The sequence below is a fragment of the Dehalococcoidia bacterium genome (assembly GCA_035310145.1).
Taxonomy (GTDB): domain Bacteria; phylum Chloroflexota; class Dehalococcoidia; order CAUJGQ01; family CAUJGQ01; genus CALFMN01.
In genome coordinates, this window is sequence record DATGEL010000038.1 from 1 (window position 1) to 56,101 (window position 56,101).

A 56,101-nucleotide genomic window follows, 5' to 3' on the forward strand; every position below is an offset into this window, starting at 1 on the left:
GCAGACCGGCGTGACGCAGGTGCTGACCATCCTGCTGGGCGCGATCGCCGGCATCTCGCTGGTCGTCGGCGGCATCGGCATCATGAACATCATGATCGTCTCCGTCACCGAGCGCACGCGCGAGATCGGCATCCGCAAGGCGATCGGCGCCAGGCGGTTCGACATCCTCTCGCAGTTCCTGGTCGAGTCGCTGGTCGTGAGTGTGCTGGGCGGGGCGCTGGGCATCGCGATCGGCATCGGCGCCTCGCGGCTGATCGACGGGCAGAAGCTGAACGGCCAGACGATCCAGACGCTGGTCTCGCTTGGCTCGATCCTGCTGGCGGCCAGCGTCTCGATCTGCATCGGGCTGGTCTTCGGCGTCTATCCGGCCTACCGCGCCTCCAGCCTGCGCCCGATCGAGGCGCTCAGGTACGAGTAGGCGCCGCGGCTCAGGAGACGCGCGCGGTGTCGCCGGCGGCTTCGGGCCGAGCGGGGGCGGCGCGGTAGGGCTGGATCACCTGCTCGCCGAAGAGGCGGATCGACTTGGCGATCTGCTCGTGCTTGAGGTACGGCAGCTCCATGTAGAGGATCAGCTGGTCGGCGCCGGCCTGGTCGTAGATCTCGACGACCTTGCGGCACTGCTCGGGCGTGCCCACCGCCATCGAGCCGATGTTCAGCAGCCCCGGCAGCGCGTCCTTCGCGGTCAGGTCCAGCTTCTTCGTCTGGTTCTGATAGTGCCGGTACGACTCCGGCACCGTGCCGTAGGCCTTCTCCCAGGCGCCCTGCACGCGATTGCGCTCGCCCGCGTAGTAGAGCGCGCCGGGACCGCCGACGTTGCGCACCTCCGCTTCGTCTTCGCCGCAGAAGCCGATCGTGAAGGCGCCGAACTGGTTGTTGACGAAGCCGGCCACGGGCTGCGCCTGGCGAATCTTGTCCTTGTAGTTGCGCACGTAGTTGAACGACTCGGCCGGGTCCAGCAGGGCGAAGTGCAGGAAGCCGAGGCCGTAGTGCGCCGCCAGCTCCAGCGAGGCCTGCTGCCCGCCGGCCATCCACAGCGGCGGGTGCGGCTTCTGCAGCGGGTGCGGCAGCACCGTGCGCCTGGGTATGTCGTAGTAGCGGCCCTTGAACGAGGCGCGCTCCTCCGTCCAGAACTTCGGCAGGATCTGGATCGCCTCTTCCCACATCGGGCGCGTGTCGTCCGGGTCGATCTCGAAGCCGCGCAGCTCGAGTGTGGTGGCGGAGCGGCCCGTGCCCACGTCCAGCCGGCCGTGGCTGAGAATGTCGAGCGCCGCGCAGCGTTCGGCCACGCGAATGGCGTGGTTATACGCCTTCGGCAGCAGCACGACGCCGTGGCCGATGCGCATCGTCGTCGTATGCTGGGCCACGGCGCTGAGAAAGACCTCGGGCGCCGAGCAGTGCGCGAACTCCTCGGTGAAGTGGTGTTCTACCGCCCAGACCTGGTCGAAGCCCACCGATTCGGCGAGCTTGATCTCCTCGATGCACTGCCAGTAGCGCTCGTAGTCGCTGCGCTCATGCCAGGGCCGGGGCGTATGAATCTCGTAGAGCACACCGAAGCGCATCGCCGCGTTCCCTCGATTGCGGTGGCCGAACGGCGGCCATCTGCGGATGTTGCGGCGAAGGTAGCACAGGAAGTTGCTAATCGCAAGGCAAGACGGGGCAGCGCCAACGATTTTCAAGCCGGCGTACCCGGCGACGGGGCACCGCCCCGCTCATCGCGGGCTGAACCCCCGGCGTGCAGCCGCTATACTTGGCGATGGACAGCCGGCCGCAAGGCTGTGCGGGCGGAGGGCGGACGATGGCGGACGAAGCCGGCGCAGCGTTTCCCGAGAGCAAGGACGCGCTGCTGAACCGCATCCGTGCGGCGCGGTCGGCCCTGGATGCGGACCTTGCCGGCGTCCCCGACGCGCGGCTGGCGGCGACCGGTGCAGACGGCTGGTCGCTGAAGGACCACCTGGCGCACATCGCCGCCTGGGAGCGGGTGCTGATCGCGCTGCTGCGCGGCGCGCCCGAGCACGAGGCGTTCGCGATCAACCAGTCCGCGCTCGCCACGTTGGACACGGACGGCGTCAACGCGATCCTGCGCGAGCGCGGCGCGGCGCTGCCGCCGGACGCCGTGAGGGCCGAGTTCCACGCCGCGCACGCCGCCGTGCTGGCGGAGGTGCAGGAGATGCCCGAGTCCGCGCTCGTCGCTCCGCTTGCCGCGGACGATCCCCGGTCGCGCGTGCAGAAGATCGCCGGCGATACGTATCTGCACTACGACGATCATCGCGCCTGGATCGCGCCGCTGCTGCGCGCCTGAAGCGAGCGTTACTTCGCCGTAGATCTACGCGCCCGCCGCCGCGTGCCCCTCGATCGGGCAGTAGAGGCTGTTCGGCTCGATGCGGAAGACGCGGTTGAAGCGGGCGCGGAAGTTCTCCAGCGCCGCCGTGGCCGCCAGCTCCACGAGCTGCTCGTCGCTGTAGTGCGTGCGCAGGCGCGCGTACAGCGCGTCGTCAACCTCGACGCTGGCCTGCGTCATCGTGTCGGCCAGCGCCAGCGCGGCGCGCTCGGCCTCATCGAAAAGCGGACTCGTAGCGTAGTCGGGCAGCGCGGCGATCTTCTCGTCGGCTACGCCCGCGTTGCTGCCGCCGGCAGCGTTGATGTCCACTCAGAAGGGACAGCCGACCAGTGCGGCGATGCGCACGCAGACCAGCGACTTCAGCCCGGCCGCCAGCGTCGGTTCTTTGAATATCGAGCGGTTGAGGCCGCGCATGGCGGTCATGATCGGCGGGCGGTAGGCGAGCACGCCGGTGGGGTTCAGCACCAGCCCGAACGCCTTCATGTCCTGGTCGTAGAACGGCTGAACGTCGGGGTGTGCTTCCTGGCGGCTCAGCGGACGGATGCGGTCCATACTGCGATGCTCCTGTGGGTGGCTGAAGCGGCGGCGGGACGCCCCTCCTCTTCCCTTGTAGCGCGAAAGTGGTGCAGCCACCAGCGCCAATTCGGCCGAGGCTGCAGGACCATTTGGCCGGTATGGCGCTCAGTGGCGCGGCAGCCGCTCCGGCCGCTCGGTCGTGCGCGCTTCCAGCTCCCAGAGCGCGGGCAGGCCGACCAGCTCGTCCATCTCGGCGCGGTTGCGCATCAACTCTTCCGGGTCCATTTCGACGTAGCCCTGCTTGAGCATCTGCTCATAGCCGCGCCGCACCGCCGCGTAGGCCGCCAGCATGCCCGCCTGCGCCTCGATCGTCAGCGGATAGCCCAGATCCGCGAGCTGCGCCGGCGTGAAGCGCGGCGGACGGGCCACGGCGATCGTCATCGCCGCCAGCGGTTTGGCGATCTCGCGCGGCAGGCGGCGGAACTCCTCGTCGTTGCGCGGGAAGATCATGATCAGGTCGGCGCCGGCCTCGGCGTAGGCGTTGGCGCGGCGAATGCCCTCTTCCAGATTGACCTCCGCCACGGTGTTGGTGCGGGCGATGACCAGGAAATCGGGATCTTCGCGCGCCGCCACGGCCGCCTGGACCTTCTCCACCATCGCCTCTTCGCTTACCGGGTGGTCGATGCCTTTGTGGTGGTGCGCGTGCTTCGGCGTGAGCTGGTCCTCGATCTCGATGCCCGCGGCGCCGGCCCGCTCCAGCTCGCGCACCGTGCGCTCGACGTGGATCGGGTCGCCGAAGCCGGTGGCGACATCCACGATCAGCGGCAGGTCACAGACGGCGGTGATCCCGCGCACGACGTTGACGACGTCGCTGCTGGTGAGCCGCGCCTCCGTCGTGCCCAGCACGTAGCCCAGCGCCCCGCCGCCGAGGTAGGCCGCGGGAAAGCCGAGCCGCTGCACCAGCAGCGTGTTGAGCGGGTCGGCGGCGTAGGGCGCCAGCACCGGCCCGCCGCCCGCGAGCGCGGCGCGCAGCGCGGCGGTTGGACGCGGACGAGGCGATTGCTCGGGCACGGCGACCTCCTTGCTAGGGCGTAGGGCGTAGGGCGTAGGGCGTAGGGCGTAGGCGAACTGTCGTGCTACACGCGCTCCTGCGCAGGGCGCACGAAGCGCGTGACCAGGGGGCGCGGTGTCAGGCGCACGGAGAAGGCGAGCGCCCTGTTGCGGAAGCCCGGGATCACCACGGTCTGCCCCTTTTTCCTGCCCGCGTAGCCGGCGAGGGCGATCTTGCCTGCCACCAGCCGCGAATCTTCCATCGCCGCGCGCTTCTGGAAGCCGGAGGCGGCCGCTCCGGGGCAGAGCGCGGTGGACGCTCACGCCGGAGCCGCGCGGCTCGTTCGCCAGCGCCTCGGAGAAGCTGAGCGCGCACGCCTTGGTCGCATAGTACACGGCCATCAGCGGGCCGGGCTGGAAGGCGGCGGTGGAGGCGACGTTGCGGATGCGGCCGGAGCGCCGCGCCAGCTGCGTGAGCGCCGCCGTGTTCACCTGGATCATTTGCGGCTCGACCGTGAGATCGCTCTCGCTGAAAGCGCCGCAGCCGGCGAAGCCGGCGTTGTTCACCAGCACGTCGATCTCGATGCCCACCGCCTCGCAGGCCGCGCGGATGGCGGCGGGCGAGGCGGGATCGGCAAGGTCACGGGCGAGCACGGTGGCGCGTACGCCGTGCCTCTGCACCAGCCCGGCGGCCAGTTGGCGCAGCGCCGCCGCGCCAGCTCCAGCCCGATGCCGCCGGAGGCGCCGGTGATCGGCGCCGTGCCACGGCGCTTCGGGACGCTGCCTGCGGATGCCATTTGCCACCCCCTTGCCGTCGGATCCAGGTACTGAGCGGGCGCTGCCGTCAACAGTAGTGAGCGCTCATTATTTTATCAAGGGCGCGCTGCCTTGCCCGTCCGCGGCGGCGCCCGGCAGGCACGCTGCCCTCGCTGCTTGCCGCCGCGCCCGTTGCCGCCGGGCGTGATAGCGTGGTTGCCGGAGGCGCACGCACATGGCGAACCACCGCCCGCAGACGCTGGCCCGCAACGGCATCGTCTGCGCCCCACACTATCTGGCCGCGCAGGCCGGGCTCCGCCTGATGCAGGCGGGCGGCAACGCCATGGATGCCGCGATCGCCGCCAGCGCCGCGCTCAACGTCGTCTATCCGATCCTCTGCGGCACGGGCGGCGATCTGTTCATGCTGATCTGGGACGCGGCCGGAGGCGGCCTGCATGCGCTGGATGCGGCCGGCCGCGCCGGCAGCCTCGCCTCGATCGAGCGGGTGCGCGCCGCGGGCCACAACGCCATGCCGCAGCGTGGCGCGATGGCTGTCTCCGTGCCCGGCGTCGTCGACGGCTGGGCGATGGCGAGCGAGCGCTTCGGCCGGCTGGGCCTGGCCGCCGCGCTGCAGCCGGCGATCGCGTATGCCGAGGACGGCGCGCCCGCGACGCCCTATCTCGCCGATCGCCTCGCCTTCGTGGCGAAGCAGCCCTGGGTGCATCGTAGCTGGCTGGACCTGTACGCGCCGGGCGGCAAGGCGCCGGCGGCCGGCGCCTCGCTGCGCGTGCCGGAGCTGGGCCGCACATTGCGGCTCGTGGCCGAACAGGGACGCGACGCGTTCTACGAGGGCGAGATCGCGGCGGCCACGGCGGACTTTCTGCTGGCCGAGGGTGGCTTCGTCACGCGCGAAGACCTGGCGGCGCACCACGGCCGCTGGGTCGAGCCGCTCGCCATCGACTACCACGGGTACACGATCTACGAGATGCCGCCGCCCACACAGGGCGTGACGGCGCTGCAGGCGTTGAAGCTGAGCGAAGGGCTCGCGCTCGGGCAGGGCCCGCTCGAGCCGGAAACCGTGCACCTCCTGGTGGAGGCGAAGAAGCTCTCGTTCGCCGACCGCGCTGCCTGCCTGGCCGATCCGGGCTGCATGCGCGTGGCGCCGCGCGTCCTGCTGGACGAGGCGTACCTGGAAACGCGGCGGCGGCAGATCGATCCACTGAGCGCGGCGACGAGCCCGGCCGGTATCTCGTCCGGCGACACGATCTATCTCTGCGCCGCCGACGGCGAAGGCAACGCGGTTTCGCTGATCCAGAGCAACTACATGGGCGTCGGTTCCGGCCTGGTCGTGCCCGGCTACGGCATCGAGCTGCACAACCGCGGCTGCTCCTTCTCGCTCGATCCGGCGCACCCCAACGCGCTCGGCCCGCGCCGCCAGCCGCTGCACACGCTGATCCCCTCAATGGCGTTCAGCAACGGGCGGCCGGCGATCGTCTTCGGCACCATGGGCGGCGACGGCCAGCCGCAGACGCACCTGCAGGTCTACACGGCGCTGCTCGCCTACGGCTTGATCGACGACCCGCAGGCGGCGATCGAGCTGCCGCGCTGGGTGCACGGCCGCGGCCTGCCCGGCGATCCGCCCGAACTGGTGCTGGAGGACCGCTTCCCGCCGCGGACGGTGGCGCGGCTGCGCGAGCTGGGCCACGAGGTAGCGCTGACGGACGCCTGGTCGAGCATGATGGGCCACGCGCACGCGATCGTGATCGACCAGGCGACGGGCGTGCTGCGCGGCGCCGCCGACCCGCGCGCCGACAGCCTTGCCGCGGCGTGGTAGCCGCCGGGAAAGGCGCGTTTCCCGGGCGCGACTACGCGTTGCTGAGGTTGCCGCTCGCGTCCGCGACGAACAACGCTTCGAAGGGATAGCCCTGTTTGGCGAAGAACTCGGCGGCGCCCTGCTGGCGGTCGACCAGGACAACGATCTTGGCAATCTCGCAGCCCGCGGCCTTTACCGCGTCCACCGCGTCCATGCAGGAGCGCCCCGAGGTGGCCACGTCATCGACGATCGCCACGCGCCGGCCGGGCGAGATCAGGGGCTTGCCATCCGGCGCGTATGACTCCGCGATCAGGTCCTCGATGCCGTGGTCCTTGCGCTGCGGCCGCACGATGAAGGCCGGGAGCGGCTCGCCGTGGAGGCCGCTGGTCAGCGCCACGGCGGTGGCGATCGGGTCGGCGCCGAGCGCCTTGCCGCCCACCGCTTCGATGCCCTGTCCGCGCAGCCGCTCGAAGACGAGCTCGCCGGTGAGCCGGGCGCCCTCGGGCGAGAGCGTGGCGAACTTGCCCTGGAAGAAGTAGCTGCTCCTGCCGCCCGCGGCGAGCACGAACTCCCCGCGCCGGATGCAGTAGGCATCAAGGATTTCTCGCAGCCGGCTCTGCTCATTCAGAAGTGTGCTGGTTGTCACCCATGCCTCCGTACCGTGCTGCTGGCCTGCCCGGCGCTATTGTCCGGCAGTGGTGCGCGGCGCTTCAACATGGCGGCTTCCGAGAGCGACGTAACGGTGCAACAGGCCAGGACGCGGCCGCAGCGGTCGGCGGCGCCCTCGCTACTCCTTCGGCAGCAGGATCTCGCCGACGCCGCGGGCCATGACGGTGCCGAGCTGGTTGCTCATCGTGTGGCGCACCTGCACGATCGTGCGGCCCTGCGTGTCAATAGATTTGTCCACCACCTCGCCGTCCTGGTAGGTCACGTCGCCGGTGAAGGCTGGGTTGCGGTACTGCGTGTTCACGTGCAGCAGGAAGCCGTGCTCGCCGGCCCAGTTGGTCAGGTAGTCCGTCACCCAGGCGCCCATCGTCGCGCCGTAGCCGTAGCCGCGCGGCATGCCGATGAACTGCGCCCAGCGCGGCTGCACGTGCCCGCGCGAGGGGCCGTAGACGAGGCCGTCGCCCGCGCCGGGGTTGATCGACATGCGCTCTTCGTTGCGCGACATCTCGGGCAGCCAGCCGGCCTGCATGGTCGAGGACGGTCCGCCGCCGTCGTAGTGCGCTTCCCAGCCGCCCACGTCGGTGCGCGACTCCGTGGTGAAGCTCTGGATGCTGTGCGGCCCCAGCACGCGGCGCGGCAGCTTTTCGCCGGCCTTCACATCGGCCCAGAGCCGCGGCAGGTGGCCGCGGTCCAGGTAGCTCTTGATGTAGCGGATCTTCTCCAGCTCGACCGCCTCCAACTCCTCGTCGGTCCACTCCGGGTCGACGCGCAGGTGGTCGAAGCTGCCGAGGCGGCGGGCGTTCTCCGCAAGATAACGGATCGAGGTCGATCGCTGGCGGGCGATCGATTCGCCGCGCTGGTTGTAGTAGACCGTGTCGCCGCGGGAAAACATCGTCGGACCGGCGAAGCTGGTGTTCGTCACGCGGTAGTCGAAGAGCATGCGCTCCATGCGCAGCAGGTCGCCGGGGAAGACGCGCGGGCCGAAGAACCAGAACTCGTCGCCGCCGAAGAGCATGTGCGAGCCGGGCACGGTGCCCTGGATCGAGGGCGTGGCGCCGGTGCCCGGCCCGCCGCCGAAGTACGACTGCGGCGCGACGATGCGGCCGAAGACGCTCTGCGCGGCGAACTCCTCGTTGTAGTAGAGGGGGTTCGCGTTTTGCATGCCCTGCACGAAGCGGCGGATATCGTTGGTGGAGAACGGCTCCTTGAACTGCTGCCCGCCCAGCGGCACGCCGATCCAGCGATCGACATCCGTCGCGTCCATCTGCACCATCTCGGGTTGTGCGTCGGTGGTCATCTCCTGCCTCCTCTGCCTACGAAGCATCCGACGGCTTCACGCTCGGCGCTCGGCCCTCACCCCCGGTGGTCGGCCCTCACCCCCGGCCCCTCTCCCAATCCTGGGAGAGGGGAGCTATTGCCACGCCTTCAGCCCCAACCATCCGTCCCAAGATCTCCCCTTCTCTAGAATTGGGGGAAGGGGCCGGGGGATGGGGGCCACGGCTACCGGATGTGCGCCGCGTACTCCGTGCCGATGTGGCCCTCCGCGATCAACTGCTCGTACGCGGCGTCGCTCACGCCGAGCAGCTCCTTGTAGATCTGCGCGTTGTGCTCGCCCAGCAGGATCGGCGGTTGCCGCACGCCGGGTTTGGCGTTGGCGAAGCGGTACGGCATGCCGGGATAACGATGCCGGCCCGTATCCGCCTGGTCGATCTCCCAGAAGAAGCCGCGCGCGGCGAGGTGAGGATCGGCCATCGCGTCCGCGTCGTCCAGCACCGGGCCGGCCATGAGTCCTTCCGCCCGCAGCCGCACGACCGCCTCCTCGCGCGGCAGGGTTTGCGTCCAGCCGGCGATCAGTTCGTCTACCGCGTCGTGGTTCTCCAGCCGCGATGTGACCGTGGCGAAGCGCGCGTCATCGCAGCCGGGCGGATTGCCGGTGGCGCGGCAGAACGCCTGCCAGGCCGCGTCGTCCGGCAGGGTCAGCACCAGCCAGCGGTCATTTGTCGTCTGCGACGCAGCTTGTTGAAGATGGCCGCGTTCGCGACCATGGCGGTCGGCTGCGCGCGAGGGGCCCCCGGCGTCCTGGCAGGGATAGCAGCCCTGTACCGCCGAGTAGTGCCGGTTGCCGAGGCTGCGCGGTACGCGGCCGTTATGCATGAAGTCGAGGACGTGCGGGCCGATCAGGCCGATGAAGTTCTCGATCATCGAGAGGTCGACGTACTGGCCGTGGCCGCTGCGGCGGCGGGCGTAGAGCGCCATCTGCGCCGCCAGCGCCATGCCCAGCGCCCCGGCCGCATCGGCCGTCACCGCCCAGGTGTTGGAAGAGACGTCGCGATCGCGGTAGTGGCGCAGCAGATCGTGCCCGGCGAACGCCTCCATCTGCAGGCCGAGCGCGCGGTAGTCGTGCGACGGGCCGCTGGCGCCGAACGAGGAGGCCTCGACATAGACCAACCCCGGGTTCTCCCGCGAGAGCGCGGCGTAGCCCAGGCCGAGCCTTTCGAGCGTGCCGGGACTCTGGTTCGAGAGGAGCACATCGCTGAGCGCGGCGAGGCGACGGAAGACGGCGACGCCTGCCGGCTGCTGCAGATCGACGGTCATGCTCAGCTTGTTGCGCGCGTGCGTATTGAACCAGGGGAAGCGGTTCCAGGGCCGCTCGCCCGGTTCGCGGTTGGGGTAGCCGCCGGAAACGGGGATCGTGTTTCGTACGACCTCCGGCGACGGGTGGGCAAAGATGCCGCGCGTCTGCGGCGGAAAGTACTGCGTCGATTCGACGCGGATCACCTCGGCGCCGAGGTCGGCCAGCAGCAACGCCGCCTGCGGCCCGGCAAGCACCACGCCCAGGTCGAGCACGCGCACGCCCTGTAAGGGCGTAGGGGGCAGGGCATAGGGCGTAGCGGGGCTGGGCGCTGCTCGGTCGTCCGCCCCGTCGCTCAATCCGTCGCCGGGCCGCCTGGCCATCTCTCCGCCTCTGCCGGGACGCCGTGCTCCCGCGTATCCGCCTGTATTCCTACGACCTGCTGCCTGCGCCCTACGCCCACTGCCCTCACACCACCCCCGCCGAGGCGAGCTTCGCCAGTGCCTCGCGATCGTAGCCCAGCTCGCCATAGATCCGCGCGTTGTCTTCGCCCAGCAGCGGCGCGGCCTTCCACAGAGCGCCGGGCGTGCCCTGCATCTGCCAGGGCGGGCCGGGGTAGCGCGCCATGCCGGCCACCGGATGCAACAGATTGGCGAAGTAGTCGCGTGCTTCGAGATGCGGGTCGCTGGCGAGATCGGCGATCGAGTTGACCGGCGCCACGGGCAGGCCGTGCTCCTGGAAGAGCGCCACGATCTCGCGCTTGGTGCGCGCCATGCACCACGGCAGCCAGAAGGCGTCGAACTCCTCGCGCAGCAGTGGATCGGTCAGCGGCGGCGCGAAGCGCGGCTCGCGCAGGAAGGGCTGGTCCAGCGCCGCGACGAAGCCGTCCCACCACGTTCCCTGCCCGACGGTCATGTGGAAGTAGCCATCGCCGCAGATGTTGAACATCGGCGGGATGGCGATACCCTGCACGGAGGCGAGCCGCACCATCTTCTCGCCGGTGTAGTCGTAGGCCGTGAGCGAGATGGCGCGGCGGTCGATCGACGCGGCGAAGCACTCCATGATCGAGACGTCGATCCAGTCGCCCCGGCCGTGCGCGTCGCGGCCGAGCAGGGCGGCGATCGTCGCCACGGCCGCGGTCTGGCCGGCGAAGCGCAGGTTCACGCCCGGCGCCATCGAGGCGGGCTCCGCGTCGGGCTGGCCGGTGCCGTACATCTCGTGGCCCATGGCGTAGAGCACGATTTCGCTGGCCGGCAGGTCGCGGTACGGCCCCGTCTGGCCGAAGTTCGAGATCGAAGCGAGCACCACGTCCGGCTTCACCGCGCACAGCGCCGCGTAGTCGAGCCCCAGCCGCGCCAGCGTGCCGGGCCGAAAGCTCTCGACCACGACATCGGCGCGCCGCACCAGCTCCAGGGCGATCGCACGGCCGCTTTCACAGGCCAGGTTCAGCGTGATGCCGAGCTTGTTCACGTTGAGATCGAGGAAGGCGAGCGAGCGATCGATGCCGGGCGTGTCGCCCACGAACGGGCCGGCATGGCGCATCAGGTCGCCGGTGCGCGGCCGCTCCACCTTGATCACCGTCGCGCCGTAGAGCGCCAGCAGTTTCGTGCAGTGCGGCCCGGCCGCGCCGCGCGTCAGGTCGAGCACACGCAGCCCTTCGAGCGGCCCGCGCGGACCGGCCGCGGCGGCCGTGGCGCCGTTGGGCGAGGCGCTCGCCATCTCAGCCCCGATCCGCGACGGCGCGAGCGGCGCCGCCCACGGCCGTCGCCAGCCAGTAGCCGCCATCCAGCGCCAGGTGCTCGCCGGTCATGTAGTCGCCGGCGGACGAGGCGAGGAAGACCGCCAGCCAGCCGACTTCCTGCTCCGAGCCGCCGCGCCCGGCCGGCACCGAGGCGACGAAGCGCTCGATTGCTCCGGGTGTGCCGCCCGCGTTCTTCAGATACGCCTCGGTGAGCACGACGGGCGAGATGCAGTTGAGCTGGATATTGTACGGCGCCCACTCCAGCGCCAGCGAGCGCGTCAGGTTCTCGACCCCGGCCCGTGCGGCGCCGGAGTGCGCCAGGTTCGGCGCGGCGCGGCGGCTGAAGGCGGCGATAATGTTGATCACCTTGCCGCGTCGCTGCGGAATGAAGACCTCGCCGGCGGCGCGGATGCAGTGGAAGACGCCGTTGAGGTTGACGTCGATCACGGCCTTCCAGCCCTTCGGCGAAAGCGTCTCGAAGGGGGCGCCGAACTGCCCGCCCGCGTTGTTGACGAGGATATCCAGCCCGCCCAGCTCCGCCACCGTGCACTGCACCGCCGCCTGCACCGCCTCCCAGTCGCGCACATCCGCCGGCACGGCAAGGGCGCAGCGGCCAAGCGCGCGGATCTCACCGGCCACGCCCGTCAGCGGCTCCGGCCGCCGGCCCAGCAGGGCCACGCTCGCCCCTGCCCGCGCCAGCTCCAGCGCAATGCCGCGGCCGATGCCCGTGCCGCCGCCGGTGACGAGGGCCACGCGCCCGGCCAGCAGGTCCGGCGCGAAGATCACGGCGGCCCTCCGTGGGCAGGGAACAGGGAACAGGGGACAGGGAGAAGCGGTTCGGTGCCTGTCCAGATCGTTCGGTGTCCCATTGCGGGATTGAGCCGGCAGCTTGCACTGGTCCACTCATGCGCGATCCGCCGGCCCATTCTATTCCCTGTTTCCTGTGCCCTACGAGAAGCGGACCTCGACGCTGCCGCGCGCCATCTGCTGGCCGAGGTGCGTGCTCAGCTGCACCGCGAGGCGTACCATGCCACCCTCCGGCTCGGCGCGCTTCTCGTCCACGTAAGCGTCGAGGTATGTCACGTCGCCGACGAAGGGCGGATGGCGGTACTGCACGTTGCTGTGGGTGATAAAGCCGCGCTCGCCGGCCCAGTTACCGATGTAGTCCAGCACCCAGGCGCCCATGCTGGCGCCGTAGCCGTAGGCGCGCGGCACGCCGATCAGCCTGGCGTAGCGGTCCTGCACGTGTCCGCGCGAGGGACCCTTGTAGAGGCCGTCTCCCTGCGCCGGGTCCAGCTTCGCCTTTTCGCGGTCCTGTGACATCTCCGGCAGCCAGCCCGATGACTGCGTCGACGTGGGCCGGCCGTCCGGCGCGTTCGAGCCCCAGACGGTGAAGATGTAGGCGCGCCACTCCGTCGTGAGGCTCTGCAGCGTGTGCGGGCCGATCACGCCGCGCGGCAGTTTCTCGCTTTCGCGCACGTCGTCGAAGCCGCGCTGCACGTGGTCCTGAAACGTGGCGTAGTACGCGAGCCTTTCGCGCTCGATGCGGTCCAGCTCCTCGTCCGTCCACTCCGGCTCGTGTTCGAGGTCCTTGAGCGACTGCAACCGTTGCGCGTTGGCGACCAGATAGCGGATCGAGGTCGAGCGCTGCTTGGCGATGATCTCACCGCCCTGGTTCACGTAGGTCGTGTCGCCGCGCTGGAACATGGTCGGGCCGGCGAAGCTGGTGCGGGCGACCTTGTAGTCGAAGCAGAGCCGCTCGGAGTGCAGCCGGTCGCCCGGCGCGATGCGCGGGCCGAAGAACCACCACTCGTCGCCGCCGAAGAGCATGTGCGAGCCGGGGATCGTGCCCTGGATCGCCGGCGTGGCGCCGTGGCCCACGTCGCAGCAGATCGTGAACGACTGCGGCGCCACGAAGCGGCCGAGCAGGCTCTGCTCGGCGAAGGGCCGGGAGATGTAGAGGTGGTTCGGGTTCTGCATCCCCTGCGCCCAGCGGCGGATGTCGGTGGCGGAGATCGGCTCCTCCAACTGGCCGCCGCCGACGGGTTGTCCGACCCAGCGATCGACGTCCGTCGTATCGAGTTCCTGCAGTTCGGTAACCTGGTCAGCCACGTCAGTATTCTCCGAGCTTGAGTCCGCCGAGCAGCGCGGGGCACGAGCCACAACACGGCGCCGCCGCGGCCCCTGATTTTCTAAACAAAACCTTAGAGGCTGTCAAGGTTGCGTTCTGCAATCATTGACAGCCCTTCAACATGGTGATAGAACGCGCTAAGCCGGTTCGTCGGCGTGCGGCGAGGTGGTGGCCGGCCGCATCCACACCGCAACCGACGCCCCTTCGATCCGATTGGTTTGGCCAGTCTCACGCATCGAGCGGCGTAGGTAAGGAGGTGACCCCCGCGCCTTCGGGCCAACGCTCGTGCGAGCTGCGCCATCTGCCGATGCCAGCCGCGTCGCGTGGCGAAGCGCCCAGGCCGAGAAGCGATCGATTCCTTCATCCTGATGGGCGATGCCGAGGGCTCGACGGCGGATGCAGGTCAGCGTCGAAGCGCGGGCTCGCGATGGAACCGCGGCCTTTGCGGCGAATGCAGTTCAGCGTGAGCGGAGGGGGCAGCATGGGGGCTCAACGATATCACGTGATTACCGGCTCGCGCCTGAGCCGGCGAGCGGCGCTGCGCGGTGCGGCGTTGACGGGCCTCGGCGGCGCGGCGCTGTGGATGGTCGGCTGCAGCAGCAGCAATAACAACAAGAAGGGCGCGGCCGCCACCGCGACGAAGGCGGCCACCACCGCCGCCAGCGCGACTTCAGCGGCGCCCGCCGCCTCGGCCGCGGCCAGCGCTGCCGCAACTCGCGCTGCCACGAGCGCACCCGCCGCGAGCGCCGCGGCCGGATCGCCGGCGGCGAGCGCGGGCAGCGCCACGCCCAAGATCGCCGACTTCGGCTGGGTTAACAATGCGCCCGACCTCAAGGCGACGCCGAAGAAGGGCGGCACACTGCGCTTCGGCACGCACGTGGTGCCGCCGGGACTCGACCCGGTCAAGTCCGCCTCCTACGAGAGCGCGAACATCTACACGCCGGTCTACAGCCGGCTGATCCGCGCCCAGTACGGCACCGAGCTTCAGCCGTACAACCCCTGGCGGCTGATGATCACCAACGACCTCGCCGCCTCGATGGAACACCCCGACGCGATGACCTACACGTTCAAGCTGAAGCCGAACGTGAAGTTCCAGAACGTCGATCCAGTCAAAGGACGGGCCTTTACCGCCGACGACGTCAAGTACAGCCTCAACGCTTTCCTGGCCAACCCCGAGACGGCGACCTACCTGGCCGCGGTCAAAGTCGATGCCGTCGACCCGCAGACGGTCAAGATTTCGCTGACCAAGCCCGCGAACTACGTCTTGCAGGCGATGGCCGACCCTCGCATCGTCATGCTCGCGCACGAAGTCGCCGATGCCGATGGCGACTTCTCCAAGCGCGCGATCGGCACCGGGCCGTTCATTCTCGACAACTTCCAGCCGAACGTCTCGGCGCACTACAAGCGCAACCCGGACTACTACCGCACCGATCGTCCCTACATGGACGCGATGCAGTTCGACAACTTCAAGGACAACGCTTCCTCCAAGGCCGCGTTCATCGCCGGCCAGTACGAGATGTCGCAGTACGCCTTGCTGAACCCGCTGGACGACATTAAGGACATCTTGGCCGCGCAGAAGAACACCGTGGTGTTCAAGCTGCAGAGCCGCTGGCAGTCCAACATCTTCGCCATGGGCTTCCCCGCGGACAAGGCGCCATGGAACGACCAGCGCGTGCGCATCGGCATCTCCAAGGGCTGGGACCGCTCGGTCTACGGCAAGAAGGCCTACGGGGGCGACTACAACGTGCTCGGCCCCTACGCCTGGATCGACGAGTTCGATTCGGCGCCGGACCTGGGCGACGCCTACAAGTTCGACCAGAAGGCGGCGAAGGACATGCTCAGCGCCGCCGGCCAGGCGAACCTGACCGTGCCGTTCGACTACTTCCCCTACGGCGGCGACGCCGACGACCAGCTGCAAACGATCCAGAACCAGCTCAAAGAGATCGGCGTCGACCTCAAGCTGAACAAGCTGGATGCCACCGCCTTCTTCGCCAAGTACTACGGCCAGAAGGCGGACGGCCCCATCTCCAGCTTTATCCCGACGACGCCGCGCTGGGCGCCGCTTTCGATGCTGGTGCTTTGGCACTCGGGTTCGCCCAAGAACTACCTGCGGCTCAGCTCGCCGGAGTTCGACGCGGCGGTGGACAAGCTGACGACGACGGAAGACAAGGACGAGCAGAAGAAAGCATACCAGGACGCCTTTAATAAGCTGGTGCAGCCGGCGTTCTTCGTCTCCTGGACCGAATCGCCCACGTACTCCGTGCACTCGCCCAAGCTGCACGGCTTCTTGCCGAACATGTACAACGACCCGACAGGTTGGGGAAACCAGGCGATGGAGGACTGGTGGCTGGATACATAGCAGAGCGGCCACTGTAGCCATGGCCCAGTACATCGTGCGGCGGCTGCTACTCGCGGTGCCCGTGCTCGTCGGGGTGAGTCTGCTCGTCTTCTTCATGGCACGGATTCTGCCCGGCGACGTGTTCACGGCGCAGTCCGGCACCGCCGGGCTCACGGCGGACCAGCGGGCGAAGCTGCGGCACGAGGCGGGGCTCGACCGGCCGCTGGCGGTGCAGTACTTCGACTGGGCCGGGCACGCCGCCGTGCTCAACTTCGGCGACAGCCTCTGGAACCGGCGCAGCGTCAACAAGGAGCTGCGCCGCGCCGTGCCGATCACGCTGGAGCTGACCGTGCTCGGCTCGCTGATCGGCCTGCTGATCGCGGTGCCGCTCGGCGTGCTCAGCGCCGCCACGCGCGGCTCGCCGGTCGACTACCTGGCGCGGTTGTTCGGCGTGATCGGGCTCTCGATTCCCAGCTACGTGCTCGGCACGCTGGCGATCACCTATCTGGCCGTCTGGTTCCGCTGGACGCCGCCGGCCGGCGGCATCTCGTTCTTCAGCAACCCCTGGCGCAACATGCAGCAGTTCCTGATCCCGTCCACCATCCTCGGCGCCGGTTTCTCCGCCGCCGTGGTGCGCATGACGCGCTCCAGCGTGCTCGGCGCCCTGCACGAGGACTACGTGCGCACGGCCTGGGCGAAGGGGCTGCGGGCGCGGCTGGTGCTGCTGCGCCACGTGCTGCGCAACGCGCTGATCCCGGTGCTGACGCTCTCCGGCGCGCAGGTCGGCTACCTGCTGGGCGGCACGGTGATCATCGAGTCGATCTTCACGCTCTCCGGCGTGGGCTCGATGGCCTTCGACGCGATCACCAACCGGGACTACTTCGTCTTGCAGGCGGTGACGCTGCTGGCCGCGGCGGCGTTCACGCTGGTCAACCTGCTGGTCGACATCTCCTACGTTTGGCTCGACCCGAGGATCCGCCTGCGATGACCGCCGCCAGCCGCAGCGAAGCCGCCCTTGCCCTGAGCTGGGAGCTGCCCGCCTCGCGCGGGCGCTGGCGCGCGGCGGCGCGGCTGGCGCGGCAGAACCCGGTGGGCACGGTAGCGCTCGTCATTCTGCTGTTGCTCTGCCTGGCTGCCTTGTTCGCGCCGCTGATCGCGCCCAATTCGCCCACCGCGCAGCCCGGCGCACGGCTTGAAGCACCGTCCACGCGCTACTGGTTCGGCACGGACCGCATCGGCCGCGACGTGTTCTCACGCCTGCTCTACGGCGGGCGCATCTCGCTGCTGGTGGGCTTCGTGGCGGTGGGCACCGGCACGCTGATCGGCAGCGCAATCGGCATGGTCAGCGGCTATCTCGGCGGCTGGTTCGACCTGATCGTACAGCGCTGCATGGACGTGATCATGTCCATCCCCGCCCTGCTGCTGGCGATGGTGATCGTCGCCAGCTTCGGCCGCGGCGTGGCCAACGCGCTGATCGCGATCGCGATCGTGCTGATTCCCACGGCGGCGCGGGTAATGCGCAGCGTGGTTTTGCAGATCCAGGCGCGTGCCTACGTCGAGGCGGCGCAGGCTTCCGGCGCAAGCAGCGGGCGCGTGCTCTGGCGCCACGTGATTCCCAACGCGATCGACGAAGTGCTGATCCTCGCCTCGATCGCGCTGGCCGCCGCCGTGATCATCGAGGCGGCGCTGAGCTTCCTCGGCCTCGGCGCCCAGCCGCCGACTGCCTCCTGGGGGCAGATGCTGGCCGAAGGGCGGCAGAACTACCTGCGGGCGCCGCACATGGTCTGGGCGCCGTCGCTGGCGATCTGCGTCACCGTGCTCACGGTCACGCTCGTGGGCGATACACTGCGCGACATCATCGACCCGCGCACCCGTGGCGCCCGCGCCTCGCGCTTTTGAGCGGGATTTGCCCTCCGGCGGCGGTTGCAACGGTTGTGGCCGCGCGCTTCAGCCGAATTCATAACCTCGGGCGACCCAGTAGTGCCAGTCCGCGATCGCCTCGGCGGTTTGCTCGTCCACGTCCACGCCTTCGAGCTGGGCGAGCGGAACTGCCAGCGAGCGCTGCCGCCAGCGGATCTGCACGTACATCTCGTGCTCACACTCGTCCTCCCCTGGCATGCCGGAAACCTGGACGAACTCGCCGACGCGCAGCGGCGAGCTCATGCGGCCTGCGACGCAGCGAGCGCGAAACGGGAAGGTCAGGTGTTCCTCGAGGTAGTAGTACCAACCTAAGACATGGTTTCAAAATCGGCGTTCCGGTGCGATCGCACACCTACAAGCGGGAACTCGAGCCGGTTTTGAAACCATCTGTTAGGCCTGCTCTTCGGGGTCGTAGGCGTCGACCACGATCTCCATCTGAATACGCAGCTCGCGGTTCTCATCGAGCTGGTCGCCGGCCATGCTGCCGCCCCCCGCGACATTCGCGAGCCTGAGCGCCGCCGGACGCTCGGCTACACCATCCAGGCGCCGCCGGAGACGGAGATCACCTGGCCGGTGATCTGGCGCGCGTCCGGGCCGCAGAGGAAGGCCACGGCGCCGGCGATCTCCTCCGGCGCGGTGACGCGGCGCAGCGGCGCCTCCTCGCCCGCCGCGCGCAGCCGCGCTTCGCCCAGGTTGCGCTCGACCCAGCCGGTTCGCGTCACGCCCGGCGCCACGACGTTGACGGTGATGCCTTCCGGCCCAAGCTCGCGCGCCATCTGCCGCGCCAGCCCGATCAGCCCGGCCTTCGAGGCGGCGTAGGCCGGCGAGGCGCCCATGCCCGCCGCGGCGATCGAGCCGATGTGCACGATTGCGCCGCCGCGCCCGCGCAGATGCGGCAGGCACACCGCGCTGCAGACGAACGGCCCCTTGAGGTTCACCTCCAGCACCGCGTCCCAGTCGGCGTCGTTCTGCGCCGCCAGGCCACCCGGCCGGTTCACGCCGGCGTTGTTCACCAGCGCATCCAGCCCGCCCCAGCGCTGCGCCACCCGCGCCGCCGCGGCCGCCATCTGTGCACGATCGCTCACCGAGGCCACGGCCAGTTCCAGCCGCGCCTGCTCGCCGGCCAGCTCCTCGCGCGCCGCGGCCAGCGCCCGTTCGTTGACGTCGACCACGGCCACGCGGAAGCCGTCCGCCAGCAGCCGCCGCACGCAGGCGAGGCCGATGCCGCGGCTGCCGCCGGTGACCAGCGCCACGCGATCGTGCACCATCCCGGACTCTCCATGCACCGCTACCCGCCCAGCTCCGCCTTCAGGCGCAACCGTCCCGAACTACGATCTCCCCTTCCCCTAGTATTGGGGGAAGGGGCCGGGGGATGGGGGCCACGTGCGCTCAGTAGCCCTGATCGTCGCCCGGCAGCACGTGATGCGTCCACTCGCGCCCCAGGCCGGTGAGGTCGGCCTGCAGCAGATCTTCGCCCCGTGGCTTCACGCCGTGCTCCACCCAGGCGATGAGGTCATCAAAGCCCTGCACCAGGTCGGCGGTGTCGAACTGGCAGTGCTTCGGCGCCCGCACGGTGCGTTGCACCAGCAGGTCGCCGTTGCCGGCGGCGTCCACGGTCTTGCGGTAGTTGATCTCGTGCAGCAGCGGCACGAAGTTGTCGCCGGTGGTGTGATAGGTGAGCAGCGGCACCGTGATCTTGCCCGTGGGCAGCGCGAAGACCGGATTCGTTTGCGCGTTGCGGTAGGCCGGGTCGGCGGCCGTGCGCAGCACGCCGCTGTTCAGCTGGTCGTCGGTGAAGCCGAGGTCGGGGTCGATGTGGAAGGTGAAGTAGTCGTCCGTTGCTGCCAGGCCGGCGAGCGAGGCGGGCTGCTGCTGCGTGATCGCGGCGAAGGCGCCGGTGTAGAAATCGACCATGCCCTCGTGGCGAAACGGCCGCGCACCGCCGGTCAGATACTTCACGGCCGACTCGAACGCCTGGCCGAGCGGTGTCCAGTCGTCCGGCGTGCCCAGCGCGGGCACGATCTGGTTCGTGAGCGTACCCTGGAAGGCCGCTGCGTCGGCGGCGGGCAGGGCGTTCACGCCGGAGATGAAGTCCGCCAGCGCCGAGTAGGCTTCGAGGTAATCGATCTCCTGCTCCTGCATCAGCACGCCGCACTCGGCCAGGGCGCCGTCGTAGATGCCGGGGTGCTGCTCCAGCGAGGAGACGACGATGTGCCCGCTCATCGACGTGCCTTCAAGATAGGTGCGCTTCGGTTTGCCGAAGGTGGCGATGAAGTAGTCGCGCAGGGCGAGCGTGTCGGTCACGCCCAGGTCGGGGTCGTAGCCGTTCTCGTCGTAGCTTGAGGCGGCCCAGGCGAAGCCCAGGTCGATCAGGTGCTTTCGGATCGGCGAGATGCCGGCCTGCAGGAGCGGCCCCTCGCCCGCGTAGCCGTGCGCGTACATCACCAGCTCGCCGTTCCAGTTGTCCGGCAGCTCGATGTGGTAGGTCGAGCGATCGAGCACGCCGAAGTAGGCCTTCGCCCCCGGCAGTGCCGTGAACGAGGGGTCGGTGAGCTGCCAGGCGCCGGGGCGGGCGATCACGGTCGGTGTGGGCGTCGCCGAGGGCTGCTGCGCGCCGATCGGCGTCTCGCTGCCGCCGAGCATGGCCGCAAGCGCCAGCGCGACCACGGCGACGCCGGCAAGACCAAACCGCCAGCCATGCATGCGGGTCCGTTGCACACTCGTATTCATACCGTTCCTCGACCTCATGCCGAGGCCGGCGCCGTAGACTGCGCCCAATTGGGCGGCCGCCCGTAGCCGTGCGCAGGTCGCGGTCCGCGTCACGCGTGCGGCAGCGAGTTCTGGTGCATCATGCCGCGAATCCCGTTCGAGGGAAATAGGGGGCGACGCCTTGCGCTTCGGCCTTGCCTACGATTTCCGCAACCCGGCGCAGTGGGCGCTGCCCTGGCGCGATCTCTACGCCGGCACGCTCGACCAGATGGTCTTCGCTGAGCAGCTGGGCTTCGACTCGATCTGGATCGGCGAGCAGCACCTGGCCGAAGACGGCGCCCTGCCGTCGCCCCTGTCGATCGCCGCGGCGATCGCGGCGCGCACCAGCCGCATCCGCATCGGCGTCTGTGTGCCCGCCCTGCCGCTGCACAACGCCGTCTCGCTGGCCGAGCAGATCGCGGTGCTCGATCAGCTTTCCGGCGGGCGCATCGAGCTGGGCCTGGGCGACGACGGCTTCGCGGCCGAGTTCGCCGCCTTCGGCGTGCCGCGCCGGCAGCGGGCGGCGCGCTTCCGCGAGGCGGTGCAGGTGCTGCGCCTGCTCTTCAGCGGCGAACGGATCAGCTTCAAGGGCCGCTTCTACGATCTGGACGGCCTCACGCTCGCGCCGCCGCCGTTGCAGGCGGGCGGCCCGCCGCTGTGGGGCGGCGCAATCAGCGCCAAGCAGGCGCTGCGCGCCGCCGCGCTGCGCCTGCACCTGCTGCCGCGTGGCGACCGGCGCGCGACGCTCGACATCTGGGCCAGGGCACTGGGCCGGTTCGGCCACGACCCGGAAGCCTTCCGCGTGCTCGTCAACCGCCCGGTGGTGGTGACGGACGATCCACTGCGCATGTGGCAGCGGCTGCGCCCCGGCGAGGAGTACCGTGCAAGCCTCGACGCAAGGCGCACGGAGGAAGCAGGCGTGCCGCGCGGCTCTCCAGTGCAGACGGACGACAGCCAGGCGCTGCCGCTGCTGGACGGGCAATACCTGCTCGGCAGCGCCGCTCGTGTCCGCGACGAGATCGATGCCTACCGTGAGCGTGTGCCTGTCACGGATCTCGTCGGCTGGGGCGTGCCGCTCGGCCTGCGCCCCGACGAGATGTACCCGTCGCTGGAACGCTTCGCGCGCGAGGTGATGCCGCGCTTCCTTTGACGGAAGCCGGGAGACGGGAGACGGAAGACGGGTGACGGATGACCGACGCCCGCCGCGGCCCGGTCCTTACGCGTGGCTCAGCATGGCGGCGGCGAAGCGGTCGAGCAGCGGCAGGATCTTCTCCTCGCCCGCGGGCGGCAGGCCGAAGAGGCAGCGTGTCACGCCGGCGGCGCCCAGCCGTTCGATCGTCTCGCTGTCGGCGCGGGCGCCGAATACGGTGATCGGGATCGGGGCGCGGCCGCGCTCTTTGGCCTGGCGCTGCAGCTCGGCGATCTGCTCTTCGATCGGGGCGCCGCGGCCCATGATTGGCAGCCACTCGTCGCCGTAGTCGAGCACGCGCTTGAACGTGCCGGGCGAGTTGCCGCCGATCATGATCGGCGGGTGCGGCCTCTGCACTGGCTTCGGCCAGCTCCAGATCGGGTCGAAGTTCACGTACTTGCCGTGGAACTGGGCCTCGTCCTGCGTCCAGATCTGCTGCATGGCGCGGATGCGCTCGCGCACGATGCCCCAGCGGTGCGCGGGGTCGCTGCCGTGGTTGCGCATCTCCTCGAAGTTCCAGCCGGCGCCGATGCCGAAGAGGAAGCGGCCGCCCGACAGAAAGTCGACGGAGGCGATCTCCTTGGCCAGCGTGATCGGGTCGTGCTCCGTCACGAGGCAGATGCCGGTGCCCAGCTTCAGCGTCTTCGTCGCCGCGGCCACCGCGCCCAGCGCGACGAAGGGGTCGAGCGTATGCCGGTACTCCTCCGGCAGCTGCGGCCCGCCGGGCCAGGGGCTCTCGCGCGAGGTGGGAATATGCGTGTGCTCGGGGATAAACAGCGACTCGAAGCCGCGCTCTTCCAGCGCCCGGCCCAGATCCACAATGTTCATCGCGTAGTCGGTGGGAAAGATCGTGACGCCGAACTTCATCGCTGCCGCCCTCCGCTCACGGTCTGCCAGGTATGAACGGCTTCATCCTGATGGCCGCGCAGGGGAAATGCAAGCCGAGGCGCATGCCCGGGGGCGTTGCCCGGAGCTGCCCTCGCGCCCGGCTGGGGCGGCCAACAAACCTCGCCACGGCAGCTCGTGGCTCGGTTTCGGTCCGTCGTGACCTTCACACCGGGCCAAGACGGCGCGCCCTCAGCTCACCGCCTTCTTCACGAGCGCGGCGATCCTTGCCTCGTCGGCGGCAGTCAACTCCTTCAGCGCGAAGGCGACGGGCCACATGGCGCCTTCGTCGAGGTTCGCGGCGTCGTTAAAGCCGAACGTCGCGTACCTCGTGTTGAACTTCTGCGCGCTTTGAAAGAAGCAGACGACCTTGCCGTTCCTGGCATACGCGGGCATCCCGTACCAGGTTTTCGGTGAGAGGGCCGGCGCACTGGCTTTGATGATCGCATGGAGCCGCTCGCCCATGGCGCGATCCGGTCCCGCCATCGCGGCGATCGCCGCAAGCACAGCGCTTTCTCCGTCCGCCTTCCCCGCGCGCCGGCCGCGGCGTGCGTCCGCCTTCTGCTCCTGGGCGCGTGCCCTGATCGCGGCTCGTTCCGCGTCCGTGAATCCCCGGGACGTCTCGCCGCTCGCGCTGCTGCTCTTGTCGACTCCTGGCATCGCGGTGCTCCTCCGGCGGTCACAGGGACCGGTTGTGGTTGTCACTAGTATGACGGATCACGACGGGTGAACATGACCGATGGCGAGCGATCGGCCGGCGGCGCCGTTCGAGACGAGGCGAGCGCCCCGGCGGGTCGTGGTCTACCGGATGCAGGATCCGGCGACGGACGCCGCCGATGCTGGGCAGGAGGCCTCGCCGCGGCGCAGCCGGTCCGACGCAAGCGAGATGGAAAACCTGGGCGGCTGGTTGCAGATAACCCCAGCCACCCGCCGACGAAGCGAATTCCGAGCACGAAGCCATGGTCTCCGGCTTACGGATGGTTTCAAAGCCCGCTGGCAGGTGAACGGCGTGTGCGGGCGCCGTGGGCCGGACGCAGGTTTTGAAACCCTGTCTCAAAGGGTTCGGCCCTGCTGCTCGTCCTGGACGCGCTGACTCCAGCCGAGCGGGTGGCCTTCGCCCGGCACGATATTGTGGACGCGTCGTTCAACCAGATCGCCCCTCGAACCCTCGTCACCAGAGTCGCGGGAGAGCCGGTATGCCATGGCAAGGTATGCGCCCAACCCAGGTTTCGCAGGCGAGGTCTGTTCCTTCCCGCGGGGGAGGGTTGTTCGAGGGCTCGCGGTCCTTCTCAGCCCACACCCTTCCCGCTGGGGAAGGGAGACGCACGTTCACGTGCGGCGGGGTTGGGCCGGTGGCAGGGTTAGGCGCCGCGGCCGGCGTAGATCGCCCGCTCGTAGCGGTCGAACAGGCGCATCACCGCCCCGTCGACGAAGGGCAGAACCTGGGTGAGGATTACACCGGCGATGCCCTTGGTCGGGTCGAGCCAGTAGTACGTGTTGGCGAGTCCTGCCCAGGCGAGGCTGCCGGCGCTGCGTCCGGTCGGCGCCTCCTCGGTGGTGATCATGTAGCCCAGCCCCCACTTCTTCACCAGGCCAGGGAAGAACTCGGCGTCGTTCGAGAAGGCCGGGTTGGCGGTCTTCAGCAGGCCGACGTTCAGCTCGCCGGTCTGGTTCTTCGCCATCTCGGCCACCGACTCCGGCCGCAGGATGCGCGCCCCGTTGAAGCTGCCCTCGTGCAGCAACGCCTGCAAAAAGGTCAGGTAGTCAGGCCCGGTCGAGTAGAGGCCGCCGCCGCCCATGAAGAACTCGGGCTCCTGCGGCAGCTCGAAGGGAATCGCGGTCAGCGAGCCGTCGGGGTTGCGCGCGTGCATGCCGGCCAGCCGCTCGCGCTGCGCCGCGCCGATCACGAAGCCGCTGTCGTTCATGCCCAGCGGCTCGAAGATGTGGGCGCGCAGATACCCGTCAAGCCGCTGCCCGCTCGCCGCCTCCACGGCCTTGCCCGCCCAGTCGATGTTGATGCCGTACTCCCAGCGCTCGCCCGGGTCGAAGACCAGCGGCGTGCTCAGCGCGGCGTTCTTGCACTCGGCGATGCCGGGCAGGCCGGCGTGCTCGACATAGCGTGCCATCTCGGCGTTCCAGATGTCGTAGCAGAAGCCGGCGGTGTGCGAGAGCAACCGCCGCAGCGTGATCGGCCGCCTGGCCGGGCGCAGCCGCGGCGCCCCCTGCGCGTCGAAGCCTTCGAGCACCTGCGGCGCAGCCAGTTGCGGCAGGAGCGTGCCCAGCGGCTCATCCAGGCTGAGCTTGCCCTGCTCGACGAGCTGCATCGCCGCGGCCGAGGTGATCGCCTTGGTCATGGAGGCGATCCAGAAGACGGTGTCGGGCGTCATCGGCGCGTCCTGCCCGAGGGTGCGCGTGCCGAAAGCGCCTTCGTAGATGACGCCGCCGCGATCGGCGGCCAGGGCGACGACGCCCGCCACCTCGCCCGCTTTGACCGCCTGTTCGAGCGCCTGATCCGCCGTCGTCCCGGTGACCATGCCTCGCCCCCTCTGCGCACGCTCAGCGCCTGCCGCGGCGTTCCGACCGCCGCGGGCAAAGCGTTACGGTGCATCATGCGCCGCCGCTGGGCGGTATGCAAGGCGTGCAGGAGGCAGAAAGAGAGCGGGACGATCCGGGCTAGCGCACGCTGGCCGGCTGCTTGAGCCGGGGCATCACCTCCGTGGCAAAGAGGCGGATCGATTCGAGGATCTTCTCGTGCGGCGTGCGGGCGCCCTGCATGAACAGCATGATCTCGTCCACGCCCGCGTCGATCTGCCGGTTGATCACGCGGGCGCAGGTCTCGGGGCTGCCGATGCAGGCCTGGTCCATCTCGACCAGCTCTTTCATCGAGTGCTCTTCGCGCTGCTGCATGCGCAGCCTGAAGCTCTCGATGATGTATTCGTAGGTGGGCGGCGGCGTGCCCTCGATCCAGGGGGCGAAGAGGCCGCCCACCTGCGTGTTGAACAGGTTGTAGTTGTACTCCTGGACGTCGATCGCCTCTTCGTCCGTTGGCAGGCAGAGGGCGACGCGCAGCACGGCGAAGCGGTCGTTGATCACGCTCGTCGCCGGCTTGGCGTGCTTCAGCGCCTCGCGGTAGACCTTCACGTAGTTGTCGCTGTGGTGGTCGCTGATGCCGAAGCCGAGCACGCCGAGGCCGTGCTCGCCCGCGAACTCGATGCTGGAGGGCTGGGTGGAGGCGACCCACATCGGCGGGTGCGGCTGCTGCACCGGCTTGGGCGTGATCTTGCGCCGCGGAATGCGGATCAGGTCGCTCTCGTACTCGAACTCGTCCTGCACCCACATGCGCGGGATGATCTGCATCGCCTCGGCCCATTGCCGCTGCGTGATCGCCGGGTCGACGTCGAACCCTTCCAATTCCTCCTGTGAAGTGGCGCGGCCGCCGCCGAATTCGACGCGCCCGTTGGAGAGGATGTCGAGCGTGGCGATCCGCTCAGCGGCGCGGATGGGGTGATTGATCCGATACGGCAGGTGCATGATCGCGTGGCCCAGGCGCAGCCGCGTCGTGCGCTGCGAGAGGGCGGCGAGGAAGACCTCGGGGCAGGACAGGCTGGAATAGCCGGGCAGGAAGTGGTGCTCGACGCACCAGACGCCCTGGAAGCCGACCTGGTCGGCGAGGATGCACTGCTCGATCGCCTCGTTGAAGCGCTGCTGCACGGCGCCGGGCGCGTTGGGATCGTCGGTCGTCAACTCGTAGAACAGCGACAGTTTCATGAGCCGCCCTCCTCGCCGGGAATCTACCGCGGCGGTGCGCACTTGTCAACGCCAATTCCGCCAGCGCTTGCACATGCAATGCGCAACTGATTGGCGCGATCCGCATCGCGATCTAAACTCTACGCCAGAACTGTTGCCGTGGCGAGCGCAGCCACGGGCTGGTGGAGACGTTGATCGCCGTGATCGCCGCGCCTGACGGCAGCGCGCTGTCGGCCTTGCAGCGGCGCTTGTTGGTCGGACTGCCCGGCCGTCCGGAGGCGCCTTCCGCGCCGGCGCGCTGCCGCTGTTCTACGGGGATTATGTGCCGCGGCAGTGAGCGGCGAAAACCTTCGCAGGAGGGCGCGCGGTGCGGTTCGGGTTCAGCCTCTTCCCCTTCACACGCTTTGCCGGCGCGGCCGAGCTGGCCGCCGTGGCGAAGCTGGGCGACGAGCTGGGCTTCGACGCCGTGCTGCTGCCCGAGCACCTGCTGCCGCCGCGCTGGCCCGACGCCGACCTCACGACCAAGTACTGGTTCGACCTGCCGGCGCTGGCCGCATACCTGGCCGCCGTCACGGAGCGCATCCGCTTTCTCACCGGCGTGATCGTCGTGCCCTACCATCAGCCGGTGGCGCTTGCGAAGGCGCTGGCCACGCTCGACGTGCTCTCCAACGGCCGCCTCTCCTGCGGCGTGGGCGCGGGCTGGATGCGGGCCGAGTTCCGCCGCCTCGGCATCCCCTTCGAGGAGCGCGGCGCGATCACCGACGAATACCTGCGGGCGATGCAGGAGCTGTGGACGAGCGAGGCGCCCGCCTTTCATGGCCGCTACGTCTCCTTCGAGGATGTCAGTTTCTTCCCCCGGCCCGTGCAGCAGCCGTCGATTCCGTTGTACATCGGCGGCACGGGGCCGCGGCCGTTTCGCCGGGTGGCCGAGCTGGGCGACGGCTGGTTGCCGATGACGGGCACGCCGGCAGCGGTCGCGGCGGGCGTCGCGCAGATTCGGCGGCAGCTGCTCGCGCTGGGCCGCGATCCGGCCGGACTCTGGGTCGGCTGCACGGGCCTCAGCCTCGGCGTCGACGCGGAGGTGCAGGCCATGCGCCGGCATGTCGTTGGCGGCGGCAGCACACGTAGCCGCGAAGCGCGGCCGCTGCGCGATCGCGACGAGATCGTCGCCGCCGTGCAGGAGTACGCCGCCGCCGGCGTGACCTTTCTTTCTGTTGGCTTCGCCTGGCAGAACGCGCGCGAGCTGATGCACGGCCTGGAGCGCTTCGCCCGCGATCTGCTGCCCGCCTGCCGCTGAGGCCGTCGCGCCGGGGCTGCGGCATTAAGTCCAATCCCGAACCGCTCGACATATTACGGCAGATGGCCGGGCCGTTTCCGCCGGTAGCATGAGAGATCGGACGGTCGAGAGCGACACGCCGCCGGTGTAAGCAATCTCACGCCACCGGTGTCAGCGATCGCACTCATTCCGGCGCGGCGCTGCGTTTAGCTAATGGTATGAGTTTGGCTCGGCGGATTAGTGCCGGGCGCAAACCGCCCGCGATAGGCTGAAGGTGACGGGAGCGTTTCGCGGGGACGGCGTGCAAACGGGCGCGCCGGCGGCGCCTCCCGAGGAGACGGTACGGTGAGCAGGAACGGCGGTCCGGGTGGCGGCAGGCAGGGAGTCTCACGCCTGGCGGCGATGGTCTTGCGGCAATACGGCGAACACCCCGGACGTGCACTGACGGAAGCGGAGATCGGCTCTCTGGCAGGCGTCGATCTCGGCGAGGCCCGGCAACTCATCGCCTGGCTCGAGCGGGCCGGCCTGCTGGAACCGGCGCCTTGCAACGGGCAGCCCGCGCTGGTGCTGGCCGATCCGTCCGAGCAGCGGCGGCTGCGCCCGCGCCCGCTGCTGCTGCTGGTCGAAGACCACGCCTCGATCGCCGGCATGACCGAAGCCGTGCTCACCAGCGAGGGCTACAACGTCGTGCTGGTGCGCAATCCGCTTGAGGCGCACGTGATCCTGCGGGTGGTCGCCTTTGACGTGATCCTCACCGACAGCTTCAGCCCTACGATCGACCTCGCCGCGCGCGTGCTGGCGCCGCTGCTGCGCCGCTCGGCGGGCACGCCGGTGGTGCTGTTCACCGCGCATCACTGGAACCCGGAGCGCGTGCACGCCGAAGGCTTCACCGAGATCATCACCAAGCCCTTCGATATCGACGGGCTGCTGGGCCGCCTCGATCAGCTCTGCGCCTTCCACCGCACCGCCAGCGCGTAAACCGGCTGCGCGGTTCGCCCACGGTTGCGTGGCCTGTGCTATCATCAGGACAAACGTTCTGAGCGTGGGTGCACCGTGTCTGCCGATCCGCGGCCGTCGTCCGAGGCGCTGGAGTGCGCCGAGGCGCTGTACGCCTTGCTGGCGCAGGACGCCGCCTTCATACGTGTGCGCCGCCTCTGGGAGATCGACTGGAGCGAGGCGGAGGCAACGGTCGAAGGCGTGGGTCTGGCACGGCTGATGCGGCACGAGGCGCGGAAGCTGCTGCCCTTGCTCGAAGGCGCCGGCATCGCCTGGGCGGACGTGGCCGACGCGATCCGCTGGACGGAGCGTCACGACACGCTGGCGCAGACGGCGCTCTGGTGGCTGGGCCAGATCGCCGCCGATCCGGCGCTCGCGAGCCGCTCTTCATGAGATGAGGCTCCGCCCGCAACGCGGTACGCTGTGTTGCGGCAGCCGAATTCACCTCCGGAGCAGGCCATGACCAGCAGTCCCGCGCGCCCGGCGATCGACTGGCCGGCAATTCAGGCCGAAGCGCTCGACCACTTCGTCCGATACCTGCGCATTCCCTCGGTCAATCCGCCGGGCAACGAGGCGCCCGCGGCCCGTTTCCTCGGCGGCGTCATCGAGGCGGCCGGCGTGCCCTGCGAGTATATCGAAACGCAGCCCAACCGCGAGGTGGTCGTGGCGCGGCTGCGCGGCGACGGCAGCAAGGGCACGCTGATGCTTTGCAACCACAGCGACGTGGTGCCGGTGGAAGAGCAGTTCTGGGACGTGCCCGCCTTCGAGGGCCTGGTGCGTGACGGCTTCGTCTACGGCCGCGGCGCGGTGGATATGAAGGGCGCGGGCATCATGCAGCTGACGGCCTTCCTGTTGCTCGCCCGCCATCGTGTGCCGCTGGCGCGCGACCTCGTCTTCTGCGCCGTGCCGGACGAAGAAGCGGGCGGCCGCTGGGGCATGCAGTGGCTCTGCGAGCAGCGGCCCGATCTCGTCGACGTCGAGTACGAGCTGAACGAGGGCGGCATGGGCATGGACCGGGTGATGGGCAGGCCGGCGCGCCTGATCACCGTGGCCGTGACGGAGAAGAAGATCTGCGGCCTGCGCCTGCGCGCCGTGGGCAAGCCCGGCCACGGCAGCGTGCCGCACTTCGACAACAGCCTCGTGCATCTTTCCCGCGCCATCGCCCGCCTGGCCGACTGGGAGCGGGCGCCGCGCCTCACGCCCGTCGTCGCCGAGTATCTGCGCCGCCTGGCCGATGCCGGCCTGGTGGAGGCGCCGGACGGCGACCTGGAGCGGGCGCTGCCCGGGCTGGCCGCCTCGCACCCGCGTCAGGCGGCGATGTACATCAATACGCTGAATGCGACGACGTTCCATTCCGGCATCAAGATCAACGTCATTCCGGCCCTGAGCGAGGCGACGCTCGACTGCCGCCTGTTGCCCGACCAGGACCCCGAGGAGTGGCGCCAACAGGTGATCGCGCGCATCGACGATCCGCGCATCGAGGTCGAGTTTGCCCAGTTCCGCGGCGATACGGTCGCCAACGACTGGAACACGGAGCTGTTCCGTGTGATCCAGCAGGTGGTGAGCGAGGCGATGGAGGACGCGATCGTTACGCCGGTAATGACGGTGGGCGGCACGGACAACCGCTTCCTGCGCGAGCGCGGCGTTCCGGCCTACGGCTTCATCCCCGCGCTGCTCTCGCCGGAGGAGCTGGCCGGCTTCCACGGCAACAACGAGAAGCTCAGCCTGGAGAACTTCAATCTCGGCTGCGAGCTGACCTACGAGGTCGTGCGCCGCTTTTGCGCCTCCGGCTAAGGGCCGGCCGGCCCACTACTCCGTCACCAGCTTGTAGCCCATGCCGCGCACCGTTTGCAGGCGCTGTGGTTTGCCCGGCTCCGTCTCGATCTTGCCGCGCAGGCGGAAGATGAGCTGGTCGATGTTGTAGTCGCCCACGGCGCCGTTGTACTCGGGCCAGACGTGGCTCGCCAGCTCTTCTTTGCGCACCAGCCCGCCGCCGCGGCGGTGCAGCAGCTCGACGGCCAGGTACTCCTTCGCCGTCAGGCTCACCTGCTTGCCGTTCACCCAGACCTCGGCGCGGCCGGGATCCACGCGAATCGAGGCGAACGGCGTGCCCTCCGGCTGCCAGGGCACCGTTTCGTCCGCCTGGTCGAAGCGCAGCGTGTGGCCGGGCAGACCGATCAGGTCTCGGTGGCGCAGCGGTTCGGGCCGCGTGATGCGCCGGCCGTTCAGATAGGTGCCATTGCGGCTGCCGAGGTCGCGCAGCACGTAGCCCTGGTCCTCGAAGCTGATGCGCGCGTGTTGACGTGAGATGCGGTCGTCCGGCAGCACGATCTCGCAGGTCTCGTCGCGGCCCAGCGTCGTGCCGGCCGGCTTGAGCTGGTGAATGCTCGCCGTGCCCTCGGCGCGTTGTGCGATCAGCCGTGCCGTCATGCAGCCGCCCTCACCATTCGCGGCGCGCCGGGCGCCGGCGTACGTTGGGCAGCGATCTACCCGCCGCCCTGGCGCCGCACGCCTTCGATCAGCGCGCCCGCCAGCGCTAGCGCGCCGCCGGCTATCAGCAGCCAGACGCCGAAGCCGAGACCCTCGCCGTCCGCGGTGCGCAGGCCGATATAGTGCACCTCGAGCACCCCAATCAGCGCCACGACGGCGCCCAGCGCGGCAGCGACGAATGCCAGCGCCCCGCCGCGCCGGTTCGCCAGCAGCCCCGCCACCAGCGCCAGGCCCAGCAGGCAGAGCAGCAGCAGCACGACAGCGTCGGTACGGCCCGCATGCCGGTTGCTCAGCCAATCGTCGATCTGGAACGGCACCCTGGGATACCAGCCGTTGACATAGTGCTTGCCTTCACTCCGGGGCACGGTTACCCACGGCAGCAGCGTGGCGACGATGGCGAGCACGAAACCCACGCCACCCGCCAGCGCCCACAGCGGTTGCACTCCCCCCGCCGCGCCGGCGCCCGCGAACGGCCCGGCCGCGGCGGCCACCTGCGGCATGCCGCCGTACGGCGCAACAGGCATGGGCGGCGGCATGCCGGCAGGGGACGGTGGTAACGCGCCGCTCGCGCCCGGCACGTCGATCAGCGTCGGGGCTGTGGCGCCCGCTGGCTGCGGAGGAACTCCCTCTCCTCTGCGATTGGGCGTAATGGGGGACGGTTGGGGCGCGGCCCGCAGCGCCTGGCCCAGGGCGGAGATGAACGAACCGCAGGAGGGGAAGCGGCCGGCCGGCTCGCGCGACAACGCCACCAGCAGCACCTGCTCGATCGGCCCGGCCAGCGCCGGGTTGCGGCTGCTGGGCGGCGGCAAGGGATCGCGCACGTGCATCCAGGCCACCGCCTCCGGGTCGGCGCCGGAGAACGGCACGGAGCCGGTCAACATCTGATAGGCGATGATGCCGAGCGCATACTGATCCACACGGCCGTCCAGCGGCCGGCCCTGCACCTGCTCCGGCGCCATGTAGGCCGGGGTGCCCAACGTGGCGCCGCCCGGTCCGGCGCCGTCCGGCTCCACGAGGTGCGTCAGCCCGAAGTCGTCCAGCAACGGCGCGCCGTTCGCCGCGAGCAGAATGTTGCGTGGCTTCAGGTTGCCGTGCACCACGCCGTTTTGATGCGCCGCGTCCAGCGCGGCGGCCACGGGCACGAGCAGCGCCTGCGCCTGTTCGGGCGGTATGGGCCGGCCGAGCCGCTGGCGCAAGGTGCCGCCGGGCAGCGCCGGATAGACCAGATAGGCGCGGCCCTCCGCCTGGCCGTAGTCGATTACGGGCAGGATGTTGGGATGACGCAACGCCGCCAGCGCCGCCGCCTCCCTGGCGAAGCGCGCGGCGAAGTCCGGCTGCGTCGAGAGCGCCGGAGCGATCGTCTTCAGCGTGACCTCGGCGGGTGCGCCACCTTGCCCGGTTGTGGCGGCGCGGTAGGTCTGGGTCATGCCGCCCTGGCCGGCGGGCGCGATGATGCGGTACTGGCCGAACACGGTATCGGCAGGAATGACCACGGGCCACACTCCCCGCGGCGCCGCGCCGCGACAGCCGCATTTTATACCGTTCCGTGGCAGAGACGCGGCCACCGGCCGCCGCGCACAGCCTCGGCCGCGCTGCGTGGCGCCGGACGCGGCCCACCGGCGCGGGCGACGGCGGGCCGCGTCCGGCGCCACGCAGCGCGGGGCCGCGCGTGCATTACGATCCTTCGCCGTCGTTCGGCGTGCCGCCGGCCAGCAGTGCGAAGCGCTGCACCCACTCACGCTGCTCGTCGGTGTCGGGCAGGGCAACGCCGCGCACGGCGGTGATGCGGGCGAAGGCGTCTTCCGGCGACACCCCCGCCTCCACGAGCACACAGGCCGCGATCGTGCTGGAGCGGCCGATGCCCGCGCGGCAGTGCACGGCCACGCCTTTGCCGGCGGCCAGTTGCGCCAGCAGGCGGGCGACGAGCCGCTGCGTGTCCTCGACGGAGGGCGGCACACGCATGTCTTCGATCGGAAAGGAGACGAACTCCATGCCGATCGCGGCGCAGCAGCGCGGCTCGTCGTCCAGTTCCAGTTCACCGATCTCGTAGGGGGTGAGCAGCGACACGAGCACGTCCACGCCGTCGTCGCGCAGCGAAGCGATCTCCTCCCGCAGCCAGTCGCCGGCGCGCGGCCGCGGCAGCATCGCCAGGCGCCCTCTGCCCACGTCCTGGATCCAGTACAGCTCGGCCTTCATCTCGCCGGCCCTCGGCGCCTGTTCCGTCAGCGCAGCGCCCGCGCGCATCGTACGCCGAAGTCGCGGGCAACGGGGAATGCTTGCACACCGTGCACGCAATCTGCTCGGTTGTCACGCGGCCGCCGGCAGCGCTGCGCGGACCGGTGGCTCCACGGCCGGGAGCCCGCCCCGGGCATCGGTTCGATCTGCCGATTTGCTCGCCAGGAGCGGGTGATTCGGCTCGGACGAGGATATAGTACGGGGGACAGCAACCGTTTCCGGACGGGAAGACGAACGACGGAGAAAGGCAGGCCGCCGTGCTCTCGAAAGAGGACAATCAGGTCGTCACCAACACCGACCCGCAGACGCCCATGGGCGAGCTCTTCCGGCGCTTCTGGCTGCCGGTGGCGCTGGCGGAGGAACTGGCTGAGCGCGACGGTCCGCCTGTGCACGTCAGGGTGTTGGGCGAGGATCTGGTCGCCTTCCGCGACAGTGACGGCCGCGTCGGCCTGCTCGACGCCTACTGCCCGCACCGCGGCGCGCCGCTCTTCTTCGGACGCAACGAGGACTGCGGCCTGCGCTGCGTCTACCACGGCTGGATGTTCGACGTGGACGGCGCCTGCGTGGACCTGCCCAACGCGCCCGAGGGCGAGACGTTCCGGCACAAGATCAAGCTCACGTCTTATCCCTGCCTGGAGGCGGGGGACCTGATCTGGGCGTATTTGGGGCCGCCGGCGCAGCAGCCGCCCTTCCCCGAGTTCGAGTGGCTGCACCTGCCGTCGTCGCACCGCTACGTGAAGAAGTTCCGCCTGGAGTGCAACTACCTGCAGGCGATGGAGGGCGACTACGACCCCAGCCACGCCCGCTTCCTGCACAGCACACTCTCGGACGCGACGATTCCCAATCCGCTGAACCAGAACGGCACGCTGGGCAGAAACCCGGCCGTCGCGCCCGGCGAGCTGAGCGCGAACGAGCGCTTCCCGCGCATCGTCGGCGACCGGCGTGTGACCAGGCCGCTGAACGCAAAGCTTGAGGACACCGACTCGGGCGTAATCGCCGTCTCGGCAAACGACCTGCCGGACGGCCGTGTCTCCGCCAGCGTGGCCGTGACCTGGATGATGCCGATCTTCTGCACGGCGGGCATCGCCGGCCCGAACACCTACTCCAGCAACATGCGCATCCCGATCGACAACAAGAGCCTGATGTTCTACCGCCTGCGCTGGAGTTACAGCCCCATCCCCGAAGCGGAGCTGGAGGAGTACCGCAGCGGCGGCTACTACTACCCGGAGCTGATTCCCGGCACCTGGACGCCGAAGGACAACATCAATAACAACTACAACATCGACCGCATGGCACAGAAGCAGCGCACCTACTCCGGCATCCGTACCTTCCCGCTGCAGGACATCGCCATGATGGAGAACCAGTGGGGGCCGATCGCCGACCGCACGAAGGAGCATCTGACCAGCTCGGACGAGCAGATCATCCACGTGCGGCGGCGCCTGCTGCGCGCGGCGAAGATGCTCGACGACGGCATCGAACCGTCCGAGCCCTGGCATCCACAGGCCTACCGCTACCACCGCGAGACGGCGATCGGCGACACGCGCGAGGAGGCGATTGCCAGGGCGAAGGCGCGGGCCATGGCGAGCCTGCTGCCGGAAAGCCGCCGGGAAGCGGAGCCCGCGGCCGCCCCCGCCGACTGATTCCGCTGCCGCTGACGGCGCCTACCGCCCCCGCAGCCGGGGATCGAGGTGGTCGCGCAGCGCGTCGCCGAACAGGTTGAAGCCGAACACGGCGATCGAGATGGCGATACCGGGAAAGATCGCCATCCACGGGGCGTGGACCGCCCAACGCTGCGCCTCGAGCAGCATGGCGCCCCAGGAAGGTTCGGGCGGCCGCACGCCCACGCCCAGGAATGACAGCGACGACTCCACCAGGATCGCCTGCGCCAGACCCGCCGTCGCGAGGATGATGTAGATCGAGGCGACGTTGGGCAGGATGTGGCGCACGAGGATGCGCGGGGTGCGCGCCCCGACGCCCCGCGCCGCCTCGACGTACATCGCCCCCTTCTGCGCCAGCACGGCCGCGCGGATCACGCGGCTGGCCGTGGGCCAGGTCACGAGCGCCAGCGCAAGGCCGACATTGAACACCGTGCGATCGAACGCCGTCGTCACCGCCAGCGCCAGCAACAGCGCCGGGAACGCCTGGAAGCTGTCCACCACGCGCTGGGCGAAGAAGTCGAGCTTGCCGCCCATGTAGCCGCTCACCAGGCCGACGATCAGCCCGAAGGTCACGCCGAAGCCGACGGCCACGCCGCCGACCCGCAACGAGATCCGCGCCCCATAGGCGATGCGGCTCCAGATGTCGCGCCCTTCGTCGTCCGTGCCGAGCAGGTACTGCCGGCTCGGGCTCTGAAACGTGGCGCTGGTGTGAAATTCGAGCGGATTGGCCGGCGCGATCAGCGGAGCGAACAGGGCGACGAGCACCATCGCCAGCACGAAGGCTGCGCCGATCGCGCCGAGCGGCTTGCGCTGGATGAAGGTGCCGACGCCGCGCAGCGGTGAGGGGTGGGCCGCGCCGTGCGCTTCGAGGAGCGGGGCCGTGGTCACGGCGGTGGTCATAGCCGGCCTCCCGGCGCCGCGCCACGCGGGTGCAGCGCCCGCCGCTGCGCCTCAGCAACGCGCAGCGGCTCGGCTCCGCTCTCGTCAGCGCGCTTCGTTGTACCCGACGTACCCGACATCGCAAACACCTGACGACGCTCGCTCGGAGGCCGCTAAACCGTCAGCCGGATGCGTGGGTCGATCCAGCCGTAGAGCAGGTCCACCACCAGGTTGAGCAGCGCGTAGGTCATGGCGATCATCACGATCACCGCCTCGACCACCGGGTAGTCGCGGTTGCGGATCGCGTCGAGCACGTAGCGGCCCACGCCCGGCAGGCCGAACACGCTCTCCGTGATCACCGCGCCGCCCAGCAGCGTGCCGAGCTGGATCGTCGCCAGCGTGACCACGGGCAGCATCGCGTTGCGCGTGGCGTGGCGCAGGATGACGCCGCGCTCGCGCAGACCCTTGGCCCGGGCCGTGCGGATGTAGTCCTCGCGCAGCACATCCAGCATCGTCGAGCGCGTCAAGCGGCTGATGATCGCCGACTGGACGTAGCCGAGCAGCAGCACCGGCATCCACATCTGCTGCAGGTTCGTGCCCAGGTCGTGCCACGGTTCGGCGTAGCCGGGCGGCGGCACCCAGCCGAAATACTTGGGCAAGATCAGGTTTCGCACGAGCGACTGGATCCAAAAGATCGGCAGCGCCAGGCCGAGGATGCTGAAGATGCGCAGGAAGTAGTCCGGCGCGCGGTCCTGGAAGACGGCGGAGATAATGCCTACGGGCAGGGCAATCAGCGTCGAGAGCAGCACGGCCCCGAGGGCCAGCTCGGCCGTGACCGGCAGGCGATCCTTCAGCTCGGCGGAGATGGGCGCCTTGGTAAACAGCGAGCGGCCCGTGTCCAGCCGCGCCAGGCCGCCCACCCACTGCGCGTACTGCACCGGCAGCGGCCGGTCCAGCCCGAGATTGTGGCGCAGCTCGACCTTCTGCTGCTCGGTCACGCCCTGCGCCGTGCCGAGCACGATCTCCACCACGTCGCCCGGCAGCAAGCGCATGATCACAAAGATGATCAGCGACACCCCGATCAGGGTGGGCGGCAGCAACAGCAGGCGGCCGGCAATGTAGCGCTGCATGCGAATCTCCTGCCTTCTGCCTGTCCTCGTATCACCGCCGTGCGGCGACAATCCCGGCCCCGCCGGCAACAGCTGAGCTGCCGATCAGGTCTTGAGCCACACCTGGTCCATGCGGCGGTTGCTGTAGAGCGACTGGTGAATGACGTAGTTGCGCACGCTCTTGGCCAGGGCGTGGTTGCTCGCCTGGAAGTAGAGCACCGCGACCTGGTACTGCGACAGCGCCCGCCGTTCCAGGTCCTGCACAATCTTCTTGCGTTCCTGGAAGTCGAACGTCGCGGACTGCTTGTCGTAAAGCTGGTCGATCTGGTCGTCGTACACGTGCGACCAGTTGCGTGCCGCCTTGCTGATCGCGATCTCCGAGAAGGTGGCGTCGGGATCGTCCACATTGATGCCGATCGTCCAGGGGCCGATATCGAAGTCGCCGCGGATCAGCACGGGCTGAGCCGTGGCCGTGTCCGCGAGGGTGAGCTTGAGGTTGATCCCGATCTTGGCGAGCTGATCCTTGACGAACTCGGCGAAGGTCTGGAAGTCGGTGCGCGAGGTGGCCGAGGCATCGAGCGGCGTGGTCACGCCCGCGGCCTGCAGCAACTGCTTCGCTTTCTGGACGTCCGGCTTGTCGTAACCGTCGTAGGCGCGCAGCTCGGCCTCGCCGATCGCCCACACACCCTGCGGCGCCATGTAGGCGCCGCGCCGCGCCTGGCCCTGCTTGACCACGTTGATCGCCGCGTCGCGGTCCATTGCCAGGCTGATCGCCTGCCGCACGCGCATGTCTTTGTACGGCATGCGCGTGGCGTTCATGAACACCGTCTCGTGGTTGAAGCCGGGAATCGAGAAGGTATCGTACTTGCCGCCCGCCTCCTGCTTCACGCGTTCCTGGTCGGTCTTAACGAACTCGGAGGCGAAGAAGATGTGATACTGCCCGGCGATCAGGTTGGTCAGCCGCGTGGTGTAGTCGGGCAGGATGAAGCTCTTGATGCCGTCGAGGTAGGGCCGCCCGGCGATGTGGTAGGCGGGGTTCTTCTCCACCTCCGTGATGTTGGCCCGCTGGTAGTTCTTCAGCTTGAAGGGGCCGGTGCCGATCAGCTTGCCATTGGCGCCGATCTCGCCGTTGTCGTGCAGATCCTTCGACTGGCCCATCGCGAAGTAGGCCGTGGCCAGGTTCATGATGTAGGACGCCGTCGGCCGCGAGAACTTCACCTTGACCGTGTACGGGTCGGGCACCTGGACCTCGTCTACCGTCACCTGCGTGCCGGAGCGTGGGCTGGGCCGGTCCGGCTTGAACGGCTTCTTCAGCCATTCGAGCGTCGCCTTCACGTCTTCGGAGGTGAAATCGGCGCCGTCATGCCACTTCGCGTCCTTGCGCAGCGTGAAGACGGTCGAGGTATCGTCCGGTTGCTCCCACTTCTCCGCCAGGTCCGCGACGATGTCCTGCTGCGCGTCGTCCGGCTTGGTCGTGTCGAACTGCACGAGCTGATTGAAGCAGGGAGAGAGCGGCCAGACGGCGGTGTAGGTCGTGGTCTGATGCATATCGAGGTTGGGCGACGGGTCGGTGAAGAACACCTGGGTGAGGATGCCGCCGGGCTTCGGCGTCTCGGCCGCGGCGGTCGCTTTGGCCTGCCCGCCGGCGGCGGAGGCGGCCGGTTTGGCGCTGCCCGTGTTGCCGGCGGCGCCGGCATTGCCCGCGTTGTTCTTGCTGCCGCCGCCGCAGGCGAAGAGGAAGGCGGCCGACCCCGTAACACCCGCTCCGCCGACCAGGAACCGCCGCCGGCTCGTCCGCCGCGGCATCGTAGTTGACTGCCGGCCTTCGTCGTTCCACATACGCGTCCATCCTGGCGCTACGCTGACGTACGGTGCAGCTCCTGCCGATGAGGCGCATCATACTACGTACGCGCGACCAAAACAGGCAGATTCAATCCGCTGCGTACAGTCTTGCGGAGGAACAGACGTAAGGCGTGCCCGCCGTCGCGGCCCTATGCGCTCGATCACGCGCTCAACCAGGCCGCGCCGTCTTCGCCAGCGTGCTTGCCGTGTGCTTCCCTGGCAGGGAGAATGAGCCGGCGCCCCGGCTGTCGCGGCGCTACGGGCTGAGCATCGAGTCGCCCGCGCTGGTCACGAATTCGGCTTTGCGCGCGATGAAGTCGGCGACGATCCTGGCGAACGCCTCCGGCCGCTCCTGCGCGAGCGCGTGGCCGGCATCGTACACGAGCACGAACTGGCAGCGCGGCATGATCTCCTGGTAGATGCGGCCCAAATCCGGCGCGGTGACGCGGTCCTCCGTGCCGAACAGCACGAGCGTGGGCGTTTGCAAGGCGCCCAGCCCCGCCTCCAGGTCCGGAGCGCGGGCCGGGCCGAAGACGCGGCGTACCAGCGCAATCTGCTTCTCCGTCACGGCCGGGTCGACCGCGGGCAGCGGCTGCCGCTCCGGATGCGCGTACAGCCGCGCCGCTATCTCCTGCGGCGACTGCGCCGCGGGCTGCGGATCCTCGCGCAGGATTGCCGCCGGCGCGACGAGCACGAGCGCCTCGACCTCGTCCGCCGCCTCGAGCGCCAGCCAGGCGGCCAGCCGCCCGCCGAAGGACGAGCCCAGCAGCGCGTAGCGCCCAAGGCCGAGCGCGGCGATCGCCAGGTGCATGGTGTGCGCCAGCTCCGGCATGGATTGCGAACGTTCATTGACGGGCGAGGCGCCGAAGCCGGGCACTTCGAAGGCGATCAGCCGGCAGCGCTCGGCGAGCAAGGCGTGCGCGCGGCCGGGCGCCAGCCCGCCGCCGCCGTGCAGCACGACCAGCGGCGGGCCGCTGCCCGCTTCCAGGCAGCGAATGTGGAAGCCGTCCGCTTCGAGGTATCGCTCGTTGAAACCGGCGAACGCCGCGGGAGCCTCAGTCTGCGACATGCGCCGTCTCCCGCTCGTGCTCCGCGCTCACACCGATCTGGTGGACACGCGGCAGCACCTCGCTGCCGAACAGACGCAGCGCCTTGTCCACCGCCTGCGGGCCGCCGGTGAAGATCAGGTCGAGCACGCCGACGCCCGTCGTTTCATGGAAGGCGCGGATTTGCGTGACCAACGAGGCCGGCGAGCCCCAGAACTGCAGCGAGCCCAGCCCGAAGCCCTCGCCGGCCCGGGCGGCGCCGTCCGCCTGGCCGCTGTTGGCATCGGCGAAGACGCCGTTGCGCGGCGTCGCGGCGACATGGCCACCGGCCGGCCGGGCGCCCGCGCCGCGCGAGGCGGCGAAGCGGGCGCGCATCTCCTCCGCCTCCGCGTCCGTCTCGCTCACGGCGATGAAGCCGCGGTAGAGGAGTTGGTCGAGCGAGGGCTGCCAGCCCTGCCGCGCGCACTCGGCCTTGTAGTGGGCGACGGCCTCGGCCACACCCGCCGGCGGGCGAAAGCTGATCGCCAGGCCGTGGCGCTGGCGGGCGGCGAAGGTAGCCGACTCCAGGCTGTTGCCGGAGGAGAAGATCGGCGGGTGCGGCCGCTGCGTAGGACCTGGCCAGACGGCGACGGTGGGGAAGCGGAAGTAGCGGCCCTCCCAGCCGAAGGGCCGCGGCTCGGTCAGGGCGCGGGTGATCAGCGCCACGGCCTCTTCGGTCCGGGCCCGCGTCTCGTCCGGGTTGACGTAATAGGTGGTGAACTCGTTGGGCGTACCGCGCAGCAGGAAGACGACGACGCGGCCGCCGCTGAGCAGGTCGAGCAGCGCGATCTCTTCCGCCACGCGTACGGGGTTGTTGATCGAGACGATCGGCCCCAGCACGGCGATCTTCGCCCGCCGCACCACCTGCGTGAGGGCGCCGGCGAAGACGAGCGGGTTGGGCGTGAGCAGCCCCGGCGCGAAGTGGTGCTCGGAGACGCTCACCCAGTCGAAGCCCAGCTCGTCGGCGAGGCGCGCGTGCGCCAACGCCGCCTCCACGGAACGCGTGCCGACCTCCGGGTCGTACAGCGCCGGCGGATAGGGATACGACGCCCGCGCCAGCGTGCGACCATCGATGTAGCTGTTTGAGCACAAATAGGACACTTTCACGTCCGGCTCCTTCGCCGCCACTCATCCCGATCGCGGCTGTGCCCGCTCAGCCGCGGGCGCTGCGTGCCTGCGGTAAGCGCTCGTCCCACCGACGCTGCAGGGCCAGGTGCGCCGCCTCAAACTGCTCGCGCTGCAGCGTGAACGCACGTCGGCGCGTACAACCTACTCCGTTCCGGCGGGCGCGGGTAGTGCGCCGCAGGCGGCTCAGTCGACCAACCCGTGGCGCAGGGCATAGGCGGCGGCCTCGGTGCGGTTGGCGCAGCCGGTCTTGTTCAAGATGCTGCGCACGTGCTGGAAGACGGTGTTGACGCTGATCACCAGTCGCTCGGCGATCTCGCGGTTGCTCTTGCCCACCGCGATCAGCCGCAGCACCTCGACTTCGCGCGCGCTCAGACCGGCGGAAAGCGCCATCCTTGCATGCCCGGTTGCCGCCAGTCTTGGCCACTGGCCGGCGAGCTCGAGCACCGGCTCTGCTGAAAGCCGTCCGCGCTCCAACGCCGCCGCCACGGCCAGCCCGAGCTTGATCGTCTCGTCGTCCGACATCGCCTCGCCGGCCGCGGCCGCTCGCGCGAAGGCCGCGGCTCCGAGCGCTGCTCGCAGCGCCGCCACCGCCGCACGATGCGCTGGTTCGCGGAGGTCGGCGTTCAAAGCGCCAAGGCTGGCGTGCAGGCGCTCTGCGGCGCCGGCCAGCCGGGCCCCGTCTACGGGATCACCTGCTCGCGCCGCGAGCTGCGCGAGCAGGTCGAGCGCGACGCTGAGATGCGCCGTTTGGCCGAAGGACTGACAGTATTGGGGCACCTCTCGGCAGGCTGTGAGCGCCGCGGCTGCATCACCCTGCCGCAGCGTGACCTGCGCGAGGCGAGTCAGATGGAACGGGATGTTTCCGCTGATCTCGCCGTTGGCCCGCATGGTTCGCAAGATCTGTTCGTGGAGCGCCCGCGCCAGCGCATTCTGCCCGCCGGCGAACGCCACCGTGGCTCGCGATGCGGTGGCGATCGTGCGCACCTGTGAGTCGCCGGTGGCACGGGCGAGCGCCAGGTTCGCCTCTGTCAGCGCCTGCGCCTCGGTCACGTCTCCGCGGGAGAGCGCCGCGCCCGTCAGGTAGCCGCGCGCTATCGCCACGACATTGTGACGTCCCAGCTCGCCGTTCAGGATGATCGCTTCTTCGGCCAGCGGCACGAGTTCCGTATAGCGTCCCTGCATCGAGTACAGCCACGCCGCCATGAAGACCGCATGCGCCAGGCAGTCTCGGTCCCCCAACTGGCGACTGAGCGTGACCGACTCCATGATCTGCGGCAGCGCCGCGGCCAGACGTTCGCCCGGCAGCCCGGCCATGGCCGCGCCGGCCAGCAGTCGCGCCCGCGAGCGGCCGGGCCGTGCTGCCTCGGGCAGGGCCAGCAGCCGCCTGCGCCAGTCGTCGTACTCCCTGTCGCCGCCGCTGTCTTGCGAATACCACCAGAGCGCCCACATGAGCCGGGCGCCGAGTGAGAGTTCCGCCCGCGCCACGCACCAGGCCAGCGCCGCCCGGATGTTGGCGAGCTCCGCGTCCAGGGCACGCCAGTTCAGGACCCTTGCGTACTCCCGCACGCCTTGCCGCACCAGGTCCAACAGCGTCAGAACCAGCCGGCGGTGGATCGGATCGGCCTCACCGCTCGCCTCAAGCTCGGCCAGGGCAAACTCGCGGATGGTTTCGAGCATGCAGTAGCGAGGCTCACCGTCCACGCCCTCGGCTTGCAGCAGCAGACTCTGCTCAAGCAGCACTGTGATACCGTCGAGCACTTCACAGCCGAGGTCCGGGCGCGCACTACAGACGCCCTCGGCCAGCACCAGGGTGCAGCCACCGGCGAAGACCGCGAGGCCACGAAACAAGCGCTGCTCCTCGGCGGAGAGCAGGTCGTAGCTCCAGGCGACCGTGGTGCGCAGGGTTTGTTGGCGGGCGGGCGCATCGCGCGGGCCGCCGCTGAGTACGTTGAGACTCTGGCCCAGCCGCGCCAGCAGGGCCGCCGGTGACAGCACGCGCACGCGAGCGGCGGCCAACTCGATCGCGAGCGGCAGCGCGTCCAGCCGCCGGCAGATCGCGGTCACGTCCGTGGCGTTCTCAACCGTCAGCGTGAAGTCGGGACGCACGGCCCGTGCGCGGGCGCTGAACAGGGCCACCGCGGGCGAGGCGAGCAGCGCGGCGGGTGCGGGCGGCGCATTCGCCTCGGGCAGCGCCAGCGGCGGTACTGGGAACTCGCACTCGGCGGAAAGACGCAGCGGAGCACGGCTGGTCGCCAGCACCTTCAACGACGGGCAGTGCTCCAGCAGCTCGGCCACAACCGGCGCCGCCGGCAGCAGGTGCTCGAAGTTGTCGAGCACGAGCAGCAGCGCCTTCTCTCGCAGGAAGCGCTGCAGCGTGGTGAGCAGCGGTTGGTCGCCGGCCTCGCGCACGCCCAGCGCGGCGGCGATCGTCGCCGGCACGAGCGCCGGGTCCACGAGCGGCGCCAGCGAGACGAAAGCCGCGCCGTCTGGGAACTCATCCTGCAGGCTGGCCGCAACTGCGAGCGCCAGCCGCGTCTTGCCCGAGCCGCCGGCGCCGGTGAGCGTGACGAGGCCAACGTCCTCGCGCAGCAGCAGCGCCCGAACGGCGGCCAGCTCCGCCTCGCGACCGAGCAGCGGCGTGCGTGGCATGGGTAGCGCTGGCCGAATGGCCGACGCATCCCGCAAGGCAGTTAGCTTCGCCGGCGGATCGGGATTGGGCGAGCGCACCATCGCGGGGCCTCACGGCGCGGCCGGGCAAACAGGTATGCGCAGTATACGCTTCCGGCCGTTCCGCGTCCGGCCGCACGCCGCTACCTCGCGCCGATCATATGGCCAGCGCCGGCCGCGCACCTTCGTGCGCCAGCAAGCGGCGCTTCAGGTGCACACCGCCGGTGAAGCCCTTTAATGAGCCGTCCGCGCCGATCACGCGGTGGCAGGGCACCACCAGCGGCAGCGGATTCGCCGCCACGGCCTCGCCCACCTCGCGGGCCGCGCCGGGCCGGCCGGCCAGCGCCGCCACGCGGCCATACGAGCGCGTCTCGCCGAAGGGGACCGCCAGCAGCACGCGCCAGACCGCCTGCTGCCATCCGTCGCCGTCCAGCACCAGCGGCAGGTCGAAAGCCGTGCGGCGGCCCTCGGCGTACTCTGCAAGCTGCTGCCGCACCGGCGCCGTGCGCTCTGGATCGCGTGTGACGCCGAAGCCGGCTCGCGCCAGCTCCTGCTCGATCGTCGTTGGGTAGCGCCCCTCCAGGAATTGCGTGCGCAGCAGGGCGCCGTCGCCGTTCACCGCGAAGGCCAGCGGCCCGGCCGGCGAGGGCGAAGTGTCGAGGAAGGCACGCGCGGAACTGCTCCACGCCGGCAGATCAAAGCGGATCGGCTGCATGCGGTCTGCGGCCGGGTTCAATCGCGTAGTCATCAGGGTGCTCCTTGCCGTCTGTAGCGCAATGCCCGGCTCAGGCGGCGTCGTGGAAGATGATGCCCAACGTGGCGCGCACGCCCGCGGCGATGCGGCTGACGCCATGGCGCACGTTGGCCCGGTACCAGCCGCGGCTGCCCGCGATCGGGCGCTCGCGCGTGGTGAAGATCAGCCCTTCGCCCTGCTCAAGCGTGATCACGCGGCCCTGCGACTGCGCCCGCGGCCGCTGCTCCACCAGCAGCAATTCGCCGCCGCGGTACTCCTCGCGACCCGTCAGCATAAAGACGACCTGGAAGGGAAAGGCGACCGCGCCGTAGATGTCCTGGTGCAGACAGTTGTAGCCGCCCGCCTCGTAGCGCAGTTGCAGCGGCGTGGGCTTGCTCTGCCCCGCCGCATGGCAGCGGTCGAGGAAGCCGGCAAGCTCGGCCGGATAGCGCGTTTCGGCGCCAAGCCGCTGCTGCCAGGCGTTGGCGACCGGCGCCAGCCGCGGGTAAAGCTGCTCGCGCAGCTCCTGCACCGGCGTCGGCAGCGGGTTGGCGAAGTACTTGTACTCGCCCTCGCCGAAGCGGTGGCGGGCCATGTCGATCCGGCTGCGAAAGCGCTCGGCCTCGTCGTAGTGCGCGATCAGCTCCGCGCACTCCGCCGGCGAGAGCAGCGGCGGCAGCAGGGCATAGCCCTCGGCGTCGAGCGCCTGTGTCAGTGCCGCCCAATCGCAGGCGGCGATGCGGCTTGCGATCGAGGCATGTTCGGTAATCGTTGTGAGCGTCATGGCGTTCTCCAGTGCGGGCGATGCAGCGTAGCGGTGTGCGCACGGGTGGCCGCGCGTGCGGCCTCGGACCGTCCTGCCACGCGTGAGCCCATCGCGCCCGGCTTGGGGCGACGGCTGTTATTGGTGATAACGGGACGCGACGGGCAAGGTAACGCCGCCCGCAGGCCGGGGACGCGAAGGTACGCCGGTTCCCGCGCGTTTCCTGCTCTTTGGTTGCCGGGGCTACTGGTTGAACCGCGCCTCGCGCTTTTCGCGGAAGGCGGTGACGGCCTCGCGGTGGTCGGGCAGGCGGCGCGCCGCCTCGTCGTTGACCTGCTCGCGCGCCATCACGGCGTCGAGGTCCGGCTCGCTCGGGTTCCTCGCCAGCAGCTCCTTGATCATCATCACGGCGCGCGTCGGGTTGTTGGCGATCTCGTCCGCCTTCGCCAGCGCCGCCTCCAGCAACTGCTCGCGCGGCACCACCTGCGAGACGAGGCCGATGCGCAGCGCCTCCTCGGCCTGCACGAAGCGTCCGGTCAGGCACATCTCCGTCGCGTTGCCCAGGCCCGCGATCTGCGCCAGCAGCCGCGTTGAGCCCAGCTCTGGCATCAGCCCCATCTTGATGAAGCGGATCGAAAGGCGGGCGTCTTCGGCGGCGATGCGCACGTCGCAGGGCAGCACCAGCGTGAGGCCGACGCCGGCCGCGTAGCCCTGGATCGCGGCGACGGTCGGCTTCGACTCACGCAGGAGTTTCGTGATCGAGGCGCCGCCCTGCCGCCGCTCGGGCGTGGCCGGCTGCGTCTCCAGGCGCTGTGCGAAGCCGCCGAGATCGGCGCCGGCGCAGAAAGCGCGGCCCTCCGCCGCCAGCACGATCGCGCCGATGCCCGCGTCGGCGTTCCATGTGCGGATCTGGTCGGCGATCTCCCCGCTCATCTGCCCGGTCCAGGCGTTGAGCTTGGATGGCCGGTTCAGTCGGATGATGCCCACGCGCCCGCGCGTCTCGGTCAGGATCTGTTCGTATGTCATCGTGCTCACGGCGCTCACACCTCGTTCAGCATCGCCTCCACCACCGACCGCCATAGTACGCCACCGCGTCGTCCCGCGTGCAGACACGATGCGGTACGGTACACTGAAGGTGGCGCACGCCGACCACAGACCCGCCGCTGCAGGTCATGGGTGAACCGAAGCGACCTTCAAGCTCTGGCGCGCGTCCGGGCGGCCGAGGCAAAGCACTTGCTGGACGGCGGCCACTATGCCGGCGCGTACTACCTGATTGGGTACACCGTCGAGTGCGCGCTGAAAGCCTGCATCGCGAAGACGGTCGCCCGATATCAGTTTCCCGATAGGAAGCTTGCAAACGACAGCTTCACACATGACCTCACGAAGCTGCTTTCCCTCGCCAACCTAGTAGGCCGCTTGGACGCAGATCAGAAGGCCGATCCTTTGCTGGAGCGTAGCTGGAATATCGCAAAGAATTGGTCGGAAAAGAGTAGATACGAGCCACATACACAGATAGAGGCAGAAGAGCTATACAGGTCTGTAATGGACCAAAGACACGGAGTATTTCGATGACTACGGCGATTCTGGTAGAACGAGATATCACCGACGGTGATAATCTGCTTACTTCGCTGGATAGACGCGGTCTGATCATCGACACTTGCGCATGGTCGTTCGGATTCGAAGCTAACTCTTGGTTCCTAAACATGGCTACACCACTAGCCGACAGATTCGGACTGGAAGCAACCATCCTCAGCATCCTCCAAGTATTGCGTGAAACCGATTTAACCTCAATTTCGTTTCTTAATCTTACTGTATTGCGTGATACAGATGGATTTCCGCGTGCATTGCGAGTATTTGCTCGACAATACCCACTAGTTGAGATCTGGTATTCTGGTGGCGCCCTCGGTGGCACAGATCTCGGTAACGTCTATGTGTACCGCTGCTACAGCCAGGTGGTCGAGCACCATGGCTTTTACATCGGCGTGGAACTTATGCCTCGTCGAGATACTTCGTTCAAGCTGCGGCTCAAAGTTTACCCGCCCGTGCGCCTGCAGCGGAAGGCAGGCGGGCCGACATTGCTTTCGGAGAGTACTTTGCGAGTCTTTACCCGAACAGTCGGCATCACCGATGAGGCAGCCGCTGTGGTGCCGCGACGGCTGCTCGACGACAGCGGGCCGCAGCCGCGAGTCTGGGCGTTCCTCACACAGCGCGGCCTCGACTATGCCAGAAGGATCGTGGACCTTGTGCTCGACGGGCACGGCACCGCGGTGATCACGGAGCGCGAGGTGGTGCTCAGCAGCGAAAGTGAAGATTTCCCCTTCATGGCACAGGACGGCGCGGCACTGCTGGAGGCGGAGTTCGACGTAGGCAGCCGGGTCTAGCTCCGGTCCGTTCTTCACCAGGCGAAGGCGCGGCTGGGCGTGCCGCCTGCCTGTACAATCGTAGCGCGCCGAGCAGCCCGGCTCGCCGCCGGCGACAGGACGGTGCTCGATGGCCGGACCCGATGCAGAAATGCCCCCCGCGGCGCTCGGTCAGGATGACGCCGGCGCGGATGGTCCTTCACCCTCCACCCTCTACCCTTCGCCACTGCACAACAAGCGCATCGTGCTCGGCGTCAGCGGCTCTATCGCGGCGTACAAGGCGGCGGACCTCGCCAGCAAGCTGCGCCAGGCCGGCGCCCTCGTGGATGCGGTGATGACGAAGGGCGCGACGGAGTTCATTACCCCGCTCGCCCTGCGCGCCGTCACTGGCCGCGCCGTGATCACCGATATGTACGATGTGCACGCCGACCTTGCCGTGGAGCACGTCGAGCTGGCGCACGCGGCCGAGTGTGTGGTGATCGCTCCGGCCACGGCGGCAACACTGGCGCGGCTCGCCATGGGTCTGGCCGAGGACATGCTCTCCGTCACCGTGCTGGCGACCACCGCGCCGCTCGTGATCGCGCCGGCGATGGAGGCGAACATGTTCGCCCACCCCGCCACGCAGGCGAACCTGGCCCTGTTGCGCCAGCGCGGCGCCGTAATCGTCGGTCCGGCAGCCGGCCATCTCGCCAGCGGGCGCATGGGCCGCGGCCGCATGGAGCAGCCGGAAACGATCGTGGAGGCGATCAAGCTGGTGCTGGGCCGCGGGCGCGACCTGGCCGGGCGGCGCATCGTCGTCTCCGCCGGCGGCACGCAGGAGCCGATCGACCCGGTGCGCTACGTCTCGAATCACTCCTCCGGCAAGATGGGCTACGCCATCGCCGAGGCCGCTCGCGACCGCGGCGCCGCCGTCACGCTGATCACCACGCCCGTGGCGCTGCCGCCGCCCTACGGCGTGGAAACCGTGCGCGTGCGCCGCGCCGTCGAGATGCGCGACGCCGTGCTCGCCGCCTGCCGCGGCGCCGACGCGCTGATCATGGCCGCGGCCGTGGCCGATTTCCAGCCGGCCGAGGTCGCGGGGCAGAAGATCAAGAAGCGCCCCGGCCAGACCGGGCTCACGCTTGAGTTGACGCGCACGCCCGACATCCTCGCCGACGTCGCCGCCGCCGCGGCCGAGCGCGAGGATCTGCGCCGGTTGGTGCGCGTGGGCTTCGCCGCCGAAAGCCAGGATCTGCTGGCGAACGCCGCGGCCAAGCTGCACGGCAAAGAGCTCGCCTTCATCGCCGCCAACGACATCACCGCCACCGACGCAGGCTTCGGCACGGATACGAACCGCGTGCTGCTGCTGGATGAGCACGGCGCCAAGCAGCTGCCGCTGCTGAGCAAGTACGACGTGGCGCTGGCGCTGCTCGACCGCCTGCTGGTCGAGCTGAGGAACAGGGAACAGGGAACAGGGAACCGAGGGAAGAGACCCACGGCGCAGCCGGTGTAGACCATGGCCGCGTGCGGGTGCTCAGGTGGCTCAGTGCGCGGCTTTCCGGGGCCAGGAGCAGCGCCCCGACGAGCCAGACGAGCGGTGCCAGCAGGTAGTACGTGTTGATGTAGAACAGGCTGATCGCCGCGGCGCCGGCAAGAGCTGGCAGCGCGATCGTCAGGCTCCCGGGCAGCGGGCGGCGCCGTGTGGCTGGCGCGGCACTGGCCGCACCGATCAGGCTGCCGAGCAGCGTCAGGCCCGCGATTGCGGTGCGCATCGGCCTGGCTCGCTCGCTCGGTATCAACACCTCGCAGGCGCCTGCTGCGGCGCTCGCTTGTGCCTGAGGGCCGGCGTGCCCCGGCGGCGGTTGTCGCGCGGTAATTCGTGCGACTACTATCGTAGCGGTAGAACCGCGATCGTCTCATCGCGGAGCGTTGCCATGCCTGTTCTGCCCCGCCATGGCTGGTCCGCTGTTTGTGCCGGCGCGCTGCTGCTGGTGCTGCTTGCCGCATCGTATGCGCTCGCCGGCGGCGTCCCGACCTTCGCCGCCGGGGTTTCGCCGAGGCCCGTGGTGCACGACGGCACTCATTTGAACCACTCGGCGCAGCCGACCGCCGACGATGCCGACGGCGACGGCCTGCCGGACGTGGTCGTCCTCGCCGTCGCGATCACGGTGGTGTTCCTGGTCAGATCGCTCTGGCGGCGCGCCCATTTGGATTCGGGCGTGCGTACCGGCCGCTCGATCCTTCCCCAGTCGTCCCCTCCACGCGGTCCCGCTTGATCGGCTCGCCCCTGCCCGCGGCGCTTTGCCCCGGCGCCCACCAACCCGGCAGCGGCGAACAGGCCGTGATTCCGTGCGATCGGCGGCGCCGGCCTTGCGCAAACCGGCGCGCCCGCGGGCCGATCGTCTTCGTCAGTGGAAGGAGCACGCGGCATGCCCGCGGAAGTAAATAAGGCCATGATCCGCCGCCTGTTTCGGCACGTGCTCAATGAGCATCACGTTGAGCCGATCGACCGCCTGGTCGCCCCCGCGTACATCGAACACGGTGAACACGGTGAACACGGTGAACACGGTGAACACGGTGAACACGGTGAACACGGTGAACACGGTGAACACGGCGGCCAGGGCGCCGTGCTGGGACCGGCGGGACGGGAAGGGTTCAGGCGGACCGTGCAGGCGTATCTGCGCGAGTTTCCCGATCTGCGCGTCTGCATCGAAGACCAAATCGCCGAAGGCGACAAGGTCGTGACCCGCTTCAGCCTGAGCGGCACGCACAGTGGCGCGGTCCTGGGAGCCGCCATGATGGGGAAGACGTGTCGCCGCGGCGGCATTCGTATCGACCGGCTGGAGCACGGGCGGCTGGTGGAAAGCTGGCTGCAGCTCGACCTGCCGCGGGAACTGCGGCGGCACGCCGTGCCCGCGTAGCCGGAGGCGTGTCCGCCGGCTGTGCGCGGCACCTCTGCCCCGTCGCGCTCAGCCGGCGACACACTGGGCCCGGCCACCGAAAGTTCGTGGCGCCCGTGCCCGAGCTGCTGGCGGAGTCCGTGTTCATCGGCGAAATCTTGCGGGGCAGCCGGCACGGACTTCTCCTGGACGTCACCAACCTCCGCATCAACGCCGTGATTTTCGGCTCCGATTCGTACGCCTGGCTGGAGCCGGCGCCGCTGGAGCACACGGTCTGCATCCATGTTTCCGGCGACGAGCAGTACGTCGGCGGTAGCCGGGACGGGAAGGCGGCCGACATGCACGGCCAGCCCGTGCCGGATAGCAGCGGGCGGATGGTGGAGGGGGTGGTGGCGCAGGTTCCGGTCAAAGGCATTCTCCTGGAGCTGGGGGCACGGATTGGAATGCCGTCACCTCCCTCGGCGAGGACGCCGAAGGTCGCGGCAACCTGATGCAGTTCGGCATGCCACGCATCGTGGCCGGCTGCGAGTAACCGAACGGCTCAATCTTCCCCGGCTCGGGAAAGAGCAACCCTGGCGTGTTCAACTTCAACATCGGCGGCCGTGCCGCGGCCGGATAGCAGGCAGGCGCCGGCAGGGCGCGCTGCCGCCGCGCTGACGCCCGAGGCGCGGGTGGTTCGTCCCTCGGGCGTTTGCCGATCGGGCTCATATCCCCGCGGTCCTATCGCCTACGCCCTGCGCCCAACGCCCCGACCCTGTACCCTGAAACTAAATCCTTTCGACTCGGAGCGACCCATGCTGCCGCTGTCGGATCTGCGCGTCGTCGCTGTCGAGCAGGCGGTTGCCGTGCCGCTTGCCACGCGCCATCTCGCCGATCTCGGCGCCGACGTGATCAAGATCGAGCGGCCCGACGGCGGCGACTTCGCCCGCGGCTACGACGGCGCCGTCAACGGCCTCTCCGTCACCTTCGCCTGGCTCAACCGCAACAAGCGCAGCGTTTGTCTTGACCTCAAAGCCCCGGCGGACCTCGCGGTCGCCGCCGAACTGGCCGCCCGCGCCGATATCTTTGTCCAGAACCTGGCGCCGGGCGCGGCGGCGCGGCTCGGGCTCGGCGCAGCGGCGCTGCGGACGCGCAACCCGCGATTGATCTATTGCAGCCTCTCCGGCTACGGCGACTCCGGTCCCTACGAGCAGCGCAAGGCCTACGACGCGCTGATCCAGGGCGAGACCGGCGCCTCGACGGTCTCCGGCACGCCGGAGCAGCCGGCGCGCATCGGCCTCTCCGTCGTCGATATCTCCGGCGCGATGCACGTCTTCGGCGCCGTGCTCGCCGCGCTGCACCGGCGTGAGCGCACCGGCGAGGGCCACGAGCTGAGCATCGCGCTGTTCGATACGATCGCCGACTGGATGGGCGTGCCGCTGCTGACCACGAAGTACGGCGGCGAGCACGTGCGCACCGGCCTCTTTCACAGCTACATCGCGCCCTACGGTCCGTTTCGCTGCGGCGACCAGGGTACCGTCAACATCGCCGTGCAGAGCCAGCGCGAATGGATCTGGCTCTGCGAGCGCGTGCTGGAGCAGCCAGAGCTGGCGACGGACGCGCGCTTCGCCACCAATCCCGGCCGCTTCGTCAACCGCGAGCCGCTGCGCGAGATTATTGAAGCCGTCTTCGCGCGGCTGGGGCTGGCGGAGACGGTGGCACGGCTGGAGCGCGCCGGCGTGGCCTTTGGCGAGCAGCGCGAGGCCAAAGCTCTGTCCGCGCACCCGAACCTCGCGGCGCGCGAGCGCTGGCAGAGCGTGCCGTCGGAGGTGGGCGCGGTGGAGCTGCTGCGCTCGCCCTTCGACGCGGCCTCCGGCTGGCGCACGCCGGCCGGTGCGATCCCGTCGCTCGGGCAGCACACGGACGAGGTGCTGGCCGAGTTCGGCCTGCGGCGCGGCGGCTGACGCAGCGTTGCTTCAGCGGCTCGCTCCGCTCTCGCGGGCGCCGCCGTGTAAAGATGCGACTTCTGCGACCTACGAGCTCAATCTCGAATCAGGCCCGCGCCGGCGCACGCCGATGGTCCACGCGCCGGCGCTGCTCGGCTGCAACGCCTACATCCCGCGACACGGCCGCGGGGCACAACGTTTCGGATCAGTGATAGCTTCTGTCGCGGCTCTGTGATACCGCGGCCATGCACGAAGAACCGATCAATGGCGTACGCTGAAAGCAGGACCGAGCGCAGGCAACGCGGCTGCTGGCCGCGCCCGGCAGGGTCGAGGGCGTGGCATGAGCCTAGATCATCAGCCCCGCAAACAGCACACGACACGTATTGCTCGCGACCTGAACGGGAATACGCTACGCCGGGATGGGCGAGCCGATCTCCCGCCGCTCGAGGCGGCCGCCCCGGCCCACCGCAACGCGCCCTCGTATCATTCCCTCTTTCAGCAGCATCCGGACGCGATCTTCGCTTTCGATCGGGAGCGGCGGCTCATCAGCTTGAACCCGGCGGCGGAGCGGTTGAGCGGCTACACGAATGGGGAGCTGCTGGGTCGCCTGCTGACTGAGCTGCTGGCGCCGCCGTCCCGAACGCGGGCGCAGCGCGCCTTGAATCGCGCGGCCCGCGGCCAGATCGCGGAGGTACGCGTCATGCTGCGCCGCAAGGACGGCGAACGCCTCGACCTGCGCCTGGCGCTGCAGCCGGACGTCGCGCAGGGGGCGCTCAACGGCGGGTTCGGCATCGTGCGGCAAGACGGCTTCGGGCAGGGCGCCGAGGCGGACCGCTCCGTGATGCTTGCCCATACCGCCGATGCCGAGCGCCGCGCCGGCATCCTGGCCGGCGCCAGCGCCGTGCTCGACGCGTCGGTTGACAGTTCTGACTCCGCCGGCGCTGCCGACGCCGACGGCACGCTGGCCGGCCTGGCGCGCCTGCTCGTGCCCGGCCTCGCCGACTGGTGTGCGATCGACCTCGCTGCGGCCGGCGGCGTGCGCCGGATCGTGGGCGAGAGTGCGGCCCTGGGCGGCGTGGATTCGTCCGGTGGGACGGCACAGATCCGCAGCGCGCAGCCGGAACAGGCCAATGCAGAGCGGCTGCTGTGGGTGATTCGTCACGGCCGGCCGGTGTTTGTGCCGGAGATGACCGCCGGTCACCTGGTGGCGCTGGCGATCGACGATGAGGATCTGCGCCGGCTGCAGTGGCTGGGTATCAACTCGTTCATGCGCGTGCCGTTGAGCGCCCGCGGCCAGACATTTGGTGCGATCGCTTTTGCCTCTGCCGCCTCGGGACGCCGTTTCACGAAGGCGGACCTGGCGCTGGCCGAGGACCTGGCTCGCCGGCTCGGCCTGGCCGTTGACAGCGCACGGCTTGATCGAGAGGTGCAGCGGGCGGTACGGGCGCGTGACGAGTTCTTGGCGGCGCTGTCGCACGATCTGCGCACACCGCTGACCTCGATCAAAGCCTTCGCGCAGATGCTGGGCCGCCGCGCCGGCCGTGGCGACCAGGTGCCGTCTGCGGCCGTGATCGACACTGTGAACGCGATCAACGAGGCCGTTTCGCGCATTGCCGCGCAGCTCAACGAAGTGCTCGACCGCTCGCGCCTGCACGCCGGGCGTCCCCTGCAACTGGAGCGCCGCCCCACCGACCTCGTCGCCCTCTGCCGCCGGCTGATCGCGGCGCAGCAGGACGAGGCGGCGGACTGTCGCATCGCCCTGGAGGCCGAGCCGCCCGGCCTGATCGGCATGTGGGATGCCGCGCGGCTGGAACGCGCCCTTGGCCATCTGCTGGCCAATGCGCTCAAGTACAGCACCGCCGGCAGCACGACGCTGATCACGGTCGGCCGCGTCGATGCCGGCGGTCAGCCGAGCGCCCTGCTGCGCGTGATCGACCACGGCATCGGCATCCCAGAGCGAGATCTGCCACACGTAATCGAGCGTTTCTTCGGCGCCGGCAATGCGCGAGATCGGGCGCCCGACGGCGGCAGCGGCCTCGCCGAGACCTGGGAGATCGTGCGTCAGCACGGCGGCGACGTCACCATCGCCAGCCGCGAAGGCCAGGGCACCACCGTCACCGTCACCCTGCCGCTGGGGCGCCAGCCGGAGGCCGGCCCGCGCGTCTGAGCCGCAGCCGGCGCGACGGGCGCTATACTGCGCGCGGGGGTAAAGCATCATGATCGTCAGGCTGGATCATGTGGGCGTTGTCGCGCATTCGCTGGACGAGGCCCGCGACGTGCTGGTGGACAAGCTGGGCCTGCCGCTCGACGAGCAGCGATCGCGCGGGCTGAACGGCTCCTACTTCGCGCCGGAGCGCACGCTCAATTTCTTCGTCACGGTCGGCGAAGGCGAAACGCAGATCGAGATCCTGATTCCGCAGGACACGACCAGCGGCGTGGCGAAGTTTCTGCATAAGCGCGGCCCCGGTCTGCACCATCTCGGCTACGCGGTGGACAACGTACCGGACGACGCGCGCGTCTTGCGCGAGCGCGGCCTGGAGCAGATCGATCTCGGCGGTCGGGCCACGGCGGCGTTCTTCTATCCGCGCAGCGCGATGGGCATTCTCACCGAGCTGGTGCCCGTGCGCACGCTGGCGCGGCTGCACACCGCGGCGCCGGCCGGCCGCTGAGCCGGCAGAGCGAGTCGATTCGCACAGAGCGTGGCGGCGAAGGAGCCGGGCGATGAAGGCGATCCGCGTGCACCAGTACGGCGGCCCCGAGGTGATGCAGCTTGAAGAAGTGCCGCTGCCGGAGCCCGGCCCCGGCCAGGCACGGGTGAAGATCGACGCCACCGGCGTGAACTTCATCGAGATCTACCAGCGCAGCGGCCAGTATGCCGGCCAGTTGCCGACGGGCCTCGGCGGCGAGGCGGCCGGAACGGTGGATGCCCTCGGCGCGGGGGTCTCCGGGCTGAAGCCGGGCGATCGCGTGGCCTACACGGGCGCGCCTGGAGCCTACGCGCAGTACGCGATCGTGCCGGCAGCGCGGCTGGTGCCGGTGCCGGAGGGGATCAGCACGCGCGACGCGGCGGCAGTGATGCTGCAAGGGATGACCGCGCACTACCTCGCCTTCAGCACCTATCGGCTCGGGGCAAACGATACCGCGCTGGTGCACGCGGCGGCGGGCGGCGTGGGCCTGCTGCTGGTGCAGATCGCCAAGCGCTGCGGCGCCCGCGTGATCGGCACCGTCTCGACGGAAGAAAAGGCGAAGCTGGCGCGCGAGGCCGGCGCCGACGAGGTGATTCTCTACACGCAGGCCGACTTCGAGGCGGAGACGAAGCGCCTGACCGATGGCAAGGGCGTACAGGTGGTCTACGACTCGGTCGGCAAAACCACGTTCGACCAGAGCCTCAACTGCCTGCGTCCGCGCGGGTACCTGGTGCTCTTCGGCCAGTCGAGCGGGGCCGTGGCGCCGCTCGATCCGCAGGTGCTGAACGCCAAAGGCTCGCTCTTCCTCACGCGGCCCAGCCTGGCGCACTACACGGCGGACCGCGAGGAGCTGCTCAAGCGCAGCGGCGACCTGTTCCGTTGGCTGGCGGCGGGCGAGCTGAAGCTGCGCATCGACCGCACCTGGCCTTTGGCCGAGGCGGCCGAGGCGCACCGCTGCCTGGCCGACCGCCAAAGCACG

At 69.5% G+C, this 56,101-nt stretch carries 51 protein-coding genes and 2 pseudogenes; 22 read left to right on the forward strand and 31 right to left on the reverse strand.

What is annotated here, in order from left to right; all coding sequences use genetic code 11:
• On the forward strand, positions 1-418 hold a 418-nt coding region (locus tag VKV26_06755; protein ID HLZ69598.1), incomplete at its 5' end, for an FtsX-like permease family protein.
• Positions 419-428: 10 nt separating this feature from the next.
• Here VKV26_06755 and VKV26_06760 read toward each other — a convergent pair.
• Positions 429-1,559 carry an LLM class flavin-dependent oxidoreductase gene (locus VKV26_06760; GenBank protein HLZ69599.1) on the reverse strand — a complete coding sequence of 377 codons (1,131 nt, stop codon included), beginning with the start codon at positions 1,557-1,559 and terminating at the stop codon, positions 429-431.
• 236 nt (positions 1,560-1,795) lie between these two features.
• Between VKV26_06760 and VKV26_06765 the strand changes: the two genes are divergently transcribed.
• The gene (locus tag VKV26_06765) at positions 1,796-2,299 is read left to right on the forward strand and encodes a maleylpyruvate isomerase N-terminal domain-containing protein (GenBank protein ID HLZ69600.1); all 504 of its coding nucleotides are present in this window, start codon (positions 1,796-1,798) and stop codon (positions 2,297-2,299) included.
• 24 nt (positions 2,300-2,323) lie between these two features.
• On the opposite strand, the gene VKV26_06770 is transcribed toward VKV26_06765, so the two are convergent.
• The 5 genes and pseudogenes from VKV26_06770 to VKV26_06790 all read right to left on the reverse strand — a co-directional run bounded on the left by VKV26_06770 (position 2,324) and on the right by VKV26_06790 (position 4,708).
• Positions 2,324-2,647: a hypothetical protein gene (locus tag VKV26_06770; protein HLZ69601.1), complete on the reverse strand. Its 324-nt coding sequence runs from the start codon at positions 2,645-2,647 to the stop codon at positions 2,324-2,326.
• Positions 2,648-2,890 carry a hypothetical protein gene (locus VKV26_06775; protein HLZ69602.1) on the reverse strand — a complete coding sequence of 81 codons (243 nt, stop codon included), beginning with the start codon at positions 2,888-2,890 and terminating at the stop codon, positions 2,648-2,650.
• A 129-nt stretch (positions 2,891-3,019) separates the two neighbouring features.
• Positions 3,020-3,925 carry an isocitrate lyase/PEP mutase family protein gene (locus VKV26_06780; protein HLZ69603.1) on the reverse strand — a complete coding sequence of 302 codons (906 nt, stop codon included), beginning with the start codon at positions 3,923-3,925 and terminating at the stop codon, positions 3,020-3,022.
• Between the two features lie 65 nt (positions 3,926-3,990).
• A complete protein-coding gene (locus VKV26_06785; protein HLZ69604.1) occupies positions 3,991-4,167 on the reverse strand; it encodes a hypothetical protein in 177 nt (58 codons plus the stop codon).
• A 97-nt stretch (positions 4,168-4,264) separates the two neighbouring features.
• Positions 4,265-4,708 (reverse strand): annotated as a pseudogene (locus tag VKV26_06790) (SDR family NAD(P)-dependent oxidoreductase).
• Positions 4,709-4,895: 187 nt separating this feature from the next.
• Here VKV26_06790 and ggt point away from each other — a divergent pair.
• On the forward strand, positions 4,896-6,494 hold the full coding sequence (gene ggt, locus VKV26_06795) for a gamma-glutamyltransferase (protein HLZ69605.1): 1,599 nt from the start codon (positions 4,896-4,898) through the stop codon (positions 6,492-6,494).
• Between the two features lie 31 nt (positions 6,495-6,525).
• On the opposite strand, the gene pyrE is transcribed toward ggt, so the two are convergent.
• The 6 genes from pyrE to VKV26_06825 form a co-directional block, all read right to left on the reverse strand.
• The gene (gene pyrE, locus VKV26_06800; protein ID HLZ69606.1) at positions 6,526-7,119 is read right to left on the reverse strand and encodes an orotate phosphoribosyltransferase; all 594 of its coding nucleotides are present in this window, start codon (positions 7,117-7,119) and stop codon (positions 6,526-6,528) included.
• 141 nt (positions 7,120-7,260) lie between these two features.
• The gene (locus tag VKV26_06805; GenBank protein ID HLZ69607.1) at positions 7,261-8,436 is read right to left on the reverse strand and encodes a MaoC family dehydratase N-terminal domain-containing protein; all 1,176 of its coding nucleotides are present in this window, start codon (positions 8,434-8,436) and stop codon (positions 7,261-7,263) included.
• Positions 8,437-8,639: 203 nt separating this feature from the next.
• Positions 8,640-10,094 (reverse strand): CoA transferase, encoded by a 1,455-nt coding sequence (locus tag VKV26_06810; protein HLZ69608.1) that lies wholly within the window; start codon positions 10,092-10,094, stop codon positions 8,640-8,642.
• An 85-nt stretch (positions 10,095-10,179) separates the two neighbouring features.
• Positions 10,180-11,430, reverse strand: coding sequence for a CoA transferase (locus VKV26_06815; protein ID HLZ69609.1), 1,251 nt, complete (start codon positions 11,428-11,430; stop codon positions 10,180-10,182).
• A gap of 1 nt (position 11,431) precedes the next feature.
• Positions 11,432-12,238, reverse strand: coding sequence for an SDR family oxidoreductase (locus VKV26_06820; GenBank protein HLZ69610.1), 807 nt, complete (start codon positions 12,236-12,238; stop codon positions 11,432-11,434).
• Between the two features lie 162 nt (positions 12,239-12,400).
• On the reverse strand, positions 12,401-13,564 hold the full coding sequence (locus VKV26_06825) for a MaoC family dehydratase N-terminal domain-containing protein (GenBank protein ID HLZ69611.1): 1,164 nt from the start codon (positions 13,562-13,564) through the stop codon (positions 12,401-12,403).
• A 500-nt stretch (positions 13,565-14,064) separates the two neighbouring features.
• Between VKV26_06825 and VKV26_06830 the strand changes: the two genes are divergently transcribed.
• From VKV26_06830 to VKV26_06840, 3 genes are read left to right on the forward strand one after another with little or no spacing between them, the layout of a single operon-like run.
• On the forward strand, positions 14,065-15,942 hold the full coding sequence (locus tag VKV26_06830; protein HLZ69612.1) for an ABC transporter substrate-binding protein: 1,878 nt from the start codon (positions 14,065-14,067) through the stop codon (positions 15,940-15,942).
• Between the two features lie 19 nt (positions 15,943-15,961).
• A complete protein-coding gene (locus VKV26_06835) occupies positions 15,962-16,909 on the forward strand; it encodes an ABC transporter permease (protein ID HLZ69613.1) in 948 nt (315 codons plus the stop codon).
• The gene (locus VKV26_06840; GenBank protein ID HLZ69614.1) at positions 16,906-17,820 is read left to right on the forward strand and encodes an ABC transporter permease; all 915 of its coding nucleotides are present in this window, start codon (positions 16,906-16,908) and stop codon (positions 17,818-17,820) included. Before VKV26_06835 ends, VKV26_06840 begins: the two co-directional genes overlap by 4 nt.
• 48 nt (positions 17,821-17,868) lie before the next feature.
• Here the strand turns inward: VKV26_06840 and VKV26_06845 are convergent.
• From VKV26_06845 to VKV26_06855, 3 genes and pseudogenes are all read right to left on the reverse strand, one after another.
• Positions 17,869-18,144 (reverse strand): annotated as a pseudogene (locus VKV26_06845) (calcium-binding protein).
• Positions 18,145-18,371: 227 nt separating this feature from the next.
• Positions 18,372-19,109 (reverse strand): SDR family NAD(P)-dependent oxidoreductase, encoded by a 738-nt coding sequence (locus VKV26_06850; protein ID HLZ69615.1) that lies wholly within the window; start codon positions 19,107-19,109, stop codon positions 18,372-18,374.
• 121 nt (positions 19,110-19,230) lie between these two features.
• Positions 19,231-20,571: a DUF6351 family protein gene (locus VKV26_06855; GenBank protein ID HLZ69616.1), complete on the reverse strand. Its 1,341-nt coding sequence runs from the start codon at positions 20,569-20,571 to the stop codon at positions 19,231-19,233.
• A 160-nt stretch (positions 20,572-20,731) separates the two neighbouring features.
• On the opposite strand from VKV26_06855, the gene VKV26_06860 reads away from it, so the two are divergent.
• Positions 20,732-21,739 (forward strand): LLM class flavin-dependent oxidoreductase, encoded by a 1,008-nt coding sequence (locus VKV26_06860; GenBank protein HLZ69617.1) that lies wholly within the window; start codon positions 20,732-20,734, stop codon positions 21,737-21,739.
• Positions 21,740-21,805: 66 nt separating this feature from the next.
• On the opposite strand, the gene VKV26_06865 is transcribed toward VKV26_06860, so the two are convergent.
• The 4 genes from VKV26_06865 to VKV26_06880 form a co-directional block, all read right to left on the reverse strand.
• Positions 21,806-22,645 carry an LLM class F420-dependent oxidoreductase gene (locus VKV26_06865; GenBank protein ID HLZ69618.1) on the reverse strand — a complete coding sequence of 280 codons (840 nt, stop codon included), beginning with the start codon at positions 22,643-22,645 and terminating at the stop codon, positions 21,806-21,808.
• A 210-nt stretch (positions 22,646-22,855) separates the two neighbouring features.
• A complete protein-coding gene (locus VKV26_06870) occupies positions 22,856-23,323 on the reverse strand; it encodes a DUF1801 domain-containing protein (GenBank protein ID HLZ69619.1) in 468 nt (155 codons plus the stop codon).
• 701 nt (positions 23,324-24,024) lie between these two features.
• Positions 24,025-25,197: a serine hydrolase domain-containing protein gene (locus VKV26_06875; GenBank protein HLZ69620.1), complete on the reverse strand. Its 1,173-nt coding sequence runs from the start codon at positions 25,195-25,197 to the stop codon at positions 24,025-24,027.
• 139 nt (positions 25,198-25,336) lie between these two features.
• The gene (locus VKV26_06880) at positions 25,337-26,431 is read right to left on the reverse strand and encodes an LLM class flavin-dependent oxidoreductase (GenBank protein ID HLZ69621.1); all 1,095 of its coding nucleotides are present in this window, start codon (positions 26,429-26,431) and stop codon (positions 25,337-25,339) included.
• A 346-nt stretch (positions 26,432-26,777) separates the two neighbouring features.
• Between VKV26_06880 and VKV26_06885 the strand changes: the two genes are divergently transcribed.
• The 4 genes from VKV26_06885 to VKV26_06900 all read left to right on the forward strand — a co-directional run bounded on the left by VKV26_06885 (position 26,778) and on the right by VKV26_06900 (position 30,476).
• On the forward strand, positions 26,778-27,707 hold the full coding sequence (locus VKV26_06885) for a TIGR03619 family F420-dependent LLM class oxidoreductase (protein ID HLZ69622.1): 930 nt from the start codon (positions 26,778-26,780) through the stop codon (positions 27,705-27,707).
• 324 nt (positions 27,708-28,031) lie between these two features.
• Positions 28,032-28,664, forward strand: coding sequence for a response regulator (locus VKV26_06890; GenBank protein ID HLZ69623.1), 633 nt, complete (start codon positions 28,032-28,034; stop codon positions 28,662-28,664).
• 75 nt (positions 28,665-28,739) lie between these two features.
• Positions 28,740-29,075, forward strand: a complete 336-nt coding sequence (locus VKV26_06895) for a hypothetical protein (GenBank protein ID HLZ69624.1) — start codon at positions 28,740-28,742, stop codon at positions 29,073-29,075.
• Between the two features lie 66 nt (positions 29,076-29,141).
• Complete coding sequence (locus tag VKV26_06900) at positions 29,142-30,476, forward strand: M20/M25/M40 family metallo-hydrolase (protein ID HLZ69625.1); 1,335 nt, start codon at positions 29,142-29,144, stop codon at positions 30,474-30,476.
• Between the two features lie 15 nt (positions 30,477-30,491).
• On the opposite strand, the gene VKV26_06905 is transcribed toward VKV26_06900, so the two are convergent.
• From VKV26_06905 to VKV26_06915, 3 genes are all read right to left on the reverse strand, one after another.
• On the reverse strand, positions 30,492-31,112 hold the full coding sequence (locus VKV26_06905) for an FHA domain-containing protein (GenBank protein HLZ69626.1): 621 nt from the start codon (positions 31,110-31,112) through the stop codon (positions 30,492-30,494).
• Between the two features lie 56 nt (positions 31,113-31,168).
• On the reverse strand, positions 31,169-32,665 hold the full coding sequence (locus VKV26_06910) for a serine/threonine-protein kinase (GenBank protein ID HLZ69627.1): 1,497 nt from the start codon (positions 32,663-32,665) through the stop codon (positions 31,169-31,171).
• A gap of 181 nt (positions 32,666-32,846) precedes the next feature.
• Positions 32,847-33,368: a tyrosine protein phosphatase gene (locus tag VKV26_06915; protein ID HLZ69628.1), complete on the reverse strand. Its 522-nt coding sequence runs from the start codon at positions 33,366-33,368 to the stop codon at positions 32,847-32,849.
• A 296-nt stretch (positions 33,369-33,664) separates the two neighbouring features.
• Here VKV26_06915 and VKV26_06920 point away from each other — a divergent pair, with 296 nt between their 5' ends.
• Positions 33,665-35,047, forward strand: a complete 1,383-nt coding sequence (locus VKV26_06920; protein HLZ69629.1) for a Rieske 2Fe-2S domain-containing protein — start codon at positions 33,665-33,667, stop codon at positions 35,045-35,047.
• Positions 35,048-35,068: 21 nt separating this feature from the next.
• Here the strand turns inward: VKV26_06920 and VKV26_06925 are convergent, their stop codons facing one another.
• The 9 genes from VKV26_06925 to VKV26_06965 form a co-directional block, all read right to left on the reverse strand.
• Complete coding sequence (locus VKV26_06925) at positions 35,069-35,965, reverse strand: ABC transporter permease (GenBank protein ID HLZ69630.1); 897 nt, start codon at positions 35,963-35,965, stop codon at positions 35,069-35,071.
• A 152-nt stretch (positions 35,966-36,117) separates the two neighbouring features.
• Complete coding sequence (locus VKV26_06930) at positions 36,118-37,074, reverse strand: ABC transporter permease (GenBank protein ID HLZ69631.1); 957 nt, start codon at positions 37,072-37,074, stop codon at positions 36,118-36,120.
• 84 nt (positions 37,075-37,158) lie between these two features.
• Positions 37,159-38,892 (reverse strand): ABC transporter substrate-binding protein, encoded by a 1,734-nt coding sequence (locus VKV26_06935; protein ID HLZ69632.1) that lies wholly within the window; start codon positions 38,890-38,892, stop codon positions 37,159-37,161.
• 259 nt (positions 38,893-39,151) lie between these two features.
• On the reverse strand, positions 39,152-39,964 hold the full coding sequence (locus VKV26_06940; protein HLZ69633.1) for an alpha/beta hydrolase: 813 nt from the start codon (positions 39,962-39,964) through the stop codon (positions 39,152-39,154).
• A complete protein-coding gene (locus tag VKV26_06945; GenBank protein ID HLZ69634.1) occupies positions 39,951-41,087 on the reverse strand; it encodes an LLM class flavin-dependent oxidoreductase in 1,137 nt (378 codons plus the stop codon). The genes VKV26_06940 and VKV26_06945 overlap by 14 nt, the downstream gene beginning before the upstream one ends.
• 204 nt (positions 41,088-41,291) lie before the next feature.
• Complete coding sequence (locus VKV26_06950; protein ID HLZ69635.1) at positions 41,292-43,757, reverse strand: LuxR C-terminal-related transcriptional regulator; 2,466 nt, start codon at positions 43,755-43,757, stop codon at positions 41,292-41,294.
• A 175-nt stretch (positions 43,758-43,932) separates the two neighbouring features.
• Positions 43,933-44,523: a methylated-DNA--[protein]-cysteine S-methyltransferase gene (locus tag VKV26_06955; GenBank protein ID HLZ69636.1), complete on the reverse strand. Its 591-nt coding sequence runs from the start codon at positions 44,521-44,523 to the stop codon at positions 43,933-43,935.
• Between the two features lie 37 nt (positions 44,524-44,560).
• On the reverse strand, positions 44,561-45,292 hold the full coding sequence (locus VKV26_06960) for a 2OG-Fe(II) oxygenase (GenBank protein HLZ69637.1): 732 nt from the start codon (positions 45,290-45,292) through the stop codon (positions 44,561-44,563).
• Between the two features lie 222 nt (positions 45,293-45,514).
• The gene (locus VKV26_06965; GenBank protein ID HLZ69638.1) at positions 45,515-46,297 is read right to left on the reverse strand and encodes an enoyl-CoA hydratase-related protein; all 783 of its coding nucleotides are present in this window, start codon (positions 46,295-46,297) and stop codon (positions 45,515-45,517) included.
• A gap of 150 nt (positions 46,298-46,447) precedes the next feature.
• Here VKV26_06965 and VKV26_06970 point away from each other — a divergent pair, with 150 nt between their 5' ends.
• The 10 genes from VKV26_06970 to VKV26_07015 all read left to right on the forward strand — a co-directional run.
• The gene (locus VKV26_06970) at positions 46,448-46,843 is read left to right on the forward strand and encodes a HEPN domain-containing protein (protein ID HLZ69639.1); all 396 of its coding nucleotides are present in this window, start codon (positions 46,448-46,450) and stop codon (positions 46,841-46,843) included.
• Entirely contained in the window at positions 46,840-47,652 is an 813-nt protein-coding gene (locus VKV26_06975; protein ID HLZ69640.1) for a hypothetical protein, read from the forward strand. Before VKV26_06970 ends, VKV26_06975 begins: the two co-directional genes overlap by 4 nt.
• Before the next feature lie 109 nt (positions 47,653-47,761).
• Complete coding sequence (coaBC, locus tag VKV26_06980; GenBank protein HLZ69641.1) at positions 47,762-49,123, forward strand: bifunctional phosphopantothenoylcysteine decarboxylase/phosphopantothenate--cysteine ligase CoaBC; 1,362 nt, start codon at positions 47,762-47,764, stop codon at positions 49,121-49,123.
• A gap of 421 nt (positions 49,124-49,544) precedes the next feature.
• Complete coding sequence (locus tag VKV26_06985) at positions 49,545-49,886, forward strand: hypothetical protein (GenBank protein ID HLZ69642.1); 342 nt, start codon at positions 49,545-49,547, stop codon at positions 49,884-49,886.
• Positions 49,887-50,063: 177 nt separating this feature from the next.
• On the forward strand, positions 50,064-50,531 hold the full coding sequence (locus VKV26_06990) for an ester cyclase (protein ID HLZ69643.1): 468 nt from the start codon (positions 50,064-50,066) through the stop codon (positions 50,529-50,531).
• A gap of 95 nt (positions 50,532-50,626) precedes the next feature.
• On the forward strand, positions 50,627-51,001 hold the full coding sequence (locus VKV26_06995) for a DUF692 family protein (protein HLZ69644.1): 375 nt from the start codon (positions 50,627-50,629) through the stop codon (positions 50,999-51,001).
• Positions 51,002-51,304: 303 nt separating this feature from the next.
• The gene (locus VKV26_07000) at positions 51,305-52,453 is read left to right on the forward strand and encodes a CaiB/BaiF CoA-transferase family protein (GenBank protein HLZ69645.1); all 1,149 of its coding nucleotides are present in this window, start codon (positions 51,305-51,307) and stop codon (positions 52,451-52,453) included.
• Positions 52,454-52,775: 322 nt separating this feature from the next.
• Positions 52,776-54,602 carry a PAS domain-containing sensor histidine kinase gene (locus tag VKV26_07005; protein ID HLZ69646.1) on the forward strand — a complete coding sequence of 609 codons (1,827 nt, stop codon included), beginning with the start codon at positions 52,776-52,778 and terminating at the stop codon, positions 54,600-54,602.
• A gap of 49 nt (positions 54,603-54,651) precedes the next feature.
• Positions 54,652-55,104 carry a VOC family protein gene (locus VKV26_07010; protein ID HLZ69647.1) on the forward strand — a complete coding sequence of 151 codons (453 nt, stop codon included), beginning with the start codon at positions 54,652-54,654 and terminating at the stop codon, positions 55,102-55,104.
• A 52-nt stretch (positions 55,105-55,156) separates the two neighbouring features.
• On the forward strand, positions 55,157-56,101 hold a 945-nt coding region (locus VKV26_07015), incomplete at its 3' end, for a quinone oxidoreductase (GenBank protein HLZ69648.1).

What these genes read in the sequence shown, in the direction of transcription:
- VKV26_06760 (HLZ69599.1), bottom strand. Translation starts at nt 1,559, where the DNA reads ATGCGCTTCGGTGTGCTCTACGAGATTCATACGCCCCGGCCCTGGCAT.
- VKV26_06765 (HLZ69600.1), top strand. Translation starts at nt 1,796, where the DNA reads ATGGCGGACGAAGCCGGCGCAGCGTTTCCCGAGAGCAAGGACGCGCTG.
- VKV26_06775 (HLZ69602.1), bottom strand. Translation starts at nt 2,890, where the DNA reads ATGGACCGCATCCGTCCGCTGAGCCGCCAGGAAGCACACCCCGACGTT.
- VKV26_06785 (HLZ69604.1), bottom strand. Translation starts at nt 4,167, where the DNA reads ATGGAAGATTCGCGGCTGGTGGCAGGCAAGATCGCCCTCGCCGGCTAC.
- ggt (HLZ69605.1), top strand. Translation starts at nt 4,896, where the DNA reads ATGGCGAACCACCGCCCGCAGACGCTGGCCCGCAACGGCATCGTCTGC.
- VKV26_06805 (HLZ69607.1), bottom strand. Translation starts at nt 8,436, where the DNA reads ATGACCACCGACGCACAACCCGAGATGGTGCAGATGGACGCGACGGAT.
- VKV26_06810 (HLZ69608.1), bottom strand. Translation starts at nt 10,094, where the DNA reads ATGGCCAGGCGGCCCGGCGACGGATTGAGCGACGGGGCGGACGACCGA.
- VKV26_06815 (HLZ69609.1), bottom strand. Translation starts at nt 11,430, where the DNA reads ATGGCGAGCGCCTCGCCCAACGGCGCCACGGCCGCCGCGGCCGGTCCG.
- VKV26_06830 (HLZ69612.1), top strand. Translation starts at nt 14,065, where the DNA reads ATGGGGGCTCAACGATATCACGTGATTACCGGCTCGCGCCTGAGCCGG.
- VKV26_06835 (HLZ69613.1), top strand. Translation starts at nt 15,962, where the DNA reads ATGGCCCAGTACATCGTGCGGCGGCTGCTACTCGCGGTGCCCGTGCTC.
- VKV26_06840 (HLZ69614.1), top strand. Translation starts at nt 16,906, where the DNA reads ATGACCGCCGCCAGCCGCAGCGAAGCCGCCCTTGCCCTGAGCTGGGAG.
- VKV26_06850 (HLZ69615.1), bottom strand. Translation starts at nt 19,109, where the DNA reads ATGGTGCACGATCGCGTGGCGCTGGTCACCGGCGGCAGCCGCGGCATC.
- VKV26_06855 (HLZ69616.1), bottom strand. Translation starts at nt 20,571, where the DNA reads ATGAATACGAGTGTGCAACGGACCCGCATGCATGGCTGGCGGTTTGGT.
- VKV26_06865 (HLZ69618.1), bottom strand. Translation starts at nt 22,645, where the DNA reads ATGAAGTTCGGCGTCACGATCTTTCCCACCGACTACGCGATGAACATT.
- VKV26_06870 (HLZ69619.1), bottom strand. Translation starts at nt 23,323, where the DNA reads ATGCCAGGAGTCGACAAGAGCAGCAGCGCGAGCGGCGAGACGTCCCGG.
- VKV26_06875 (HLZ69620.1), bottom strand. Translation starts at nt 25,197, where the DNA reads ATGGTCACCGGGACGACGGCGGATCAGGCGCTCGAACAGGCGGTCAAA.
- VKV26_06880 (HLZ69621.1), bottom strand. Translation starts at nt 26,431, where the DNA reads ATGAAACTGTCGCTGTTCTACGAGTTGACGACCGACGATCCCAACGCG.
- VKV26_06900 (HLZ69625.1), top strand. Translation starts at nt 29,142, where the DNA reads ATGACCAGCAGTCCCGCGCGCCCGGCGATCGACTGGCCGGCAATTCAG.
- VKV26_06905 (HLZ69626.1), bottom strand. Translation starts at nt 31,112, where the DNA reads ATGACGGCACGGCTGATCGCACAACGCGCCGAGGGCACGGCGAGCATT.
- VKV26_06915 (HLZ69628.1), bottom strand. Translation starts at nt 33,368, where the DNA reads ATGAAGGCCGAGCTGTACTGGATCCAGGACGTGGGCAGAGGGCGCCTG.
- VKV26_06925 (HLZ69630.1), bottom strand. Translation starts at nt 35,965, where the DNA reads ATGACCACCGCCGTGACCACGGCCCCGCTCCTCGAAGCGCACGGCGCG.
- VKV26_06930 (HLZ69631.1), bottom strand. Translation starts at nt 37,074, where the DNA reads ATGCAGCGCTACATTGCCGGCCGCCTGCTGTTGCTGCCGCCCACCCTG.
- VKV26_06935 (HLZ69632.1), bottom strand. Translation starts at nt 38,892, where the DNA reads ATGTGGAACGACGAAGGCCGGCAGTCAACTACGATGCCGCGGCGGACG.
- VKV26_06940 (HLZ69633.1), bottom strand. Translation starts at nt 39,964, where the DNA reads ATGTCGCAGACTGAGGCTCCCGCGGCGTTCGCCGGTTTCAACGAGCGA.
- VKV26_06950 (HLZ69635.1), bottom strand. Translation starts at nt 43,757, where the DNA reads ATGCCACGCACGCCGCTGCTCGGTCGCGAGGCGGAGCTGGCCGCCGTT.
- VKV26_06955 (HLZ69636.1), bottom strand. Translation starts at nt 44,523, where the DNA reads ATGACTACGCGATTGAACCCGGCCGCAGACCGCATGCAGCCGATCCGC.
- VKV26_06960 (HLZ69637.1), bottom strand. Translation starts at nt 45,292, where the DNA reads ATGACGCTCACAACGATTACCGAACATGCCTCGATCGCAAGCCGCATC.
- VKV26_06965 (HLZ69638.1), bottom strand. Translation starts at nt 46,297, where the DNA reads ATGACATACGAACAGATCCTGACCGAGACGCGCGGGCGCGTGGGCATC.
- VKV26_06975 (HLZ69640.1), top strand. Translation starts at nt 46,840, where the DNA reads ATGACTACGGCGATTCTGGTAGAACGAGATATCACCGACGGTGATAAT.
- coaBC (HLZ69641.1), top strand. Translation starts at nt 47,762, where the DNA reads ATGGCCGGACCCGATGCAGAAATGCCCCCCGCGGCGCTCGGTCAGGAT.
- VKV26_06985 (HLZ69642.1), top strand. Translation starts at nt 49,545, where the DNA reads ATGCCTGTTCTGCCCCGCCATGGCTGGTCCGCTGTTTGTGCCGGCGCG.
- VKV26_06990 (HLZ69643.1), top strand. Translation starts at nt 50,064, where the DNA reads ATGATCCGCCGCCTGTTTCGGCACGTGCTCAATGAGCATCACGTTGAG.
- VKV26_07000 (HLZ69645.1), top strand. Translation starts at nt 51,305, where the DNA reads ATGCTGCCGCTGTCGGATCTGCGCGTCGTCGCTGTCGAGCAGGCGGTT.
- VKV26_07005 (HLZ69646.1), top strand. Translation starts at nt 52,776, where the DNA reads ATGAGCCTAGATCATCAGCCCCGCAAACAGCACACGACACGTATTGCT.
- VKV26_07010 (HLZ69647.1), top strand. Translation starts at nt 54,652, where the DNA reads ATGATCGTCAGGCTGGATCATGTGGGCGTTGTCGCGCATTCGCTGGAC.